Source organism: Stenotrophomonas thermophila (assembly GCF_001499715.1).
Taxonomy (GTDB): Bacteria; Pseudomonadota; Gammaproteobacteria; order Xanthomonadales; family Xanthomonadaceae; genus Stenotrophomonas; species Stenotrophomonas hibiscicola.
In genome coordinates this window covers 54618-109078 of sequence record NZ_CVIW01000002.1, presented here as the reverse complement: position 1 = coordinate 109078, position 54461 = coordinate 54618, and the positions used below count along the sequence as shown (strand labels likewise).

Sequence of the window (54461 nt, the reverse complement as noted above, 5' to 3'; positions counted from 1 at the left end):
TCGTGATCGGCTGGTCATGGCGGCGATGCAGGCCATTGCCGAAGCGCATGCGCGCGGCGCCTATTTCGGCCAGCCGTTGCCGCGCAACCTCACCTGGGATGGCGACAAGGTCGGCTTCATCGACTTCGAGGAAGATCCACTGGAAGTGATGGACCTGTCCGAAGCCCAGGCCCGCGACTGGCTGATGTTCGGCTATGGCGTGGCCAAGTACTACGCCGACCGCCCCGAGCACCTGCAGGCGATGATGGCCGAGGCGATGGGCGGTGCCCAGGCGCCGGTGCGCGAGCACGTGCATGCGGTCAGTGGCCGCCTGCGCAGCCTGGCCCGGGTCTGCATGAAGCTGGGCCGTTCAGCGCGCGCGCTGGCCCATTCGATCTTCATCACCCATGGCGCCAGTACCGCGGGTGTGCTGATGCTGGTGGGGCTGTGCGTGGATTTCCTCGCCGACGGCGATCTGGACGTCCTGCAGCTGTTCTGCTGATCGTCGGCCGGGGTCAGATCCCATTTCCGGTGGAAAAGGGATCTGACCCTGTCATTGCTCCATACGCCTGCATACGCGCACGTACAGACGACACAGCGGATTCCCCCTTATCATGGCCCGCTTCGATTGCAACAAGCGGATGACCGCGTGACCGTATCCACCCTCGCTTTTGTCTTCCCCGGCCAGGGCTCGCAGTCTGTGGGCATGGTGGCCGAGCTGGCCGAACTGCACCCGCAGGTGCGTGAAGCCTTCACCGAGGCATCCGATGGTGCCGGTGTCGACCTGTGGGCGTTGTCCCAAGGTGGCCCGGAGGAAATGCTCAACCGTACCGAATACACCCAGCCGGCCCTGCTGGCCGCCAGCATCGGCGTGTGGCGCGCCTGGAACGCCGTGGGCGGTCCGCGCCCGTCGGTGCTGTCCGGCCACAGCCTGGGCGAGTACACCGCCCTGGTCGCCGCCGGCGCGCTGAGCCTGCATGACGGTGCGCACCTGGTGCGCCTGCGTGGCCAGCTGATGCAGGAAGCGGCACCGGCCGGTGTCGGTGCCATGGCCGCCGTGCTCGGTGCCGAAGACCAGCTGGTGCTGGACGTCTGCGCCGAAGCCGCAGGCAGCCAGGTGGTGGTGCCGGCCAACTTCAATTCGCCGGGCCAGATCGTGATCGGTGGCGACGCCGATGCGGTCGACCGTGCACTGGCGCTGCTGGCCGAGAAGGGCGTGCGCAAGGCGGTCAAGCTGGCCGTCAGCGTGCCCTCGCACACCCCGTTGATGCGCGAAGCCGCCAACCGCCTGGCCGAAGTGATGGCCGGCCTGTCCTGGCAGGCGCCGCAGCTGCCGGTGGTGCAGAACGTCGATGCCCAGGTGCACGACGGCGTGGACGCCATCCGCACCGCGCTGGTCCAGCAGCTGTACCAGCCGGTGCAGTGGACCGGTTGCGTGCAGGCGCTGGCCGCCCGCGGCATCACCCAGGTTGCCGAGTGCGGCCCAGGCAAGGTGCTGACCGGCCTGGTCAAGCGCATCGACAAGGCCATCGATGGCCGTCCGCTGGCCACGCCGGGCGACTTCGAAGCCGCCCGCGAGGCATGGTCGGCCTGACCTGCCCTGTTCCTGCCGGCCGTACCGGTGGCCGCTGCAAGCGGCACGGTGCGGCGGCCGCTCCCGTCTGAGGAAAACATCATGAGCAAGCCCCTGCAGGGTGAAATCGCACTGGTCACCGGTGCCAGCCGTGGCATTGGCGCCGCCATCGCCGATCTGCTGGCCGCCCAGGGCGCCACCGTCATCGGCACCGCCACCACCGAATCCGGCGCTGCCGCGATCGGCGAACGCCTGGCTGCCCACGGCGGTCACGGCCGCGCGCTGAACGTCACCGATGCCGCCGCGCTGGACAGCGTGCTCGATGGCATCGCCAAGGAATTCGGCCCGATCTCGATCCTGGTCAACAATGCCGGCATCACCCGCGACAACCTGCTGATGCGCATGAAGGACGAGGACTGGGCGTCGATCATCGACACCAACCTGACCAGCGTGTTCCGCACCAGCAAGGCGGTGATGCGCGGCATGATGAAGGCACGCAAGGGCCGCATCATCAACATCGCATCGGTGGTGGGCGTGACCGGCAACGCCGGCCAGGCCAACTACGCCGCGGCCAAGGCCGGCATCATCGGCTTCAGCAAGTCGCTGGCCAAGGAAATCGGTTCGCGCGGCGTCACCGTCAATGTTGTCGCACCTGGCTTCATCGACACCGACATGACCAAGGCGTTGCCGGAAGAAGCGCGCACCGCGCTGATCAACGACATCGCCCTCGAACGCCTGGGATCGCCGGAAGACATCGCCCATGCGGTGGCCTTCCTGGCCAGCCCGGCTGCCGGTTACATCACCGGCGAAACCCTCCATGTGAACGGCGGCATGTACATGCCGTAAGCAAGGGGCGCAGGGATTGCGCCGCAAGTGGTTGATCTGCGGGGGTTTTTGCTGCAATGCAAGGCCGCGCCGGTTTCCACTACACTATCCCACGGCCATCGCCCTTGATGGCGACCACTTTTGAACCACAACTCCATCTGGAGCGAGATCCCATGAGCACCATCGAAGAACGCGTCAAGAAAATCGTCGTCGAACAGCTTGGCGTCAAGGAAGAAGAAGTCACCAACAGCGCATCGTTCGTCGATGACCTGGGCGCTGACTCGCTGGACACCGTCGAGCTGGTGATGGCCCTGGAAGAAGAATTCGAGTGCGAGATCCCGGACGAAGAAGCCGAGAAGATCAGCACCGTGCAGGCCGCCATCGACTACATCAAGGCCCACGTCAAGGCCTGATGTCAGACGGCAGTGCGCGCGCGGGCTCACGCTCGCCGCGCACCGCACCCCATGGGGCCGCAGTTGCGGCCCCGTGTGTTTGGGCATCACACCGAAGCAAACCGTGTTACCCGATTGAACCTTCGGGTCAGGAGAATCAGCAATGAAGCGTCGCGTCGTCGTAACCGGCCTGGGTATCGTCTCGCCGTTGGGCAATGATCTGGCCAGCAGCTGGGAAGGCATCACCCACGGTCGTTCGGGCATCGGTCCGCTGACCAACATTTCTGATGCCTACCTGGATCGGTTCACCACCAAGATTGCAGGTGAGGTCAAGGGCTTTGACATCACCGCCGACAACGAACTGTTCGGCAAATTCCGGGTCAGCGGCAAGGATGCCAAGAAGATGGACCCGTTCATCCATTACGGCCTCGGTGCCTCGTTCATGGCCCTGCACGACTCGGGCCTGGAGATCACCGACGCCAATGCCGAGCGCATCGGCGCCATCGTCGGCGCCGGCATCGGCGGCCTGCTCGGCATCGAAGAGCAGACCATCGAGTTTCACGAGGGCAAGAAGATCTCGCCCTTCTACGTGCCCAAGACCATCATCAACATGCTGCCGGGCCAGCTGAGCATCATCACCGGCCTGAAGGGCCCGTCGTTCTCGGCGGTGTCGGCGTGCGCGACCTCGAACCATTCGATCGGTACCGCGATGCGCATGATCCAGTACGGCGACGCCGACGTGATGGTGGTCGGCGGTGCCGAACGTGGCTCCTCGCCGACCGCACTGGGTGGCTTCTGCGCGATGAAGGCCATGAGCACCCGCAATGACGCCCCGGAACAGGCTTCGCGCCCGTGGGACAAGGACCGTGACGGCTTCGTGCTGGGCGACGGCGCCGGCATCCTGATCCTGGAAGAGTACGAGCACGCCAAGGCGCGTGGCGCAAAGATCTACTGTGAACTGGCCGGCTTCGGCGCCAGCTCCGACGCGTACCACATGACCGCACCGAGCGAGAACGGCGAAGGCGCCGCGCGCTGCATGGTCATGGCCATGAAGGACGCGGGCGTGACCCCGGAACAGGTGGGTTACCTCAACGCGCACGGCACCTCCACGCCGCTGGGCGACCTGGGCGAGACCATGGCCATGAAGACCGCCTTCGGCGACCACGCCTACAAGATGATGGTCAGCTCCACCAAGTCGATGACCGGCCACCTGCTGGGCGCTGCTGGCGGCGTGGAAGCGATCTTCTCGGTGATGGCGCTGCAGGACAACGTCATTCCGCCGACCATCAACCTGCAGCAGCCGGGCGAAGGCTGCGACCTGGACTACGTGCCCAACGAAGCACGCCAGGCCAAGGTCGACGTGGTGATGTCCAATGGCTTCGGCTTCGGCGGCACCAACGGCACGCTGGTCTTCAAGCGCGTCTGACCGGTGTTGCGACGTCGCGCCACGCTCGACGTCGCATTGGTAGAGTCGACTGTCAGTCGACTGCCTTTCGATCCGCCGCGGTGATCGTTGATGGGAAAGCAGTCGACTGACAGTCGACTCTACCCATCGGCAATCCGACAAACGGATCAACGCCGTGCACCACGGAGCCGCCGCAAGGCGGCTTCCGTGCATCTGAACCCCCGACCTGGCCGCCATGACCCACGCACCGCTGATCCACCCGCTGCCGCACCCGATCGATCTGCTGGCCCTGCAGCAGCATGACCCGGCGCGCTTCCCGCTGCTGATGGAATCCACTGCCTCGGGCACCGCCCAGGGCCGCTGGAGCCTGCTGCTGGCCGCGCAGGGCGAGGGCCTGCGTCTGGACGCCGATGGCCAGGTGCGCGACCTGCAGGGTGCCGTGCAGCCCGGCACGTTCCTGCAGGCGCTGGATCGCGCTTGGCAGCACGAACGCCTGCCGCACGACGGCAGCCACAGCCTGCCGTTCCGTGGCGGCTGGGCGCTGATGCTGGACTACGAAGTGGCCAGCCAGATCGAACCGGTGCTGCCGGCGCGCGCGCGCGAGGACGGCCGCCCGACCGCGCTGGCGCTGCGCTGCCCGGCCGCGGTGCTGCACGACCACCAGAACGACGCCAGCTTCGTCATCGCCGAAGCCGGTGAGCAGACCCTGCTGGAGGCGCTGATGACCTTGGCGTCGCAGGCATTGCCGGAGGCCGGGCAGGGCTGGCAGCCGCCGCAGTCGGTCGGCGAGGATGCGCCACAGCGCTTCACCGATGGCGTGCGCCGGGTGATCGACTACCTGCGTGCCGGCGATGTGTTCCAGGTGAACCTGTCGCGGCGCTGGAGCGCGCAGTTCGCCGCGCCGGTCAGCCCGCAGGCGTTGTATGCGCAGCTGCGCCGTGCCAACCCGGCACCGTTCGCCGGGTTGTTCAGCGCGCACGGCCGCCACGTGGTCAGTTCCTCGCCGGAACGGCTGGTGTCGGTGCATGCCGGCCACGCGCAGACGCGTCCTATTGCCGGCACGCGTCCGCGCTTCGAGGGCGACGATGATGCCGCGCGCATCCAGGAGCTGGTCGGCCACCCGAAGGAGCGTGCCGAGCACGTGATGCTGATCGACCTGGAGCGCAACGACCTGGGCCGTATCTGCCTGCCCGGCACCGTGGTGGTCGATGAGCTGATGACCGTGGAGAGCTACGCGCATGTGCACCACATCGTCAGCAACGTCAGCGGCCACCTGCGCCCGGAGGTCACGCCCGGCGAGGTGATCGCCGCCACGTTCCCGGGCGGCACCATCACCGGCTGCCCCAAGGTGCGCTGCATGCAGATCATCAGCGAGCTGGAGCAGGTGCCGCGCGGTGCCTACACCGGCGCGTTCGGCTGGCTGAACCGCGATGGCGACCTGGACCTGAACATCCTGATCCGTACCGCCGAAGTGGATGGCCACGAGGTGAGCTTCCGCACCGGCGCCGGCATCGTGGTTGATTCGGACCCGGACAAGGAACTGGACGAGACCCGCGCCAAGGCCCGCGGCCTGCTGCGCGCGCTGGGCCAGCAGGGGTAGGCGTGTTCCGGTAGTGCCGGCCGCTGGCCGGCAACCTCATGCACCCACGATCCGCGCGCTTGCCGGCCAGCGGCCGGCACTACCGTACCGGTGGGTGCCAGTGTTCGGGTGGGTGCCGACCGTTGGTCGGCACGGGCGTGTGGCCCGGTCATGACCCCAATCCACCGGCACGGTATCCTGCACGACGGAATCGAGTTCAGAGGTAGTCCATGGCGGGAGCCAAGCGCGGGTGTCTTTTCGTGGTAACGCTGGTGGTGGTGCTGGGCGCCGTCGTGGCCGGCGCCGGCGCGTGGTTCTTCCACCAGCAGACCCGGTTCGCCGATGCCCCGATCACCCCGACCGCCGAGAGCGTGGTCATCGCCAGCGGCGATGGCATGAACAGCGTGCTGCGCAAGCTGCGCGAGGCCGGCGTGGACGAGGGCCAGGACACCCAGTGGCAGCTGCTGGCGCGCCAGCTCGATGCGGCCGGCAAGCTGAAGGTGGGCGAGTACGCGCTCAGTGGCGAGCTGACCCCGCGCGAACTGCTGCTGCGCATGCGCGCCGGCAAGGTGCTGCAGCACCGCGTCACCATCGTGGAGGGTTGGAACATCCGCCAGCTGCGTGCCGCACTCAAGCGTGCCGAGCCGCTGCTGCACACCACCGACACTCTTGATGACGCCGCGCTGATGCAGCGCCTGGGCTTCGGTGGCCAGCATCCGGAAGGCCGCTTCCTGCCGGAGACCTACGTCTACCAGCGCGGCGACAGTGATCTGGACGTGCTCAAGCGTGCCCACGCCGCAATGGAAAAGGCGCTGGACGAAGCCTGGGAAAGCCGCGCGCCGGACCTGCCGATCAACACGCCCTACGAACTGCTGACGCTGGCCTCGATCATCGAAAAGGAAACCGCGCTGGCCAGCGAGCGCCCGCAGATTGCCGGGGTGTTCATGCGCCGCCTGAAGATCGGCATGCGCCTGCAGACCGACCCGACCGTGATCTACGGCCTCGGTGCTGCGTATGACGGCAACATCCGCCGTCGCGACCTGACTACCGATACGCCGTACAACACCTATACCCGCGCTGGCCTGACCCCGACCCCGATCGCCATGCCCAGCCGCGACGCGCTGATGGCCGCCGCGCAGCCGGCCGCCGGTGATGCGCTGTACTTCGTCGCCGTGGGCGATGGCAGTGGCGCGCACGTGTTCTCGCCCAGCCTGGACCAGCACAACGCCGCCGTAGCCCGCTACCTGCAGCAGCTGCGCCAGCAACGTACCCAGGAGACCCCGGCGCAATGAGTCCCGCGCTGCTTCGCCACCCGCGTTTCGTCAGCCTGGAAGGCGGCGAGGGCGCGGGCAAGACCACCGCCATCAATGCCATCCGTGACTGCCTGCGCAGCCACGGCCACGAGGTGGTGCTGACCCGCGAGCCGGGCGGTACGCCACTGGCCGAGCGCATCCGCGGCCTGGTGCTGAAGCCTGATGCCGAGATCGCTGCCGAGCCGCTCAGCGCCGAAGCCGAACTGCTGCTGGTGTTCGCCGCGCGCGCGCAGCATGTGCGTCAGGTGATCCAGCCGGCATTACAGCGCGGTGCCTATGTGTTGAGTGATCGCTTCACCGATTCCAGCTACGCCTACCAGGGCGGCGGCCGTGGCCTCGATCCGCAGTGGATTGCCGACCTGGAGCGCCGCGCGGTCGGCCTGTTGCCGGGGCTGACCCTGTTGCTGGATGTGGACGTGGCCGTCGGCCGCGCGCGCGCCAACGGTCGCGACCTGTGGCCGGACCGCATCGAGAGCGAGCAGGACGATTTCTTCCAGCGCGTGCGCGAAGTGTTCCGCAGCCGCGCACAGCAGGACCCGCAGCGCTTTGCGTTGATCGACGCCGGCCAGGTGCAGGAACGCGTGGCCGCCGACGTGGTTGCGCGTGTCGAGCGCTGGCTGCAGGACGGGGAGGGCGCATGAATACCTTTTCACCGTGGCAGCAGCGCGCGTTCGACCAGACCGTGGCCGCGCTCGACGCCGGTCGCCTCGGTCATGGCCTGCTGATCTGCGGCCCGGCCGGGCTGGGCAAGCATGAGGTGGCGCTGGCGCTGGCCGACCACGTGCTGGCGCAGGGCGATGCAACGCACGCCACGCGCACGCGCCAGTTGATCGCCGCCGGCACCCATCCGGACCTGCAGCTGGTCAGCTTCATTCCGAACAAGAGCGGCGACAAGCTGCGTACCGAGATCGTCATCGAGCAGGTGCGCGAGATCACCGACAAGCTGGCGCTGACCCCGCAGTACGGCGTGGCGCAGGTCGTGATCGTCGATCCGGCCGATGCGATCAACCGTTCGGCCGCCAACGCGCTGCTGAAGACGCTGGAGGAGCCGCAGCCCGGCCGCTACCTGTGGCTGATCAGCAGCGATCCGGCACGCCTGCCGCAGACCATCCGCAGCCGTTGCCAGCGCCTGGAGTTCAAGCTGCCGCCGCAGCACGAAGCACTGGCCTGGCTGCAGCAGCGGGGCCATAGCGAGGCGTTGGCGCGCGAAGCGCTGGACGCCGCGCGCGGCCATCCCGGCCAGGCCGACAACTGGCTGCGCGAAGACGGCCTGAGCCTGCGCCGCGAAGTCGGTCGAGATCTGGAACAGCTGGCCGCCGGCAAGACCGGCGCGGTGGAGCTGGCGCAGAAGTGGTGCGGTGACGACAACGCGGCGCTGCGCCTGCGCTTTGCCGCCGACCTGGCGCTGGCCCAGGCCAGCACCGATGCCTTGACCACGCCGGAGCGATTGCACAAGCTTGCAGCCTGGTTCGATGCGGCCAACCGCACCCGCGACCTGCTGCGCACCACGGTGCGTGCAGACCTTGCGGTGGTCGAGTTGCTGCTGGCCTGGAACAAGGTGAACGAGCGGCCTGCCGCAAGGGGAAATCGATGAGTGCCAGCAACGCCCGCCAGGGCATCCTGTCCCTGGCCGTGAAGGACAAAGCCGCGCTGTACAGCGCGTACATGCCGTTCGTGAAGAATGGCGGCATCTTCGTGCCCACGCCCAAGCGCTACTTCCTGGGCGACGAGGTGTTCCTGCTGCTGACCCTGCCCGATTCCAGCGAGCGCCTGCCGGTGGCGGGCAAGGTGATCTGGGTGACCCCGGCCGGCGCGCAGGGCAACCGCACCGCCGGCATCGGCGTGCAGCTGGCCGACGGTGCCGAAGGCGAGGGCGTGCGCCACAAGATCGAGACCCTGCTGGCCGGTCTGACCGGTTCGGACAAGCCGACGCATACGATGTGAGTCCGGTAGCGCCGGGCTGGGCTCGGCTGCATGCCCCGAAACGCCTGTGAACCCGCTGTTCTGTAGAGCCGAGCCATGCTCGGCTGCGCACCCCGAAAACACCCGTGAACACGAATGTGAAAAAGTGTTGACGGCCTCTGAAAAGCCCCTATAATGAGCGGCTCAGCAACACACCGGGCGGTTAGCTCAGCGGTAGAGCATTGCCTTCACACGGCAAGGGTCACAGGTTCGATCCCTGTACCGCCCACCATGTTGCAGAACGAAAGAAGCCTCCAGAAATGGGGGCTTTTTTGTTACCAGCGATCCAGCAGGATCAGCCGAATGCGCGCTCCGTCTCAGCCGTGTTCTTCCAGCGGCGCGCTTGATCTTCGCCGTGCGTCAATCAGGCCGTGCCCGCATCAACGTGCCTTCAGTCACCCGACGCATCGGGCCGATCAACGACGGGGCCGACGAAGTCAATGATTTCTTCGATCTCAATGCCTCGTTGATTAGGTTCATCGTCAGGCCCCAAGCCGCTCTCTGACAGTTCTTCCAGCAACGCATCAATCAGCGACTCGCGATCACGCTCAACGAGGTATCTGACGCCATTCTCGGGTAGGAGCAAATTGTGCTTCGCTGCGATTTCAACCAACAGCGAGCGCAGGCTGGGTGAGATATCCTTCTTCATCTTTACTTTACCTTCGGGTCTCTCAGTCCTTCGCTATTCTTCGGGAAGGCCGTTATGACCTTCCCTTCGCCGTTCAAAACTACTTTCGCATCCTTCCCTGTGTACGCCGTCTTGCCGCCGGCCTGCTCGGCAACCTTCGCGGGTTCTTTCACTGCCGATAGTATGGCCTTTGCAGAGACCCCCCTGCCTCCATCGAGGGAGATTGCCTGATTCAAGCCGTGCTTAGTGTAGCCGGTGATCTTTCCCGCTACTGCGCCAGAAGTGCCCGTGACACCGGCGGCTCCTGCGCCAATCTCTGCCGCAGTGGCTACCGCTCCTGGATTTGCCATTGCGGCCAGACCACCCTCTGCGAGTACTGGAGCCGCCAGAATTGCGGTTAACGCGACACCAATTGCCGGTCCGAGGCTATCGCTTGGATTTCTCGGCGGAGGAGCAATCGGTTGCCCATTCGTGGCGTCGTTGACTACCTTGAAGGCTGCACCACTCTCCCGCCCATCAGGATCCGTGAACTTGTAAGGGTTTCCGTTGGCATATCGATACCGGTTGAACTGTTCAACTGGCTTCTGATAGGCCGTTACCGGGGCCACCGATAGGAAAATCCCCAACTGTGGATCCATGTACCGCTGCTGCATGTAGCTCAGCCCGGTGACCGAGTCGCTCACATGTCCCGTGTATCCCGGTCCGTCTGTGGCCTGGCCACCTACCAAGGCCCCATAGGGCTCATAGTCGTAGCGCTTGATCACTTTCCCATTGGCATCTGTTTCGGCGACGACGGAGCCAAGGGCGTCAGTGTGGATCTAAGTGACTGTTTCCTGGCCTGCGGCGATGGCAGATGGTAATAGGCCAAGGCCGAATGGCAGCGCAAAGCACAACCAGGTGCCTATGGCAGCCAACTGGCGGAATTGAGATTCAAATCTCCTGAAGCGCGAAATTGCACCACCTGCAGCATCCCTGCACCTACGCATTCTTCGCATCCCCGGAAACGCCTTCGAGTAAGGCTTGACCGGATATTACGATCATGAAGCTTGTTGGTCGATGCGGGCCACGCAGGGGAGGGGGCGGAAAGTCCTGCTCTACAGCGGTCCCAGCCATTCTCTGAGCTCACTGCTGGCCTTCATTTACTCAGGGGTTTTCTTCTGTGAATGGGAACAGGCCTTGTCTCAGCCGTGTTCGTCCAATAGCTCGCGCGCGATCATCGCCGTGGCATCCAGCAGGTCATGGCCGCTACCCGCCTGCACCACCACTGCAAGCAGACCACGGCCCACCTCGGCATTGCCGCTGGTCAGCTCCATCTCGCCTTCAAAGCACAGATCGGCCAACCATTCATGAGCCTGTTGCAGCCCGCGCTTGCGGACGCGGCGGAACTCCGCGAGCAGCTTCGCCTGGCCGGCCTTCTGCTCACCGTCGGCCAGCAGGCCGATGGCACCGCCGTGCACCGCGCGCCAGAGGGCCGGCAGTGGGCGACCGTTCGCGTCCACCACGTCCGGCGAGAACTGCGCGCACTACATTTCGTAGCGCTTGCCCGCTGTGCTGCGGGGCACGATGCCGGCTTCGGCGAGCAGACGTTCGGCTTCATCCAGTGTGCTGAATTTCAAGCGCAACAGTGCAGGGCGGCTCAGCTGTTGTGCCAGCGCCTGCTGGTTGGCGGCGAACCAGACGTTCCAGCCCACGCTTGCGCGGCCTTCCAGTGCGGCCTTGAAGTACTCCAGGTGTTCGGCGTCCATTGCGGTCTCCTGCGCTCCCTGCGCGATTGTAGCGGGAGCACGTCCGGGCCGGTCAGGCGTCGCCGCCGGAGAGGCAATGATGTGCTTCGCGCACCAGTTGTCGTGCGGCCACGATCAGTCCGTCGATATGGAAGGCGCCCAACTGTTCGTCCGGGCCGCCTTCGTTGCGCGCATGGTCGGCGGCCTGCAGCAGATCGAGTACTGCGCTGAGCCCAGACATCGAGCGGCGCAGGGAGGCGTGGTTGCTGGCACCGAGAGTGAGGCTGTTGCACGGCTGTCCGTCATCACCGTCGGCATGGTTGATCGCATTGAGACGGGCGAAGAACGTGGCCGACTGCGCCGGAAGGTTCTGTTCGTTCAGGGCGCACTCGATCTCGCGTGCGAGGTCCCCGGGCACGTCGGCTGCGACGTCGCCGATAAGCGCGCGCAGGCGGGGATGGATGGCCGTGCGGTTGGTCATGGCGAAACCCTCATTGGCGTAGGGCCACCTTCCGGAGTGAAGGTGGCGGACGGTGCGGGTTGGCGTACCAAGGCAAACAAGCTTCAAGGGAGAAGAACGCCTGGCGGATCTTGTGATCCCCACGCACCGGCCGCCATGGAGGGCAGTCGATGCATTCTCTCAGCTGCGATTTCTTTCGCAGCCCTTGAAGCCTGTTCGTTTATTCGAGACGCCAATCCCGGCCAAGGTGTCTTGCCCCGGCGCGGCGATCTTCAAGCCGGGCAATCACATCGGTCTGTAAGGAAAATTCTCAACTGTCCCTAGGCAGGCCAGACGTTTCCCGATGTGTGCCGTCCAGCACCCGCGAGTAGTGCGGCCCATCACTGATGGCGCACATCGCCGCCCCTGCCGACCGTGCACATGACGACTCCGGAGGGATGCCGCCATGGCAATCGCGTCACCCCGCGCGCCGGAGGCGGGGACCATGCCACGCATGGAGCCAGAGGGTTCCATCCCTGTGCTGTCCCACCGCCCCGGGCAGGCGTAGTCTCAGCCTGTCGTCGTACCCATCCAGTCTGGAGTGCCACCATGCCGCTCGCCCGCATCGATCTTCGCAAAGGTAAATCCGCCGACTACCTGCAACGGGTCGGTGAAACCATCTACCAGGCCCTGCGCGCAGTGGGCGTGCCGGAGAACGACCGCTTCCAGATCTTCCAGGAACACGCGCCCGGCACGCTGATCTACGATCCCGGCTACCTGGGCGTGGATCGCACCGACGACTTCATCTGCATCCAGATCACCTGGAACGAAGGGCGCACGCTCGAGCAGAAAAACGCGTTGTACCTGGGCATTGCCGAGGGCCTGCATGCGGCGGTGGGCATCCGCCGCGAGGATGTGTTCATCAATCTGGTGGAAGTGAAGCGGGAAAATTGGTCGTTTGGTAATGGTGTGGCCCAGTACGTGAGTTGATGGGCAAAAAGCATCCACGCATGGCGTGGATCTACTGAATGGAGGGCGTGCGCGGGGGAGGACAGTCCTGCGTCACCGTGTCGCAGGGGGGAAACCCTGAACGGGGGCCAAGGTTGGCCATGGCCCCCGTAGAATGGCGGCGTGCGCCGTTCTGCTCTCCACCGCCGGTTCCAGGCCCTGGCATGGCTTGCCATGCTGCTGGTGCTGCTCGCCCCGCTGGTGAGCCGCTGGCTGGCGCACGGTCACGTGACTGCCGCTGCGCCGGTGGCGGCCATGGACCACGCGATGCACGCAGAGCATGCGCAGCACGCGATGGAAGGGCACCAAGACCATCACGCGATGGCGATGCCGCACGGCGAGGCCGCAAAGAATCCGCCCGCCGATCCACATGCCGATCATGAGATGGGCGTGGACTGCGATTACTGCCTGATCGCTGCACGGCTGATCACCCTGCTGGTGGCGGCAGTCCTGCTGTTGGCGCCGATGGCGCCAGTGTGCCGCGCACTGCGCGGTGCGGTGCAGGCGTTGCCGCAACGGATCAGCGGCACGTTGGGAGCGCGTGGGCCACCGGCCTTGATGGCCGTCTGAGCCGCACGCGCGTTGCATTGAACGTTCTTCCATGAGGTTGCCGGCCACGGCCGGTGCCCGCACGCGCGTGTCTGTCCCTTTCTGATTGCTGCCCTGCCATTGCGGGGTGGCCTTGCATGCCGTGAAAAAATGAAAACGAACCCCAACTCCGCGCGCCTGCGCCGGGCGACGCTGCCTGTCCTGTGCGCGTTGCTCCTGCATTCCGCGCCCCTGCTGGCCGCCGACGCGGCACCCCCGACCACGCTGGATACCGTGCGGGTGGTCGATACCCGCAGCGGTGAACTGTCCTCCACCGCCAGCGCCGGCTCTGCGTTGGGCCTGAGCGTGCTGCAGACACCGGCCAGCCTGACGGTGATTTCGCGCGAGCAGCTGGAGCAGCGCGGCGACAGCAACCTCAACGATGCGATCAGCCGGGCGGGTGCGATCAGTGCGATGCCGCACCCGGGGCAATGGCCTGAGCGCGCTCTCCAGCCGCGGCTTCACCGACGGTGCCTCGGTGATGCGGCTTTACGACGGGCTGCGCCAGTACGGCGGCGTGGGCATCACCTTCCCGTTCGATACCTGGTCGATCGAGCGCATCGAAGTGCTGCGCGGCCCGGCGTCGGTCATCCATGGCGACGGTGCAATCGGCGGCGTGATCAACATCGTGCCGAAGAAGCCCTCGCGCGGGGCCATCGAGAACGAGATCAGCGTGACCGTGGGCAGCGAGGACACCGCGCGGCTGGGCTTCGGCAGTGGTGGCGCGCTGACCCCCGAGCTGGCCTACCGGCTGGATGTGAGTGGCAACTACAGCGGTGGCTGGGTCGACCGTGGACGCAACAGCGACGCGACATTCTCCGGTGCGTTGCTGTGGCAGCCACGTGCGGACCTGCAGCTGACGCTCACCCACGCGCAGGGCTACCAGAAACCCATGCGCTACTTCGGCACGCCGCTGGTCGAGGGCCGCCAGCTGGAGGCGCTGCGCCACCGCAACTACAACGTGGACGACAGCGAGATCCGCTTCCGCGACCGCTGGACCCAGCTCGACGCGCTGTGGACACCGAACGCGAACGTGGAATGGCGAACCCGCGTCTACCAGATCGACAGCCAGCGCGATTGGCGCAATGCCGAAGCCTATGTCTACAACCGCGCTACCGGGCTGATTGATCGCTCGGGCAATACCGAGATCACCCACAACCAGGTCCAGACCGGACTGACCTCGACGCTGCGCGTGCAGGGAACGGCGGGTGGCCTGCAGAACAACTTCGCGGTGGGCCTGGACGCGAACCGCGCGCACTTCAAGCACACCAACAACACCTATGCCGGCAGCTCGGGCCCGGTCGATCCGTTCGATCCGGTGCCGGGCCAGTTCGCCAGCGATGCGCCGAACCTGCCGCGCTACCGCAACCGTGCCGAGCAGTACGCGCTGTTCGTGGAAGACCGGCTGGCGCTGAGCGAGCGCTGGTCGGTGCTGGGTGGGCTGCGCCACGACCGCGCGCGTATTGATCGCACCGATCTGATCAGTGGCCAGAACGCGTTCTCGAAAACCTACAGCAGCACCGGCTGGCGTGCGGGTACGGTATTCGCGCTGCAGCCGACGCTGAGCCTCTATGCGCAGTACTCGCAGGCGGCGGACCCGGTCAGTGGCCTGCTGATGATCAGCCCGGCCAACGGTGCGTTCGATCTGGCCAAGGGCCGGCAGATCGAGGTGGGCCTGAAGCAGGCCTTCGACGGTGGCGAGTGGACGCTGGCGGCGTACCGCATCCGCAAGACCGGGCTGCTCAGCCGCGATCCGCGGGTGCCGGATCGCCGCGTGCAGGTGGGTGCGCAGACCTCGCGCGGTATTGAAGCGTCGTTGACCTGGAACGTCGCGCCGCTCTGGACGCTTGATGCCAACGCGACGGTGCTGAAGGCCGAATTCGAGGACTTCCTGGAAACCACGGGATCGCCGGCGGTGCTGGTGTCGCGCGACGGCAACGTGCCGCCGAACGTGGCCGAGCGCCTGGCCAGTATGTGGCTGAGCTGGCAGTTCGCACCGGATTGGAGTGCGGCGGGGGGCGTGCGTTATGTCGGCAAGCGCTACGCCGACAACGCCAATACGCTGGAACTGCCCGGCTACAGCACCACCGACCTGGCACTGACCTGGCAGGCGGCACCGCGCACGCGGCTGTCCGCGCGGTTGTTCAACGTGTTCGACAAGGCGTACTACGCCACCGCGTACTACACCAGCACGCAGTGGTTGCTGGGTGCGGACCGGCGCGTCGAATTCACCGTCGACCATCGCTTCTGAGGGCGCTGGCGATGACGTTGCGTTCCACCGCCAAGCGCTGGACCTACCTGGTGCATCGCTGGCTGGGCATCGGCGGATGCCTGCTGATGCTGCTGTGGTTCGTCAGCGGCATGGTGATGCTGTTCATTGGTTACCCGAAGCTGACGCCTGGCGAGCGGCTGGCGGCGTTGCCGGTGCTGGGTGAGGCCCGCGACCTGCAGGGGCTGTCTGTACTGCCTGCCGCCGTGCAGGCCGAGCCGGAGGCTGTGGCATTGACCACGCTGCGTGGCGAGCCGGCGTATGTGGTGCGAAGTGGCAGCAACGTGGGCGCCTGGTCTGCCGTGACCGGCCAAGCGCTGCTGCCGGTGTCGGCACAGCGCGCCGAAGCATCCGCTGCGCAGTTCGCGGTCGGCCAGGCCTTCGTGGGTGCGATGCGCGTGGAGGAGGACCGCTGGACGCATTCGCGCGCATTGGATGTGCATCGACCGCTGTATCGCGTCGAGGTGGGCGGCGCGCAGCCGGGCGACCTGTACGTGTCCTCGCGTACCGGTGAAGTGGTGCTGGACGCCCCGCATGTGCAGCAGCGCTGGAACTATGTGGGCGCCTGGCTGCACTGGCTGTACTTCCTGCGCATGCAGTCGGTGGACCCTGTGTGGACGTGGGTGGTGATCGTGCTGTCCGCACTGTGCACGGTGGCGGCGATCAGCGGCATCGTGGTGGGTGTGTGGCGCTGGCGTTTCCGTGGGCACTATCGTTCCGGTGCGAAGACGCCGTACGTCGAGTCGTGGATGCGCTGGCACCACCTGCTTGGCCTGATGGCGTGCGCCTTCGTGTTCACCTGGATCTTCAGCGGGCTGATGTCGATGAATCCACTGGGTGTCTTCAGCAGTACGCGTGAAGCGATCGATGTTGAGCACTATCGTGGCGGTACGGTGGCGGTGGACGGTGCGCTGGGTGATCCTGCGAAGCTTCTGGCGGTGGCCGAAGCTGGGCGCTTCCGGCCGGTGGAGATCCAGTGGCGACGGATCAGTGGTGAACTGTTCGCGGTGCTGCTGGACGGGCAGAGCGAGACCCGCATCGTGTCCGGCGGCAATGGGCATCTGCAGGTTGCGCGGCTGCTGCCGGCGGCGTGGCTGCAGCAGAAGGTGCGGGCGCTGTCCGACGCGCCGATGCAGGGCTTCGTGGTGCGGCAGGCAGCGGATGCCTACTTCTATCCGCGTGCGCCAGAGGCCATGAATGGTGCAGCGGTACGCCGCTTTCCGGTGGCAGTGGTCGACTTTGGCGACGCGGAGGCGACGCGCGTCTATCTCGATCTGGCGACCGGCGATCCGCTGCTGACGATGGGGCATCGCGAGCGGGTGGGGCGCTGGTTGTTCTCCTTCCTGCACAGCTGGGATCTGCCGGCGATGCTGCGCCAGGAAGGTGTCCGGTTGGCGGTGTTGCTGCTGCTGAGTGCTGCCGGCACCGCGCTGTGTGCCACGGCGACGGTGATCGGCTATCGGCGATTGCGGATGAAGCTGCGGCGCGGGCGGCGTTGATGCCTTGGGCTACACCCGCAGCCACCGCGTGGACATCGCCACCAGCAACAAGGCCGTGGCAACGCCGATGAATGCAGCGATCAGGCCGAAGTGGTTGGCAGCAAAACCGATCAGCGCCGGCCCGGCAAGGATGCCGGCAAAGCCGAGCGTGGAAACGGCGGTGATCGCCAGGGCGCCGGGCATGCGGGTCTGGTGGCCGGCCAGCGAGAACAGCGCGGGTGCGATGTTGGCACAGCCGAGGCCGACCAGCACATAGCCGAGCAGTGATGCCTGCCACGGCGTGACCAGGGTCAGCACCAGCACGCCCGCAGCGGCTAGCAGGGCCCCGAACACGATCGCGCGTTGGCGGCCCACGCGCGCCACCAGTGCATCGCCGAACAGGCGCGCGACGGTCATGGTCAGGGTGAAGGTCACGTAGCCGACGCCGGCGAGGCTGGCATCGACGCGGCGCACATCGCTGAGAAGCACTGCGCTCCAGTCGAGCATCGCACCTTCGCCGAGGAAGGCGACGAACGCCAGCACGCCGATGAACAGCACGATGCCGTGCGGCAGGGCCAGCATCGGTGTGTCATGCGGCATGCGTTCGCTGTGCCAGTACGACGCCGACAACAGCATCGCCAGCAGCATTGCGCCAACGCCGATCAGCACGGATGCCAAGGGCGGCAGCTGTGCGGACAGCAGCACGGTCATGGTGGCCGCGCCGAGGAAGCCGCCGATGCTGAAGAAGGCATGGAAGCCGGACATCATCACGCGCCGTGCTTCGCGCTCGACGATCACTGCCTGTACGTTCATCGTGCAGTCCATCGCACCCACGGCAGCACCGAACACGAACAGGACCAGCCCGAGTGTCCAGGCCGAACCGGCCAGCGCCAGGCCGGGCACGGTCAGGCAGATCAGCAGGCTGCTGGCCACCATCACCCGGCGGCAACCGAGGCGCGCGGCCAGCACGCCGGACAACGGCATTGCCAGCAGCGAACCGGCACCGAGGCAGAGCAGCACCAGCCCCAGCGTGGCGTCATTGATCCCGGTGCGCGCTTTGGCGAACGGCACCAGGGTGGCCCACAGCGCGGTGGCGAAGCCGGGAATGAAGAACGCAGCGCGGGTCGCGTGCTGTTCGGCACGCGCGCGGTTGGCAACGGACATGAGCGGTACGGTCAGGGGGGAGTGGGGTGTACCGCGATGCCGGCGACGTGGAAGCGCGCGGCCAGCGCCGGCGGAGCCGAGGTGGTCAGGACCAGATCGTCGATTTCATCGAGGCTGGCGATCTGCCAGTTGCCGCGGGCACCGAGCTTTTCAGTGGTGGCGGCGACGATGACACGGCTGCTGCAGGCCACCATCGCGCGCTTCAGCGTGGCTTCTTCCGCATCCATTGCCCACACGCCGGTGTCGCCGTCCACCGCGCAGGGGCCGGGCAGGTACACGTCGGCACGCAGGCGCTGCACCTGGGCCAGCGCCTCGGCACCGACCGCACCGCCACCGCTGGTCAGGCGCCCGCCGATCAGCTGCACCGAAGTGCCTTCGAGCATGCTGGCGGCGGTGGCGATCTGCGGGGCATTGGTGATCACTGTCACGCAGAGAGCGGCCGGCAGCTGCTGGGCGATCGCCAGGTTGGTCGAACCGGCATCGAGCAGTACCACCTGGCCGGGTTGCAGCAGCGCGCAGACGCGGGCGGCCAGCTCGGCCTTGTCGCCGCGGTCGCGGGTCAGGCGCTCGCGCAGCGGCCGTTCCTTGGGCGGCGGCAGCACGGCGCCGCCGTAGACGCGCTGGCAAAGGCCCTGTGCGGCCAGTTCGCGCAGGTCGCGGCGGATCGAATCTTCGGAGACGGCATAACGGCGCGCCAGCTCGGCGGCGACCACGCGGCCCTGCTGGCGCAGCTCCTCGAGGATCTGCCGGGTGCGCTGGGCGGGTAGGGGGCTGGGGTCGGCGCTCATGCCGCAAGTCTGCACGTTCGTGCATAATCGTGCAACAACGTGCGTTGGTCGGGAGGGCACAGGGCGGCTGGACTGCCGGTGAACCCGCCCGCCCCGGGGTCTATGGATCGGCCTCGCCGCCCGGCATCATGGCGGGCACTCGGCATGGAATCCCCGATGTCTCCCACCGTTCACCGCAAGCTGCGCATCGGCGCGGACCAGTACACCGGCCAGAAAGTGGTCGACCAGCAGTTCCACGAGTGCGATTTCTCCGGTGCGGACCTGACCGGCACCGAGTTCATCAACTGCAGTTTCTACGATGCCGACAGCCGCGCCGGCTGCCGCTTCAATGGCGCTACGCTGAAAGAAGCCAGTTTCCGCAGCTGCGACATCAGCATGTGCCACTTCAACTTCATCAAGGCGCTGGGCCTGGAGATCAGCGAGTGCCGTGCGCAGGGCGCGGACTTCAGCAACGCCAGCTTCATGAACCAGATCACCACGCGCAGCTGGTTCTGCAGTGCCTTCATCAAGAAGTCGAACCTGCGCTACGCGAACTTCTCGCGGGTCACGCTGGAGAAGTGCGAGCTGTGGGAGAACCGCTGGGATGGCGCGAATGTAAGCGGCGCCAGTTTCGCGGGCTCGGATCTGTCCGGCGGCCAGTTCGAGGGCATCGACTGGAACAGCGCCAACTTCACCGACTGCGACCTGACCAACTCGGAGCTGGGTGAGCTGGACCTGCGCAGCACCAACCTGCGTGGTGCCACGCTGGACGTGCAGCAGGTGGCGCTGTTGATGCAGCGCATCGGCATCACCGTGGTGCCGTAGGCATCACCCGGCGTACGCCACCCAGCCCTTGAAGCTGAAGCCTGCGTAGAACAGCTCCACGCCATCGAAGCCGGCCTCCTGCAGCAGCGCCACTTCCTGTTCGGGGGCCAGCAGCGGCAGCCGCTCGGCAATGGCCTCGATCGCGCGCTGTGCATCGGCGTGGGCAACGCCCGAGGCTTCGGCGAACGCTGCGTAGCGCTGCAACCAGCGCAGCTTGCCGGCCGGTTCCTGCGGCACGCTGTGGTGGGCCACAACCAGCGGCGCGCCGGTCTGCAGGCGCCGGTGCAGCTCGCGCAACGTGTGCAGGCGCTGCCCTGCATCGAGGAAGTGCAGGGTCAGCAGGCAGCTGGCACCATGGAAGCGCAGATCGGGCGCATCGTCGATGTAGCCTTCCAGCAGCTGCACACGCGGCATCAGCGGACCCAGTGTCTGCTCGGCCAGGGCCAGCATCGGTGCGGCCGGGTCCACGCCCAGCAGCTGCCAGCCCGGTTGCGCCTCGGCAAAGGCCTTCAGCTCCAGCCCACCCCCGGCACCGAGTACCAGCACGCGGCCCTGTGCGGGAACGCGTTCGGCCAGCAGCAGGCGGCTCATCTGCTGCAGCGCGAGGAAGCCCGGCACCTGGCGCAGCGGGCCCTCGGTATAGCGGGCCACCGCCTGCGGATCGGAGAACGTGGACATGCGCGGATTCCTGCGGCGGGGGACATGCCACTGTAGCGCGGCGCGCAAGAGGCATTGCGCGCCGCTGCCGCATCGTCGCGGCCAGTTGCGGGGCGTACGCATGGTGGTGGATGCGCTGGTCGCGCATTACCAGCTCAACGCAGCGCGCGTGCCAGCACCTGCCAGATCCTCGGGTCCTGGCACTGCGAGACGTTGAAGCGCAGATAGTCGGCCGCGCGCTGCGACTGGCTGAACGCGTTGCCCGGCGCCAGCACGATGCCCTCGCGCAGGCAGTGCCGCGCCAGTGCGGCGGCGTCGCGGCCATCGGGCAGCTGGCACCACAGGAACAGGCCGGCTTCCGGCTGCAGCCACGGCGTGATGCCCAGCGCCTGCAGTTTCCGCAGTGTGTGCCGGCGTGCATCGGCCAGGCGCGAACGTATCGACTGCATGTGGCGGCGGTAACCGCTATCGGTCAGCGCGATGTGCATCAACTGCGCGGCCAGATGGCCGCCGCCAAAGCTGGTCGCCAGCTTCAGGTCGGTCAGTGCTTCTATCCAGTCGTGGCGCGCAGCGATGTAGCCGCAGCGCGACGCTGCCGACAGCGTCTTGGAGAAACTGCCGACGTGGATCACCCGTGACAGTCCATCGAGCGCGGCCAGCCGCGGTGCCGGCTGCAGTTCGAAGTCGGCGAAGATGTCGTCCTCGACGATGATCAGCTCGCTGCGTTCGGCCAGGTCCAGCAGGCGGTGCGCGGTGTTGGCTGAAAGCACCGCGCCGGTCGGGTTGTGCAGTCCGGAATTGGTGATGTACAGCCGCGGCGAATGCGCCTGCAGGGCTTGCGCGAACGCCTCCAGGTCCGGGCCGCTGTGCGTGTACGGCACGCCGATGGCCTGCACCTGGTGCGCCTTGAGCAGTGCGTGGTAATTGAAGTAGCTCGGGTCATCGACCAGTACGCAGTCACCGGGCTTGAGCAGGAAACGGCAGAGCAGATCGACCGCGTGCGTACCGGATTCGGTCAGCAGGATCTGCTCCATCGGTGCATCGATGCCAAGCGAGGCGCTGCGCCTTTGCAGCAGCTGGCGCAACGCGGGCAGCCCGAGCGGGCCGGCGTAGTCCACCAGTTGCATGGCATCGGCACGCGCCAGCCCGCGCAGGCCGCGGCGCACGCCATCGTGATACAGCCAGTCACTGGGCATCCAGCCGCACCCTGGCTTGAGATCGCCCGCGGGCGTTTCCAGCGATTGTCGTGATACCCACAGCGGATCCACCGCGCGATCCAGCCGCGGCTCCATTTCGGCCAGCGCCAGCGGTGCGGCCGGGCCACTGACGTAGAAGCCCGAGCCTGCGCGCGCACTGATCAGCCCTTCGGCCGCCAGGCGCTCGTAGGCCTCGACCACGGTGGAGACTGAAACTCCCATGGTCGCTGCCTGCGCACGTACCGAAGGCAGGCGGGAGCCGGGGCCATCCACCCGTGCACTGATGCGGGTGCGGACGGTCTGGATGACCGATTCGATGCGGGTGAGCGGGCGCGGCATGGTGGAACCGTAGTGGAAGTGTGGGCAGTACAGTTACTTGCGGCTGTACTGGATTGTAGCTGGGGTCGTTCCGCGCTGGATGCTTCCATACAGGTGCAGCCGGGCATCGTCCGGCACCTTCAGGAGTACAGGCGTGGAACGGTCGGCGAGTGGTTGGATCAATGGCTTCATCGGTGTGGTGATCTTCGCCGGCTCATTGCCGGCCACCCGGCTGGCGGTGCTGCAGCTGGATGCCGGGTTCGTTACCGCCGCACGCGCCACCATCGCCGCGGTGCTCGGTCTGGGGCTGCTGCTTCTGCTGCGCCAGCCATGGCCGCGGCGCGGCGACCTGCCAGGGCTGGTGGTGGTCAGCCTCGGCGTTGTGGTCGGCTTCCCGCTGCTGACCGCGCTCGCGCTGCGTCACGCGTCGTCGGCGCACACCATCGTGTTCCTCGGCCTGCTGCCGTTGAGTACAGCGGTGTTCGGCGTGCTGCGCGGTGGCGATCGGCCGCGCCCGGCGTTCTGGCTGTTCTCGTTGCTGGGCAGTGCCTGCGTGGTCGGCTATGCCGCGCGCAACGGAATCGAGGCCTCGTTGCAGGCCGACCTGCTGATGCTGGCGGCGATCGTGGTGTGCGGGCTGGGCTATGCCGAAGGCGGCCGGCTCGCCCGTCATCTGGGTGGCTGGCAGGTGATCAGCTGGGCATTGCTGCTGGCGTTGCCGGTGATGCTGCCGATGACGGTGCTGATGCGCCCGGCCTCGCTCTCGGCGGTCGGTGCCTCGGCGTGGTGGGCACTGGGCTACGTGGCAGTGTTCAGCATGCTGATCGGCTTCCTGTTCTGGTACCGCGGGCTGGCCCAGGGCGGCATCGCCGCTGTCGGCCAGCTGCAGCTGCTGCAGCCGTTCTTCGGCCTGGCCCTGGCCGCGCTGCTGCTGCACGAATCGGTCAGCCTCAGCATGGTGCTGGTGACTCTGGTCGCGGTGATCTGCGTCGCCGGCGCGCGCCGCTTCAGCCGCTAGGAAAAAGGGGACGGAGGGGATTAAGTCGTTTCAGGCACAGCAGGACCAATTACGACTTAATCCCCTCCGTCCCCTTTTCCGGGGTGCTGCGGAAAAGGTGCGCAACGGCGTAGTCGATGAACACCCGCAGGCGTGCACTGGGATGGCGCCCACCGGGCCACAGCAGCGAGAACTGCCCCTGGTGCGTGGGCAGTGTGGGCAGCACCTGTTGCAGGCGGCCATCGGCCAGCGCGTCGGCTGCGAGGAAGTCAGGCATCCAGGCCAGGCCCATGCATCCGATCGCAGCGGCCAGCACGGCTTCCATGTTGTTGCAGGTCATCGCCGTGGGAAGGCGCGCCCCGGCGTCGCCTTCGATGCCCGGCAGCTGCCACGGATGCAGCTTTCCGGTGGTGGGGTAACGGAAGCGCAGCGCGGTATGCATGCGCAGGTCGCCCACATCGCCGGGCGTTCCATGCATCTGCAGATAGCCCGGCGCCGCACAGAGGATGAAACGAAAACCACCCAGCCGCCGTGCGGTCAGGCTGGAATCGGCCAGTTCGCCACTGCGTATCACTGCATCCAGGCCTTCGCTGACCACATCGACGATGCGGTCGTTGAAGTCCAGTTCCAGCTGCACCTGCGGATAGCGTTGCTGGAAGCCGGGCAGCACCGGCAGCAGGAAGCGGTAGCCGATGGTGGGCAGGCCGATGCGCAGCAGTCCGCTGGGGGCGTGCTGTCGCTGCGCCAGGTCCGCCTGCGCTTCGGAAAGCTCATCCAGCGCACGCCGGCAGCGTTGCAGCAGCAGTTCGCCTTCGTCGGTGAGATGCACGCGGCGGGTGGTGCGCTGGAACAGGCGCGTGCCGAGTTCCTGTTCAAGCCGGGCGATGCGCTTGCCGACGGCCGAGGCTGACAGGCCGAGTACGCGGGCGGCACCGACAATGCTGCCTGCCTCCGCGGTGCGGACGAAGGCGAGCAGGGCGGAGATGGAGTCCATGCTTGGATGATTGCGGAACATCTGGCCGCAATCAACGTCCACCGAGCCTGTTTTTCTGGAATAGCGGCCTGTCCATCATCAATGCCCCTGATGGATGGAGGCCCGCATGGCCCCGGATTCGATGCTCCCTGTACCTGTCCGCGCGCAGCAGCGCTGGGCGCTGCTTGCGGTCTGCCTGGCCGCGCTGGCGTTGCCGTTGTCCTTCTCTGCCGGTGCAGTCGCGGTGCCGGCGCTGGCCCGTTCCGCGGCGGCATCGCCCACCGCGCTGGCCTGGGTGACCAACGCCTTCATGCTCACCTTCGGCAGTCTGTTGCTCGCTGCGGGCGGCTCGGCCGATCGATATGGCCGTCGGCGGCTGTTCCTGCTGGGCACGGCGGGCTTCACCACCGCCACCGCCGCCGTCTGCCTTGCTCGCACGCTGCTATGGCTGGATCTGGCGCGCGGGTTGCAGGGCGTTGCCGCGGCGGCGGCGCTGGCATCCGGCACGGCGCTGCTGGCACAGGCCTGGCAGGGGCCGGCGCGTGCCCGTGTCTTCGCCCTGCTGGGCACCACGTTCGGCATGGGGCTGGCGTTGGGGCCCCTGCTCGCGGGCCTGCTGCTGCAGACATTGGGATGGCGCAGCGTGTTCGCCGCGGGCGGTGTGCTCACGTTGGTGGCCTTCGGCCTGGGGGCACGCGCGTTGCCTGAAAGTCATGGCGAGCGCCGACCACTGGATATCGGCGGCATGCTGAGTTTCAGCCTGACGCTGGCGGCGTTGACCCTGGCGCTGCTGTGGTCGGGCGAGTTCGGCCTGCATGCCGCGCGCGTGCAGCTGGCGCTGCTGGCGACGCTGCTGTTGGGCGGGGTGTTCGTCTTCATCGAACGGCGGCACCCCTCACCGTTGCTGGACCTCTCACTGTTCTCGCAACCGGCGTTCCTCGGTGTCCAGCTGCTGCCGGTGGCGACCTGCTTCGGCTACGTGGTGCTGCTGGTCGTGTTACCTCTGCAACTGCTGGGCGTGCATGGCCAGAGCGCGACGCTGGTGGGACTGCAGATGTTGGCGCTGTCCGCGCCGATGCTGGTGCTGCCGATGCTGGCTGCGCGCTGGGCGGAGCGCGTGGGAAGTGCGCGGCTGTGCACGCTGGGTCTGCTGGTATGTGCCGCCGGCCTGTACCTGTTGTCGCGGCAGGCGTCGCACCCGTCGCCCTCGCAGTGGGTGCCGCTGCTGATGCTGGTCGGCGCAGGCACGGCTTTGCCGTGGGGGCTGATGGATGGACTGTCGGTGAGCGTGGTACCGGTGCAGCGTGCCGGCATGGCCGCAGGCATATTCGGAACCGTGCGGGTGGCCGGCGAAGGCATCGCGTTGGCCGCAGTCACTGCCTTGCTTGCGCTGCTGATCGGCCATCAGCTGCAGGGCGCGTCGCCGGCATCGCTGGTGCGTGCCGGTGCCTATCTGGCCACGGGGGCGCGGGAACAGGCGCAGGCACTGCTACCGACGATAAGCGGCATGCAGCTGCAGCACGCCAGTAGTGAGGCGCTGGCGACACTGCTGCGTGTACTGGCGCTGCTGACCGCCGCCTGTGCCGCCGTGTTGCGCCTGTTGTTGCGGAAAAGGACAGGTGCCTTGGTCGGGAACATGGTGTAGCAGGCTCATCGCCGCCTCCGCCGTCATCCCGTCGTCGTGTCCCGCTCACGTCGCCTATGCCTACCCGGGCCTAGTCTTGATCGTCCCCGTCCCCCCACGGAGACCTGCCATGTGGCTGCTCGACCATCTCTGGCCCGGCCGTCGACCCCTTCCTCCCCCGGTCGAGGACGCGCCACAGGCACCGTCACGCCGGCCCTGGCTGAAACGCCCGGCGCGGGCGGGGCGCAGCGGCATGGCGCCCTGGCAGAAGATCGCCACGCCGCCGCGGCGCACGCGCCACTAGCCGGTGCGGTCTGACGGGTGGTTGACCCCGTCGCTGACCGGAATAACCCCCAGCGCGAACGGATCAATGCCCTCCAGGCAGGCCACGTTGTAGCCGTACTGGTCGGGGTTGGAGCGGCGCCGGTGATGGGTGTAGATGCCGCACACCCCGCAGAAGTAGTGCTCGGCCACATGGGTATTGAACTGGTATTTCTGCAGGTGGTTCTGCCCGCGGAGCACCTGCAGGCCCTGACGGGGGACGCTGGCGGCGATGGCGCCACGGCGGCGGCACATCGAGCAGTCGCAGCGGCGGGGATCGACGATCCCGTCCGGCAGGTCCAGCAGCAGCTCGACCGTGCCGCAGTGGCAGGTCGCGCGGTGCCGGGGTTGGACCGGAACGCCGGCCACGGAAGTGATGCCCATCGTTGCTCCTGTGTGATCCATCTGGCCGTCGGGCCGCAGCAGACGGTGCGCCGGGGTGCCTGAACGGACCGTAGATGCCACGGTGAACCTGCTTGTGGCTAACTATGCGGCTTCGGAACCGCGACAGGATGCCAGTGAAAGCCGCAGGACGTTGGATGACAGGAAGTGCCATGGCGCTGGCAGCGTTGTGGGTGACCGGGCTGCTGGCTTACCAGATGCCTGGGCCGGGCTGGCTGTCCACCGGTGCCGCTGCGCTGTGGCTGCTGGTTGCGCTGTGGGCGTCGTGGCGCGTCGCGCGGGGCCATGCTTCGCGCCGCCTGGGCCTGGCGTTCGGGGCATCGCTGGCACTGGCCGGCCTGTGGTGGCTGCTGCTGACCCCGCGCCAGGACCGCGTCTGGGCCGATGACGTGGCCCAGCGCCTGCATGTGGTCTCCTTCGATGGCCGCCACGTGGTGCTCGACAACGTGCGTGACTTCAGATGGCGGACCGAAACCGACTACGACGCCCGTTGGGTGCGCCGCGCGTACGACCTGGACCAGCTGCGTTCGGCCGACCTGGTGCTGTCGTACTGGATGGGCCCGGCCATCGCCCACACCCTGATCTCGTTCGGTTTCGACGATGGGCGCCACGTGGTGTTCTCGCTGGAGATCCGCAAGGAACGCGGCGAATCGTTCTCGGCGCTGGGCGGCTTCTTCCGCAAATTCGAGATGACCCTGGTGGCCGCGGAGGAGACCGACATCATCCGCACCCGCACCAATGCGCGTGGCGAGGATGTCTACCTGTACCGCCTGCACGGCATGGACCGTGCGCAGCTGAAGGAGCTGTTCGCCGCGTACATCGCGCAGGCGCGCGAACTGGATGCGAAGCCGGGCTTCTACAACACACTCACCAGCAACTGCACCACGATCGTCTTCGATCTGGCCCGCCAGATCGCGCCGCGCCTGCCGCTGGACTACCGCCTGTTGCTGTCCGGCTACCTGGCCGAGTACGCACAGGAGGTCGGTGCACTGACCCCGGGTGTGCCGTACGCCGAGCTGCACGACAAGGGCCGCATCACCCAGCGTGCGTTGGACCTGGGCAGCGGCGAACACTTCTCCACCGTGATCCGCCAGGGCGTACCTGGCACCGAGCAGGACCCGCAGTAATGACTCGACTCCTCCTGATCCGCTGGCAGCGTGCGCTGCCGGTGTTGTTCGTCGCCTTCCTGCTGCTGGTCAGCAGCGGTTGCGCGATGGTCACCGTCAAGCAGGTCAAGTCCAGCGATTCGCTGGTCAACAAGCGTGCCGACGTGCTCAATACCGGCAAGCTCAGCCCCGCCGCGCGAGAGACGCTCAGCGCGGCAGGCCTGGACGAATCGCAGTGCGAGAAGGACTTCCTGGTCTGCCGCAGCACGCTGCTGATGACCGACGATCTCAATGTCGAGCAGCGGCTGTCGGCGCTGTCCGAACTGTGGGTGAAGGCCGCGCTGGCGCTGACGCCGAAGAAGACCGCAGCCGGTGATCCGCCGATGAGCGACGCAGCGCTGGACGCCTGGCTGGAAGCCGCGCGCTACGCCTATGCCTACCTGTTCTACAGCGGCCGCTCACCATCGGATCGCGCCTTCGAAGACCGGCAGACACAGGTGCGTGACTACTACAACTACGCGGCCGAGAAGGCGGCGGTGGTGCTGTTCGTCCGCGCGCGCGCCGCTGCGTTGGCGGGCGAGGACTACACGAAGCCGATCTCGGTCGGCAGCTGGTCGCTGGCTTCCAACTACCAGCAGCTGAACCTGAAGAGCATTCCCGCGCAGCTGGTGCCAGCCGGCACGGTCAGCTTCGTCGGGCTGCGCAGTACTTATCGCCGTGATGGCTTCGGTGCCGAACTGGTGATGGTGATGGACCCGCCGAAGCTGGTCGCACCGGTGATCGCACCCGAGGGCGCCAAGGCTGAGGCGCCGCAGGAGGATGAGGACGACGCACGCCGTGGCCGCCGTCATCGCCACGACGATTCGGTGCCCGAGTTCAGTGAGATGTCCTCGATCAACGTCACCGCACTGCTGCGCTTCGAAGGCAGCAACCTGGACGATGTGATGCGCACGCGCCGGGTCGAGCTGGACGCTTATTCGCCCGAAGCGACCGAGCGCATCACCCTGCATGGCGAGCAGGTGCCGCTGGCCGGCAGCTTCACCGCCGCCTATGGCCTGTGGTTGGCGCAGAGCGGTTTCGCCCGGCAATCACTGCGCACCCTGTTCGGCATGAGCGAGAGCATCGGCGAACCGCACATCTACCTGATGCAGCCGTGGGACCCGAACCGCCGCATCATCTTCATGCTGCACGGCCTGGCCAGCAGCCCGGAAGCCTGGGTGAACCTGGCCAACGAGATCATGGGCGACCCCGAGCTGCGCCAGCAGTTCCAGGTGTGGCAGGTCTACTACCCGACCAACGCGCCGATCGCGCTGAACCGCTACGAGATCGCCAACGCGTTCAATGACACCCTCAAGCACTTCGACCCCAACGGCAGCACGCGCGCATCGAAGGACATGGTCTATATCGGCCACAGCATGGGCGGCGTGCTGGCGCGGCTGCTGGTGAGCGACTCGGGTGATGTGCTGTGGGATGACCTGCTGGCCAACTATGACCTGAAGGGCGAGCGGCTGAAGCGGGTGCAGGCCAAGCTGGGGCCACTGCTGCATTTCAAGGCGCAGCCGAACGTGGAACGCGCGATCTTCATCGCCGCGCCGCACCAGGGCACGGATATCGCCGGCAACAGGGTCGGGCGGCTGATCGGTCGCCTGGTACGCCTGCCGCTGACCATTCTCGGCAAATTCGAGGACGTGTTCATGGCGCTGGCACAGGCCGAGCAGCAGGTCGACGGCACCGCCAAGCCGAAGATCCCCAACAGCATCGACAACCTCAAGGCCAGCGATCCATTCGTAAAGGCCGCAGCGCAGCTGCCGATCGAAGCGGGACTGAAGTACCACTCGATCATCGCCCAGCGCAAGCCGGAGCTGCCGGTGGAAAAGTCCGATGACGGACTGGTGCCGTACTGGAGTGCGCACCTGCCGGGTGCACAGTCGGAGAAGGTCATCATTTCCGGCCACAGCGTGCAGGAGACCCCGCAGGCAGTGCTGGAAGTGCGGCGCATCCTGCACCGGGACATCGATGACGTAGGCACGGGGACCCGGTAGTGCCGGCCGCTGGCCGGCACCATCATGGGATTCCCGCGTGCGCGGAGGTTGCCGGCCAGCGGACGGCACTACCGAAACCCGACGGCGCTACACCCGCCGCGCGATCACCACGGCCAGCACCGCCAGGCCGAAGGTGATCGCCAGGCACAGCAGGTAGCCGGTGTGCGGCGCGCTTTCCACGAACAGCGCGAACAACGCACCGGAGACCGCCAGCGCGGTGGTCACCGACAGGGCCTCGCTCAGCTGCAGGGCCGACGTGTTGGCACCCTGCTCATGCGCTGCTGACAGCGAAAGCGTGAGTACCGAGAGGCTGGCGTAGATCATGCCCATGCCGAAACCGGTGACCGTCCAGCCCACCAGGGCCACCGGCAATGGCACTGCATTGAACAACACCGCAAGCGTTGCGGCGATGCCGAGCGTCATCATCGCCGTGCCGACGCGCAGCAGCTGCTGGCGTGACCAGCCGCGCTGCTGGTGACCCTGCAGCCAGGAGCCGGCGAACCAACCGAGTGCGCCGAGGCTGAGCACCGCGCCGGCCCAGCTGGGCGGGAGTCCGCGTTCGCGCTGCAGCAGCAGCGGCAGGTAGGCTTCGCAGGCGAAGAATGCGGCAGCGGCGATGCCGCGCAGTGCGATCACGCTGGGCAGGCCCCTGCGCAGGATCAGCGTTCCGGCCGGCAGCAGGCGATGCACGCATAGCAGCAGCGCCAGCATCGCCACGCCGATGCAGAGCAGGGCGGTCGGACCGTGCTGCTGGCCGCCGAAGTACAGCAGCAGCGCCGCCAGCGATGCACCACTGGCCCAACGTACGACGTTGCCGCGCCCCTCGTCGTCGTTGCTGTCGGCGGAGGGCTGCATGCGCGCCAGCGCAGGCCGCAGCAACAGGGCAGCAGGGACTGCCAGCAGCGGCACCGCCAGGAACACCCAGCGCCAGCCGAGATGCTGCACGATCAGGCCGCTCAGCGCCGGGCCGACCATCGAGGGCACCACCCAGCCCGCCGAGAATGCCGCGAACACCTTCGGCCGCAGGTGCTCCGGGTAGCTGCGGCCGACCATCACGTACAGCGAGACCGAAATCGCGCCCGCACCCAGGCCCTGCAGCAGCCGCCCGGCCACCAGCATGCCCATGCGCACGGCGAAGCCGGCCAGCAGCAGGCCCAGCACGAAGCAGGCCAGGCCGTACCACAGCGGCCGTGCCGGGCCCTGGCGGTCGGCCCAGCGTCCGGCCAGGGTCATGCCGATCACGCTGGTGGCCAGTGTGCCACCGAAGGCCAGCGCATACAGGCGCAGGCCGCTGAGTGCTTCGGCCACCGTGGGCATCGCGGCCGCGACGGCCAATGCTTCGAAGGCGTGCAGCGCGACCAGCGCGACCATGCCGAGGGTGGTGGCGCGGTAGCGCGCGGACAGGATCGATGTGTCAGCCGGCAGGCGGGTGTCGGCGGGAGAGAGGGTCGGGGTCATACCGGTCAGGGGCGGGCCGCGCTTGTCAACGGGCGGCGAAGATAGCAGCATGCCACCTCAACTATAGTTGAGGTCAAGCAATGGCATCCCAGGAACTCAGCGTTGGCGAGGTCTCCCAGCGCAGTGGCGTGGCCGTTTCCGCACTGCATTTCTACGAGCGCAAGGGGTTGATCAGCAGCCTGCGCACCTCGGGCAACCAACGCCGTTACAGCCGCGACGTGCTGCGCCGGCTGGCGGTGATCCGCGTTGCGCAGCGGGTGGGCATGCCACTGGAAGCGGTCGGCCGCGCCTTCGAGAGCCTGCCTGAAGGCCGTGCACCGACCAAGGCTGACTGGGCCAAGCTGTCCGCGCGCTGGCGCACCGAGCTGGAAGTGCGCATCCACATGCTGCAGCTGCTGCGCGATGAACTGACCGGCTGCATCGGCTGTGGCTGCCTGTCACTGCAGCATTGCCGCCTGGCCAACCCCGGCGACGTCCTCGGCGAACGCGGCGACGGCCCGATGCGCTGGGAGTGAGCGACAAAAAGGGAACGCGCTCCCGGTAGCGCCGGGCCATGCCCGGCGGACGAAAACGACTTAATCCCCTCCGCCCCATTTTCTTACCAGACCGTGATGGTTTCGCCGCTCTGGATGCCTTCCACCGCGCGCTGGAAGGCCAGTGCCGCGCGCTGTGCGCTTACCGCCTCGAAGCCTGGGAAGTAGGGGCCGTAGGCGGCCATCGATTCGATCAGTACGTTCGGGCTGACCACGTTGATGCGCAGGCCGCGCGGCAGCAGCTCCAGTGCGGCTGCGCGCACGAAGCCTTCCAGTGCGGCATTCACTGCGGTGGCGTTGACGCCGTCGCGGATCGGCTGCGCGCTGATGATGCCGCTGGTCAGGGTGATCGAGCCACCGGCATTGAGGTGGTGCTGCGCGGCCAGTGCCAGCCGCACCTGTCCCAGCAGCTTGTCCTGCAGGCCGATAGTGAACTGCTCGGGCGTCATCTCCTGCAGCGGTCCGAAATGCACCGAGCCGGCGGTGGAGATCACCGCATCGACTGCGCCGGTACGCGAGAACAGTTCGGCGACGCTGGCGTCGTCGGTCAGGTCCACGCGCAGTTCGCCGCTGCTGCGGCCGGCGGCGAGAATCTGATGCTGTTGGCCGAGCTGACGGGCGACTGCCTGGCCGAGGGTGCCGCTGGCACCGACGAGGAGGATCTTCATGGCGGTTCCTTGCGTGAGGGTGTGAGCGCAGTCTGCGCCGTCACATTGGGGTTAGGTAAGCGGCGTATGATTCGCAGATTCCTAACTCTGGATTAGCAATGGATACCCTTCGCTGCATGCAGGCCTTCGTCGCCGTGGCCGAGCGCGGGAGCTTCGCAGGGGCTGCCGAACAGCTGCAGGTCTCGGCAGTGATGGTCGGCAAGTACATCCAGCAGCTGGAGACGCATCTGGGCACCGCGTTGCTGCAACGGAACACCCGCCGCCAGCGGCTGACCGAAGCCGGCAGCGCCTATCTGGCCGGATGCCGGCAGGTGCTGGAGCAGGTGCAGCAGGCCGAGGCCGATGTGGCCGGTCTGCAGGTACAGCCACGTGGCCTGCTGCGGGTCAGTGCGCCGACCACCTGGGGCAGCTGCGTGCTGGCGCCGCAGCTGGCCGGCCTGCTGCGCGCACAGCCGCAGTTGAATATCGAGCTGGACCTGAGCAACCGCCGCGTGGATCTGATCGAGGATGGTTTCGATGTGGCGATCCGGGTCGGGCCGCTGCCATCGCAGGAACTGGTGGCGCGGCCGCTGCCGCCGTATGCGATGAGCCTGTGTGCGTCACCGTCGTACCTGCGCCGGCGCGGCACGCCGCGTACGCCCGCCGATCTGGCAGGGCATGACTGCCTGAGCCATCTGGCCTGGCGCGGTGGCCACGGCTGGCAGCTGGCCAACGGTGAACAGGTGGACTGGGAAGCGCGCCTGACCTGCAACGATGGTTTCGCGTTGCGCGAAGCTGCCGTTGCAGGAGCGGGTCTGGTGCTGCAACCGACGGCGCTGCTGGCTGGCGAAATTGCTGCCGGGCGGTTGAAGCCGCTGCTGCGCGACTATCTGCCTGAACCACGGCCGATGCACCTGATCTACCTGCCCGACCGCAGGCCGCGCCCGCGGTTGCAGTGCTTCGTCGATTTCGTCATGACGACATTGGGGCAATGAGCATCCACGCCAGACGTGGATGACGGTGGGTGCCGACCGTTGGTCGGCACGCATCGGGATCAATCATTCGCCGCAGACAGTTCCTGCCCACGCACCTGCGCGGCGCGCAGTGCGGTGTCCACCAGCGCCTCGAAGCCACCGGCCTGGAAGCTCTCGATCGCGGCCTGGGTGGTTCCGTTCGGCGAGGTCACGCGGCGGCGAAGCTCGGCCGGGCTCTCACCGGCTTCATCAAGCATGCGCGAGGCACCCAGCAGGGTCTGCACCACCAGCGTGCGCGCGGCGTCGGCTGGCAGGCCCTGGGCAATACCCGCCGCTTCCATCGCTTCGGCCAGCAGGAACACATAGGCCGGGCCACTGCCGGATACGGCAGTCACTGAATCCATCAGCGCCTCGCTGTCGATCCACACGGTGCGGCCTGCGCTGGCCAGCACCTTCTCGGCCTGTGCGTGCTGCTGCGTGTCCACCGACGGTGTGGCGAACAGGCCGGTCACACCTGCGCCGAGCAGGGCAGGGGTGTTCGGCATCGCGCGCACCACTGCCTGGTCGCCTCCCAGCCAGCGCTGCAGCTGCGCACTGGTGATGCCGGCGGCAATCGACACCACCAACGGCTGGTTTGCCTGGGCCAGCGCCTGCAGCGACTGGCAGACCTCACGCAGCACCTGCGGCTTCACCGCCAGCAGCCAGGTGCTGCCCTGCGCAGCGGCATCAATCGCGTTGTCATGCACCTGCACACCGAAGTCGGCGGCCAGCGCCTGGCGCAGTGCGGCCACCGGTTCGGCGACGTGGATGTGCGCGGCGGGTGTGCCCTGACGGATCAGGCCGGCGATCAGGCTGCGCGCCATGTTGCCGCCGCCGATGAAAGTGATGGAATCAGCTGCCATGGAAAGCTCCTTGGAAAGTCAGGCTGGGCGCGGGCGCGCGCCGAACAGTGCGGTACCGATGCGAACCAGGGTGGCGCCCTCGGCGATGGCTTCGGCGTAGTCGCTGCTCATGCCCATCGACAGCGTGTCGATCTGCACGTGCTGGGCAGCCAGCGACTGGAAAAGTGTGCGCATGCGCACGAATGCATCCCGACGACGCTCGGCTTCGGGCCATGGCGCGGGAATCGCCATCAGCCCGCGCAGGCGCAGGGCAGGCTCGGCGGCAATTGCCGCAGCCAATGCATCCACGTCTTCCGGTGCACAGCCGTGCTTGCTGGATTCATCGTCGATGTTGACCTGGATCAGCACATTCAGCGGGCCGCGTGCGGCCGGGCGATGGCGCGCCAGCGCCGTTACCAGCTTGGGCCGGTCCACGCTCTGCACCCAGTCGAAGTGGGTGGCCACGGCATCGGCCTTGTTCGACTGCAGGTGGCCGATCAGGTGCCACTCCAGCGCCAGGTGCTGCAGCGCCTGCATCTTTGCCAGCGCTTCCTGCACATAGTTTTCGCCGAAGGCCTGCTGGCCCTGTGCGGCCAGCGCAGCCACGGCCTCGGCCGGTTGGGTCTTGGACACGGCCAGCAGGCGCGGATCGGGCCGGCCGGCCGCCTCGGCGGCGGCATGCAGGTTGCTCAGGATCTGGGGCAGGGGAGTGGCCACGTAACGCGTTCCATTGAATCAGGAGGCTATACTGCCGCCCGGGGAAAGATCCTTCCAGTCGAAGCCGTTATTGGGGAGTAGCCGCTCATGGATATCGCCGAACTGCTGGCGTTTTCCGTAAAGAACAAAGCGTCCGACCTGCACCTGTCTGCAGGCCTGCCGCCGATGATCCGCGTGGACGGCGATGTTCGCCGGATCAACATCCCGGCCCTGGACCACAAGCAGGTCCACGCGCTGGTGTACGACATCATGTCCGACAAGCAGCGCCGCGATTATGAGGAATTCCTCGAAGTGGACTTCTCCTTCGAGATCCCGTCGCTGGCGCGTTTCCGTGTGAACGCGTTCAACCAGAACCGCGGCGCCGGTGCGGTGTTCCGTACCATTCCGTCCGAGGTGCTCACCCTCGAGGACCTGGCCTGCCCGCCGCTGTTCCGTGAAGTGATCCAGCAGCCGCAGGGCCTGATCCTTGTGACCGGTCCGACCGGCTCGGGCAAGTCGACCACGCTGGCGGCGATGATCGACTACATCAACAAGAACGAATACGGCCACATCCTCACCGTCGAGGATCCGATCGAATTCGTGCATACCTCGCAGAAGTGCCTGATCAACCAGCGCGAAGTGCACCGCGACACGCATGGCTTCAATGAAGCGTTGCGCTCGGCACTGCGTGAGGACCCGGACATCATCCTGGTCGGCGAACTTCGTGACCTGGAAACCATCCGCCTGGCACTGACCGCCGCGGAAACCGGCCACCTGGTGTTCGGCACCCTGCATACCAGCTCGGCGGCCAAGACCATCGATCGCATCATCGACGTGTTCCCGGCCGGCGAAAAGCCGATGGTGCGCTCGATGCTGTCCGAATCGCTGCGTGCGGTGATCTCGCAGGCGCTGCTGAAGAAGGTTGGTGGCGGTCGTACCGCTGCGTGGGAAATCATGGTCGGCACCCCGGCCATCCGCAACCTGATCCGTGAGGACAAGGTGGCGCAGATGTACTCGGCCATCCAGACCGGCCAGCAGTACGGCATGATGACCCTGGACCAGCACCTGCAGGACCTGGTCAAGCGCAGCCTGATCACCCGCAACCAGGCCCGCGACTACGCCAAGGACAAGCGCCTGTTCGAGTAAGGCAGGGCAGCCACGGGCGGCGCGTGCAATGGCGCGGCCGCTCCGTGTTGTTTCCTCCACCGACCGTTACCTGGTAAACCGCTTTTCCGGGAGCCTGCCGTGAACACCACCGCGACCACCATCGATTTCACTTCGTTCCTCAAGCTGATGGCGCACCAGCGCGCCTCGGACCTGTTCATCACTGCGGGCATGCCGCCGGCGATGAAGGTCAACGGCAAGATCTCGCCGATCACGCAGACCCCGCTCACGCCGCAGCAGAGCCGCGACCTGGTGCTCAACGTGATGACCCCGGCGCAGCGCGAGGAATTCGAGAAGACCCACGAATGCAACTTCGCCATCGGCCTGTCCGGTGTCGGCCGCTTCCGTGTCAGCTGCTTCTACCAGCGCAACCAGGTCGGCATGGTGCTGCGTCGCATCGAGACCCGCATTCCGACCGTGGAAGAGCTGAGCCTGCCGCCGATCATCAAGACGCTGGCGATGACCAAGCGCGGCATCATCCTGTTCGTCGGCGCCACCGGTACGGGTAAATCGACCTCGCTGGCGGCGATGATCGGCTACCGCAACCAGAACTCGACCGGCCACATCATCACCATCGAGGACCCGATCGAGTTCGTGCACAAGCACGAGGGCTGCATCATCACCCAGCGCGAAGTCGGCATCGATACCGACAGCTGGGAAGCCGCGCTGAAGAACACCCTGCGCCAGGCGCCGGACGTGATCATGATCGGCGAGGTGCGTACCCGCGAAGGCATGGATCACGCCATCGCGTTCGCCGAAACCGGCCACCTGGTGCTGGCCACGCTGCATGCCAACAATGCCAACCAGGCGATGGACCGCATCATCAACTTCTTCCCGGAAGACCGCCGCAACCAGCTGCTGATGGACCTGTCGCTGAACCTCAAGGGCGTGGTCGCGCAGCAGCTGGTGCCGTCGCCCGACGGCCGCTCGCGCAAGGTGGCGATGGAGATCCTGCTGGGCACGCCGCTGGTGCAGGACTACATCCGCGACGGCGAGATCCACAAGCTGAAGGAAGTGATGAAGGACTCGGTCCAGCTGGGCATGAAGACCTTCGACCAGAGCCTGTTCGAGCTGTACCAGGCCGGCGAGATCAGCTACGAGGACGCACTGCGCTACGCCGACTCGCAGAACGAAGTGCGCCTGCGCATCAAGCTCAGCCAGGGCGGCGACGCGCGCACCCTGTCGCAGGGGCTGGATGGGGTGGAGATCTCCGAGATCCGGTGACCTGCGACTCTGTAGAGTCGACTGTTAGTCGACTCTCGCGCGCAGCGCGGGATTTTCCCGGCCGGTGAAAGAGCAGTCGACTAACAGTCGACTCTACCGGGCGCGTAGGCGATTGATGAATTCCAGTCATGACCGACTGTCGTCCAACCGGCTCAATTCATCGCCGCTGCAGGCGTATCGTCAGCACTCCCCCTCTGGAGCACGACGATGCAGACACGTGAACTCGGCCGCAGCGGCCTGAAGGTTTCCGCCCTGGGCCTGGGTTGCATGGGCCTGACCCATGCCTACGGCCAGCCGGTCGAAACGGGCCAGGGCATCGCCCTGCTGCACGCTGCCGTCGAGCGCGGCGTGACCTTCTTCGACACCGCCGAGGTGTACGGCCCGTACACCAACGAAGACCTGCTGGGCCAGGCCTTGGCGCCCTACCGCGACAGGCTGGTGATCGCCACCAAGTTTGGTTTCAAGGACGCGCGCACCGATGCCGGCCTGGACAGCCGCCCGGAGAACATCCGTGCCGTGGCCGAAGCCAGCCTCAAGCGCCTGCGTACCGACCATATCGATCTGTTCTACCAGCACCGCGTCGACCCGAACGTGCCGATCGAGGATGTGGCCGGCACCGTGCGCGACCTGATCGCCGAGGGCAAGGTCGGCCACTTCGGCCTGTCCGAGGCCAGTGCTGCCACCGTGCGTCGCGCGCATGCGGTGCAGCCGGTGGCTGCGGTGCAGAGCGAGTACTCGCTGTGGTGGCGCGAACCGGAGCGTGAACTGCTGCCGACGCTGCAGGAGCTGGGCATCGGCTTCGTGCCGTTCAGCCCGCTGGGCCGCGGCTTCCTGACCGGTGCGATCAACGCCGATACCACCTTCGACGCCAACGATTTCCGCAACAGCGTGCCGCGTTTCGAAGTGGAAGCGCGTCGCGCCAACCAGGCGCTGGTGGATCGCATCAGCACGATTGCGGCAGCGCGCGGTGCGACGCCTGCGCAGGTCGCACTGGCCTGGCTGCTCGCGCAGGCACCGTGGATCGTGCCGATTCCGGGCACCACCAAGGTCCATCGCCTGGAAGAAAACCTGGCCGCGGCCGACCTGCAGCTGGCACCGGAAGAGCTGCAGCGCATCGCGCAGGCGCTGGATGAAGTATCGATTGTTGGTGAGCGCTACAACGCCCAGCGTGCGGCGCAAGCCAAGGGCTGATCACCAGGTGGGTGTGGACCGTTGGTGGTGGGTGCGGACCGTTGGTCCGCACTCCTCAACCCTCACCCCTTCATCGGCCCGCGCAGCGCATCAAGCACCGTGCGCATCGCCACGGTGACGTGGCGGCGCGACGGGTAGTACGCGTAGTAGCCATCGAAGTGGGGGCACCAGTCGTCCAGCACCGAAAGCAGGCGACCATCGTCCAGCATCGGCTGTACCTGGTCCTCCGGCAGCCAGGCCAACCCGCTGCCTGCCAGCGCGGCGGCGCGGGTCATGCCCATGCTGTTGAAGATCCACTGGCCGCTCACACGCACGCTCAGTTCATTGCCGTCCTGGCCGAAATCCCACGGCATCAGCCCGCCATGCGTGGGCAGGCGCAGGGTGACGCAGTTGTGCCCGGCCAGGTCGTCCGGGTGCCGCGGCACCAGGTGCTGGCGGAAGTAGCTGGGCGCCCCGACCACGCGCATGCGCAGCGGCGGGCTGATCGGTACGGCGATCATGTCGCGCGCCAGCCGCTCGCCCAGGCGGATGCCGATGTCGTAGCGCTCGGCCACGATGTCGGCCAACCCGTAGTCGGCCGCCAGTTCCACCTTCAAATCCGGATACTGCTGCAGCAGCGGCGCCAGCCTGGGCCAGGCGATGTACTCGGCGGCGTGGCCGGTGGCATTGATGCGGATGGTGCCGGCCGGGCGTTCACGGTACTCGGCCAGCGCGGCCAGCCCATCCTCGATCTCGGCCAGGCGCGGGGCCAGCGTTTCCAGCAGGCGGGCGCCGGCTTCGGTGGTGGACACGCTGCGGGTGGTGCGGGTCAGCAGGCGCACGCCCAGGCGCTGCTCCAGTCCGCGCATGGCATGGCTGAGCGCGGACTGGGACACGCCCAGCTGGGCGGCGGCCTTGGTGAAGCTGCCCTCGCGGGCAACGTGGACGAAGGCCTGCAGGTCGTTGAGGTTTTCGCGGGGCATGCAGGGATGATACGGCTCCCGGATTGAACGGATCTGTCGATTTCCGGCTCCCCGGCTCGTCGTAACGGTACATCCAACGCGAGGAGCTTCCGCATGAGCACTGACACCAAACCCCAGGGCCCGGCCTCGTACTTCCCTTCCATCGAGAAGACCTATGGGCAGCCGGTCGCCCACTGGCTCGGGCTGCTGGCAGGGAAGAAGGGCCTGAAACACATGGAACTGGTCAGCTTCCTGAAAAGTGAGCATGGGCTGGGCCATGGCCATGCCAACGCGCTGGTGGCGCACCATCTGGGCGGCAAGGGCTGAGCAGCGGCGGGCAGGGGCATGGGGCGGGCGTATTCAGCTGAACGATTTCATCTGCAACTGTCATGCAGATCGTGTCTAATACCGCTCCCCACCTGCTGTTCCCCACCCGCATGTCCCTTCCTTCCCATGGCCCCGCGCCGTGCGACGACGCTGACGGCCACCTGGTCACCGCCGGTCCGCTGACCCCGCCGCCCGACAGCGCCGGCACCACCGCCGACGACAAAGCGCTGCGTCATTCGATCGCCGAGGACGTGCAGGGCATGGTGCTGGCCACGATGGTGGCATCGCTGGGCCTGGCCATCTTCGCCAAGGGCGGGCTGATGATCGGCGGCATGGCCGGCATGGCCTTCCTGCTGCACTACGCGATGGGCTGGAACTTCGGCCTGGTGTTCGTGCTGGTCAACCTGCCGTTCTACTGGGTGGCGCTGCGGCGCATGGGCTGGGAATTCACCCTGAAGACCTTCGCCGCAGTGACCGCCTGTGGCGTGCTGACCGACCTGCTGCCGCGCTGGATCGACTTCTCGCACATCAACCCGCTGTATTCGGCGATCGTCGGTGGCGCGTTGTCTGGCCTGGGCATCCTGTTCTTCATCCGCCATCGTGCCAGCCTCGGCGGCATCGGCATCCTGGCGGTGTACCTGCAGCGCACCCGTGGCTGGAGCGCGGGCAAGGTGCAGATGTCCTACGACGCCTGCCTGATGGTGGCCGCGTTCTTCGTGCTGTCGCCATCGAAGGTGCTGTACTCGGCCATTGGCGCGGTGGTGCTCAGCTTGGTGCTGATGTTCAACCACCGCCCTGGCCGCTACATGGGCGTGTGACGATTCGTCGGTAGTGCCGGCCGCTGGCCGGCAGCACCTGCGGCATTCCGAGGCTGCCGGCCAGCGGCCGGCACTACCTGGTGGCCTGCAGCCACGGCGGTGACAGCATCAGCAGCCGCGCATGCACCGGGCAATCCTCGGCGTGCGCACCGGGCAGATAGCCCAGGCTCATCAGGAATTCGCCGGTGATCTCGCCTCCGGTGAAGCGGAACGTCTTCTTGAACAGCTTCACCCAGTCGGCCTTGTTGCGTGGGTGGTGCGCATCCAGCCACGCCGCGAAGCTGCCATGGCTGGCCCGCAGCTGCTGGATCACCTGCGCGTTGTGGATCGCCGCCAGCACCTTCAGGCGGTTGCGGATGATGCCCGGGTCCGACAGCAGGCGCGCGATGTCCTGCTCGGCGTAGGCCGCCACGCGGTCCACATCGAAGCCGTCATAGGCTGCGCGGAAGCCCTCGCGCTTCTTCAGTATCGTTTCCCAGCTCAGGCCGGCCTGGTTGATTTCCAGCACCAGCCGCTCGAACAGCTCGCGCTCCTCACGCTGCGGAAAGCCGTACTCGTTGGCGTGGTAGTAGTCGTGCACCGGATGGCCCGGGGCGATGAGGCAGTAGCCGCTCATGGGGAAGGCTCGTTGGATTCAGATTCGGATTCGGGATCGATGGCCACCGCAGGGTGCCCGCCGATGGACAGCATCGGCCAGCGCGCTGGCACGAGAGTGAGTTTGCCGTCACGCAGGGCGTGGTTGATCGTCTCGGCCTGGCCGCTGACGGTGCCGAACAGCGCACCGGCCCGGCGCCACTGGGAATCCTTGCCACGTGCGTACAGCACGCAGTCCGGTCCACGGTGGGTGTTCAGCTCGCACAGCAGCACCTCGCTGGTACCATCGCCGTCCAGGTCGCGATGCACGATCAGGCAGTCGCGCTCGCTCTGGGCGCAGGATTCGCCATCGATCGCGCGCGTGGCAAGTGCCTGCCACCAGTCGTCCGGTGGCGAACTGGATCCCTTGGCCAGCTTCAGCGCGCGCTGCAGGGCGGCGACGTCCTGCGGCCCCTTGTCGAGGCGGTGGCCGTCGTCCCAGCGTGAGGTGCGTGCCAGGGCTGCAGCGATCACCTGTGGCGCGTTGGCATCGGCGGTGATGGCCGGATCGCGCTGCAGTTCGCGCAGCGCCTGCACGCCGCGGTGGCCCAGATCGAAGCGCAGCACGTTGACGTCGTTGCTGGTGATCGCGGGCGGGTCCGCGCGCAGGCGCTCCAGCTGGCTGGACAGGGTCAGCCGCACCGGGTCCAGCAGGGGCGAGTTGCCCAGCAGGGCCAGTGCGAGCACCACCCAGCACATCCAGCGGTTGACCGGTTCCAGCGCCTGCAGCCAGCGGCCCTGGCGACGCAGTACCGCCAGCGCATAGCCCAGGGCATAGCCGGCCACGGCCAGCGCGATCAGCAGTGCCCAGAACCGGTCCACTGTCCACCCGTACTGCACCACGCGCAGGCCCAGCGCATACAGCGCCAGCGCGGCGTAGACCGGCAGCGCCAGCAGGCTGGCCTCGACCAGACGGCGCAGCACGAGAGGGTACGGCGGGGAGTCTTCCCCCTGCTGGTAGACCGCATTGGTGAACGTCACCAGCAGCAGTGACACCACCACCAGCAGGCTGGCGGCCGAACGGGTCTTCCACAGTGGTTCCAGCCCGGCAAGCGGCAGGCTCAGCACGAACAACACGGCGATGAACGAGAGCAGTGGCAGCAGCCCGCGGCAGATCGCGAACAGCACCTGGCGGGTGATCTGGATCGCCCGATGCTGGGTGCGCCCGATCAGCACGCCAAACCCGGCCAGGCTGCCGGTGGCCAGTGCGATGAAAGCATCCTGGCGGAACAGATCGCGGAAGAAGGTGACCTCCAGCAGCTGGAACAGCGCCGCCCACAGCCACAGCAGCAGCCAGGTCAGCCCGGTGAACAGCGCCGCCAGGGCCAGGGTCAAGCCGTTCTGCCAAGCGCGCTCGAACAGCTCGGGGTAGCTGGCGCGCCACTGACCGTGCTGCAGCTGGAACTGCCACCAGGGCAGGGCCACGAACACCGCCACGCCCATGCCCAGGGTCAACGGAAACTGCAGCGCGCCCGATTCCAGTGCGGCCTCGCCATTGAGGTTCCAGCCGATCCAGGCGGCCAGTGCCAGCACCACCACCGAGCCGAGCGCCGCCTGCAGCCACAGGCGGCGTTGGCCCAGCTCGACCAGGCTCAGCGCCACCGCGCTGGGAATGGCCAGCACCCAGGCGTACCAGCAGTAGCGCCAGCCGATATCGCGGAACGGCCACGCATCGGACAATTCCTGCGCGGCATACAGCATCAGACCCTGCAGCAGGGCGATCAGGACGATGGCGCTGCGTGCCGGCAGGGTCAGGGGCGATGAAGACTGCATCGATGACCTTCCATGGCAAAGCACCATCCTAGCCCATCGCGGTTCGGCGCCATCGCGCGACCATCCCGCCCCCAGCAGGTAGAATGGGCCCATGCCTGTAATGCCGACCTCCCTTGCCGATCACCTGCTCGTCGCGCTGCCGTCGCTGCTCGACGCGACCTTTGCCCGCAGCGTCGCGCTGATCTGCCAGCACGACGAGAACGGGGCGATGGGCGTACTGGTCAACCAGCCTTCCGAATACACCCTGGGCGAAGTGCTCGCGCAGATGGACATCACCACCGGTGATGGCGAGCTGCAGGCGCGCATGGTGCTCAATGGCGGTCCGGTGCATCCCGAACGCGGCTTCGTCATCCACGACGACGCGCGCGCGTGGGATTCCAGCCTGACCGTGGGCGACGGCCTGTACCTGACCACCTCGCGCGACATCCTCGAAGCGATGGCGCGTGGCGAAGGCCCGGCCAATGCGGTGGTCACCCTCGGCTGTGCCGGTTGGGGCGCAGGGCAGCTGGAAAGCGAGCTGTCCGAGAACAGCTGGCTGACCGTGCCGGCCGATGCCGAGCTGGTGTTCCAGCTGCCGCTGGAGCAGCGCTGGCAGGGGGCGGCTTCGCGCATCGGCGTGGACCTGTTCCGGCTGACCGACTACAGCGGCCATGTCTGAGCCGGCCGCGCCCGCACCGGTTCCTGCTGCCCCGGCGATCCGCCGTGACGGCACCGTTCTGGGTTTCGATGTTGGCTCGCGACGCATCGGCGTGGCCATCGGCAGTGCTTTCGCCGCCCATGCGCGCGCGGTGGCCGTGGTCGATGTGCACGGCAACGGCCCGGACTGGACCGCGATCGAGCGCCTGCTCAAGGAATGGAAGCCCGACGGCCTGGTGGTCGGCGATCCGCTTACGCTGGACGGCCAGGACCAGCCCAACCGCAAGCGCGCGCAGGGCTTCGCCCGCCAGCTTCGGGAACGTTTCAAGCTGCCCGTGGTGATGATCGACGAGCGTTCCAGCTCGGTCGAGGCCGCACGCCGCTTCGCCGTCGAGCGCGCCGAAGGACGCAAGCGCCGCCGCGATGCGGCCGCCCTCGATGCTGTGGCCGCGGCGGTGATCATCGACCGCTGGCTGTCGTCCCCCGACGACGCCACCCCCATTCCCTGACTGCACGACTCCCGCCATGACTGCCCAGCAAATCGATGCCTCCGGACGCCTGCGCCACCTGCTGACCCTGGAGGGCCTGCCGCGCGAAACACTGCTGCAGTTGCTGGACCGGGCAGGGCAGATCCGTGACGCCGCGGTCGGCCGTGTCGGCAACAAGCGCCACGTGCTGGCCGGTTCTGCGGTATGCACGCTGTTCTTCGAACCGTCCACGCGCACCCGCAGCTCGTTCCAGCTGGCCGCGCAGCGCCTGGGCGCCGATGTGCTGAACTTCGACGCGTCGACCTCGTCCACGCGCAAGGGCGAAACGGCCTGCGACACGTTGCGCAACCTGGAAGCAATGGGCGTGCGCGGCTTCGTGGTGCGTCACCCCGATGACGGCGCCGTGGCCGCGCTGGCCGAGGCGGCGGGCGAGGGCACCGCACTGATCAACGCCGGCGACGGCCGCAGCGCGCACCCGACCCAGGGCCTGCTGGACATGCTGACCCTGCGCCAGGCCAAGGGCCCGGATTTCTCGAAGCTGAAGGTGGTGATCGTCGGCGACGTGAAGCACTCGCGCGTGGCGCGCACCGACCTGCATGCGCTGCGCACGCTGGGGGTGGGCGAGATCCGCGTGTGCGGCCCGCAGTCACTGCTGCCGGACGACGAGACCCTGAAGGGCTGCGTGGTCGGCGATGATTTCGATGCGATGCTGGAAGGCGCCGACGCGCTGATGATGCTGCGCCTGCAGCGCGAGCGCATGGAAGAAGGCCTGGTGCCGTCGCTGGAGCAGTACCACGCGCAGTACGGCCTGACCCGCGAGCGCCTGGCCCGTGCCGGCAAGGACGCTGTGGTACTGCACCCGGGCCCGATCAACCGCGGCGTGGAAGTGACCGACGACGTGGCCGATGGCCCGCAATCGTGGGTGCTGCGCCAGGTCGCCAACGGCGTCGCCGTGCGCATGGCCGTGCTGGAAACCCTGCTGGGCTGACCACTTTGGTGGGTGCCGACCGTTGGTCGGCGCGGTTGATCTGTCCTCATCCGACCCGGTGGGTGCCGACCGTTGGTCGGCATCGAACCATCAGTGCGGTGAAGTGCGGGCCTGGCCATTGAATGGTTCCGGGCCTACCTGTACTGACGTGGTTGCCCGATAGAAGAGGGATACCGGCAGGCGCACGCTTGGGCCCATGAACCGCGCACGCCTACGCCTTGGCCGTCATTCCCGGATCGGGCAATCCTACATCCTGACCACCGTCACCCAGGAACGTCGACGCTACTTCGATGATGCCACTGCGGCACAGGAGGTGATGGATGTGTTCCGTCGCATTGATGATGATGGCCTGACGCACTCACTTGCCTATGTGGTCATGCCGGACCACATCCATTGGCTTGTTGAGATCCGTGCGTTCTCGCTGGACTACATCATGCAACGCTTCAAATCGAGCAGTGCATTGCGGATCAACCGCATGCTGGGTAAGACAGGACCATTTTGGCAATCGAGCTATCACGATCACGCCATGCGTTCTGAAGAATCACTGTTTCGCCATGCGATGTACATCGTCGCCAACCCGGTCAGGGCGAACTTGGCGAGCTGCGTGGGAGAGTATCCGTATGCCTGGTGCCGATGGGAGATCGATGGGAGGTACCAAGCAATGGATTACCCCGAAGCGGAGAGATAGTGCCGACCAACGGTCGGCACCCACCAATACCCGAGCCGACCAACGGTCGGCACCCACCAATACCCAAGCCGACCAACGGTCGGCACCCACCAATACCCAAGCCGACCAACGGTTGGCATCCACCAATACCCAAGCCGACCAACGGTTGGCATCCACCCACAGATGTTTCCCAGCAGAAGCTATGGCTCAGCGCTTCTGCGCGAACATCCATTCCCACATCGCCGGGTCGGCGTAGGTGGCGTCCCAGGCATTGTGGTTGCCTTCCGGGTATTCGGTGTAGCGCACGTCACGCGCGTTGGCGTTCTGGAATGCGGCGTGCAGCCGGCGGTCGTCATCCGGCGGCACCACGTCATCCAGCGCGCCATGGAAGATCCAGATCGGCGTCTGCCGCAGGCGCTGGGCAATGGCCGCATACGGGTCGGTTTCACCGGCCACCTGTTCGACGAACAGGGTCGGACGTACCGCGCGCGGGGCCAGCACTGCGCCGCATACCGGCACGATCGCGGCGAAGCGCCCGGGTTGATCCAGCGCGATGTTCCAGCTGCCATAACCGCCCATCGACATGCCGGTCAGATATTGCCGCGCCGGATCGGCACCGAACTCGGCGATCGCTGCATCCAGCGCGGCCAGGGCCACACGGTTGTTGCGCCCGCTCCATTCCCCGCGTCCCGGCGCCTGCGGAAATACGGCCAACGCAGGGAAATCGGCGGCCTGCTCGCGCAGGTACGGTCCCAGCCCCGCGTGGGTCTGCTTCACGCCATCGGCGCCGCGCTCGCCCGAACCGTGCAGGAACAGCACGACCGGCAGTGAGCCCGGTGTACGCGCCGATGCGGCCGGAATGAATACCTGGTAGTAGGCCGTCTCGCCATCCACCTTCACGGCGCGGGCTTCGAAGCGACCCCGCGCGCCATCCGGCAGCGACGTGCAGCCGCTCATCAACAGAAGGGCCAGCAGTGGCAGCCAGCGCGACAGCAAACGGACCATGGGGTTTCCCGAAGTGGCGAGATCGCCTGCATCGTAGTCCGCTGTCGCCAGCGCGGCATCGTGCGCCGCGTCACTGCGGGCGCGGGAAGCTGGCAATGATGTCCAGTTGTTCCTGCGCTTCGGCATTGCCTGCCGCCGCCGCAGCCTGCACCTGCGCCATATCCGGGTGCAGGACCACCAGCAGCGGGTTCTCGCAGACCGGGCAGTCATACTCGGTGGCGTCCTCGTCCAGTTCCATCTCCATGGCGCGCGAGCTGCCCTTCCACTCGCAGGCCGGGCAGGTGTGCTGCTGGTCGCGCCAGCCGGGCTGGAAATAGTTTTCGATCGTTGTTGCCATGGGTGTTCCGGTTGGGTGGAGTCAACGACCCGCGTGGCGGGGGCCGATCCTCGATGCGGTCAGTGCAGCAGCACCAGCGTGGCCAGGCCGAGGAAAGTGAAGAAGCCCATCGAGTCGGTCACTGCGGTCAGGAAGATACCGCTGGCCAGCGCTGGATCGAAGCCGAAGCGTTTCAGTGTGAGCGGCACCAGCACGCCGGCCAGCGCTGCGAACAGCAGGTTGCAGGTCAGTGCGATGGCGATCACCGCAGACAGCCCGGGTGAATGGAACCAGGCCAATACGATCAGGCCCAGCACCGAGCCGAGCATCACGCCGTTCAGCAGCGCAACACGCACTTCCTTCCACAGCAGGGTGCGCGCGTTGGAGGCGCCCACCTGGCCCAGCGCCAGGCCGCGCACCATCAGCGCCAGCACCTGGGTGCCGGCGTTGCCACCGAGGCCGGCCACGATCGGCATCAGCACCGCCAGCGCCACCAGCTTGTCGATGGTGCCCTCGAAGTGACCGACCACGCTGGAGGCCAGGAAGGCCGTGCACAGGTTGATCGACAGCCACATCAGGCGGCGGCGCATGGCGCGCCAGACCGGGCTGAACAGGTCCTCGTCCTCGTCCAGGCCGGCGGCGCCCAGCGCCTGGTGCTCGGCCTGGCCACGGATGATGTCGACCACGTCATCGATGGTGATGCGACCAACGAGGATGTTGTTCTCGTCCACCACCGGTGCGGAGATCCAGTCATGGTCGGAGAACTGCCGCGCGACTTCCTGGTCGCTCTCGCCGACGTCGATGGCCGGCTGCTCGTCGTCGATCAGGCGGTTGATCGGGGTGGTGTCCTCGTGGGTCACCAGTGCCGCCAGCGACACCCGGCCAAGGTACTGATGGCGCCGGCTGACCACGAACAGGTGGTCGGTGTGGTCCGGCAGTTCGCCGCGCAGGCGCAGGTAGCGCAGCACCACGTCCACGTTGACGTCGGCGCGCACGGTCACCACGTCCGGGTTCATCAGGCGGCCGGCACTGTCCTCGGGATAGGACAGCACCTGTTCCAGGCGCTCGCGGTTCTCGCGGTCCATCGACTTGAGGACTTCGTCGATGACCGTATCGGGCAGGTCTTCGACCAGGTCGGCCAGGTCGTCGATGTCCAGGTCTTCGACCGCGGCGATGATTTCGTCCGGGTCCATGTCCGCGAGCAGGCTCTCGCGCACGTCGTCGCCGACGTGGACCAGCACCTCGCCGTCATCTTCCGGATCGACCAGGCCCCACACCACCTCGCGCTTGCCCGGCGGCAGCGATTCAAGCAGGTTGCCGATCTCGGCCGGGGCCAGGGTGTTGACCAGGCGACGCACCGGGCCCAGCCGACCGCTGTCCAGTGCGTCGGACAGCATCCGCAGTTGGCGCGCAGTCTTGTCGTGGCGTACGGCTTCAGCCATCGCAGCTCCCGCGGGATAAGAAAAGCCGCGATCCCGGCAAGGATGCGGCAACAGGGGTGTTCAGCGCGTCATTATCGCAAGGGGATGTTTCAACGCATAGCCGAGGGGCGGTGGTTGCGCCGGCCGCTGGCCCGCAATCGTCCCCATCGAAGTCCACGAGATTGCCGGCCAGCGACCAGCACTACCCTCGGCAGTCAGGCCGTTTCGGCCACCAGCGCCAGCCAGCGCTCGATCGCGCGGCGGTCGCGTGCGGCCAGCAGCTTCGGCGCGCGCGCGCGCAATGCGGCCAGATCGGCATCGCGGATCGCACGGCGCACTTCCAGCAGCGTGCCGGGGTGCAGGCTGAACTCGGTCAGGCCCAGCGCCAGCAGCAGCGGGGTCATCCGTGCGTCGCCGGCCATCTCGCCGCAGACCGCCACCGGGATGCGGTGACGCGCGCCGGTCTCGATCACCATCTGCAGCAGTCGCAGCACGGCCGGATGCAGTGGCGAATACAGTTCGCCCAGTGCCTCGTTGTTGCGGTCGGCGGCCAGCAGGTACTGCACCAGGTCATTGGTGCCGATCGACAGGAAATCGACCAGGTCGATGAAGCTCTCCAGCGCCAGTGCTGCCGCAGGAACTTCGATCATCGCGCCCAGCGGCACGTGGTCGGACACCATGTGGCCCTCGCCGCGCAGCTGTTCGGTCAGCTTGAGCATGCGCCGGCGCACCGCCAGCAGTTCCTCGCGGGTGCTGACCATCGGCACCAGCACGCGCAGCTTGCCGTAGGCGGAGGCGCGCAGGATCGCGCGCAGCTGGGTATCGGCCACCTTCGGCCGTGCCAGCGACAGGCGTACGCCGCGCAGACCCAGGGCGGGGTTCTCTTCATTGCTGAGGGTCAGGCCGGTGCGGTCGGCCTTGTCCGCGCCCAGATCGAGCGTGCGGATGGTGACCGGTCGCCCGCTCATGCCCAACGCGGCATCCCGGTAGGTCTGGAACTGTTCTTCTTCATCCGGCAGCTCGTTGCGCTGCAGGAACAGGAACTCGGTGCGGTACAGGCCCAGTCCCTGCGCGCCCAGCGCGTGCGCCTGGGTGACGTCTTCCAGCGATTCGGCATTGGCCAGCAGGGCGATGTCGACCTGGTCGCGGGTGCGGCTGGGCTTGCTGCGCAGGCGGCCGAGCTCGCGCTGCTCGCGCGCATGCTCCTTCAGGCGCGCGCGATAGTCGCGCAGGTTGTCGGCCTGCGGGTTGGCGGTGATGCTGCCGTCGGCGCCATCGATGATCAGCACGTCGCCATCGGCGATGCGGCTGAGCAGCTGCGGAACGTTCACGATCAACGGCAGATGCAGGCTGCGCGCCAGGATCGCGCTGTGCGACAGCGCGCTGCCGGCGGCGGTGACGATGCCAACCACGCCCTGGGCCTGCAGCTGGGCCAGTTCGGACGGGGCGATGTTGTCGCAGACCAGGATCTCGCCGGCCAGGCCCTTCATCACCGGCGCGCGTTCAGGCTGCAGGAACGCGTGGATGCGGCCGATGACATGGTCCAGGTCGTCCATGCGGCTCTTCAGGTAGGCATCGTCCATGCCATCGAAGACCTTGGCCAGGCGGTCACGCTGCAGGCGCAATGCGTAGCCGGCACTGTAGGGACCGCTGCGGATCAGCTCGTCCAGCCCGAACAACAGCTCGGGATCGTCCAGCAGCAGCGCGTGCAGGTCCAGGAACTCGCCCACTTCCTGGTTCAATGCGCCATGCAGGCGCTGGCGCAGTTCGTGCATTTCCGTGCGCGCGGCATCCACCGCACGATGCAGGCGGGCCAGCTCGGCCTCGACCTGGTGGGCGCCGATGCGTTGCTCGGCCACCTCCAGCGCATGCGGCAGGCGTACCCGTGCGCGGCCCATCGCCGCGCCACGGGCAGCACCGTGCCCAGCCAGCAGCTGGACCGGCCGCTGGCCGGAAGGAACCTGGCCGGCGCGCGCGCGCGGCACGCTCAGCTGTCCTCGTCGAAGCGGCGCTCGAACAGACCGACCACCGCTTCCATCGCGGCGGCTTCGTCCTCGCCGTTGATGCGCACCGTGACCGGAGTGCCCTGGCCGGCGGCCAGCAGCATCACGCCCATGATGCTCTTGGCGTTGATCTCACGGCCCTTGGCGGCCATGGTCACGTTGCAGCGGAACGGCGCCAGGGTCTGCACCAGCTTGGCGGTGGCCCGGGCGTGCAGGCCCAGGCGGTTGCTCACGGTGAGTTCTCGTTCAAGCATCGTCGACTATCGCTCCATTACGGGTGCCCGCCGCGGCTGTGGCGGGCAGTTGATCCAGTCCCTGTTCCGGATAATTCATCACCCGCAGCAACATCGGCAGGCTCAGCGCCGATACCCGGCGAACCGGGGTCCCCAACCGGGCCAGCTGCCCGGCTAGGTTGGCGGGGCTGGCGCCGTACAGGTCGGTCAGGATCAGCACGCCATCCCCTGCATCGACCCGCCGCAGGGCGGCCGAGGCGAGCGGGAGCAGGGCGTCCAGGTCTGCGTCGAACGGTACTTCGAAAGCTTCGGTTTTCAGCGGCAATTGCCGCAGGAGCCGGGTCGCCACCTCAAGCAGGGCGGGCCCGACCCCCGGATGTGTTACGAGGAGAATGCCACAGGTCATTACTGCACGTTAACAGGTCAAGGTGAATTGGCGATAGCAGCAGATGAGGGGCACTGTGTCCCGTATTCAGCGTTGCTCGCAAGGGGAGCCTTTCCGTTGAGAAAGAGATCCGACCCCATCCGTTTTTCGATGCCTGACAGCGATTCATCCACGCACGCGTGGATCCATCGTGTCGACCAGGGTCGACACCCACCAGCAGCAGAAATCTGTCAGAGGTGGGGCGGTGTGGGTCTGCAGGACCGTTGGCGCCATGGATGGCGCCATCGAGCCCCCAGGGGTGAGGGCGCTTTGCTTGCGAAGCACTGCTTCGCAAGCGCCCGAACGCCCAGCCGCCAGCGGCTGGGCCGGACCGCGGAGCGGGGTCTACGGCGTGTCCTGCAGATCCACACCGCCCCGCCATCCCACGGAATGCCGCTTCTGCTGTTGCTGTTGCTGTTGCCGGCCAGCGGCCGGCACTACCGGCGGGTGCTGGGCGCAGCCCGGCCGACCACCCTCAATCCTGTTCGCGGTGATACGTGGCCACATCTTCCCAGCCCATCTCGCGGGCATGCCGGGCCAGGCGCTCGGCCAGGAACACCGAGCGGTGCTTGCCGCCGGTGCAGCCGAACGCCACCGTCACGTAGCTGCGGGTGCCATCCCCCAGTTTCGGCAGCCACGTATCGAGGAAATCCATCAGCTGGGCCAGGTAACGCTGCACGTCCGGCTGTGCTTCCAGATAGTCGCGCACGCCCGGTTCGCGGCCGCTCAGCGCACGCAGATCGGGGTCCCAGTGTGGATTGGGCAGCACCCGCGCATCGAATACGAAGTCCGCCTCGGCCGGCACGCCGCGCTTGTACGCGAACGATTCGAACAGCAGGGACAGTCCGGTGGCATGGTCCAGCGTGAACTCGGTGATGATCCGCCGCCGCAGCTGATGCACGTTGAGGTTGCTGGTATCGATCACCGCATCGGCCTCGCGCCGCAGCGGTGCCGTCAATTCACGTTCGCGTGCGATCGCTTCGGGCAGCGACAGGCCCAGCTGGCTCAGCGGATGACGGCGCCGGGTGTCGGCGTAGCGCTTGAGCACAGCCTCATCGCTGGCCTCGAAGAACAGTACCTTCACTTCCACGCCGGCGTCAGTGGCCAGCTGCCGCCAGTTGCCCAGCTGGCTCAGATCGGCCTGTCCGCGAACGTCGATGCCCACGGCCAGGCGGCGCGGCGCGCTGCCGTCATGGTTGGCCAGCAGGCTGCGCACGAAGTCGGGCAGCAGATTGATCGGCAGGTTGTCCGAGCAGTAGTAGTCCTGGTCCTCGAAGGTCTTCAGGGCGACGGATTTACCCGAGCCGGACAGGCCGCTGACGATGATCAGGGTCGGGGCGGAGGGGGTGACGGTGCTCATGGACAGGCTCTTCGAGGGGCAGGGAAATCAGGGTGTTCGCCGTTCCAGCAGGTTGCTGTGGCGGGCGATGAACATTGCCGCCGGGTCGATGCCCTTGGTGCGCAGGATGTGCAGGCGGGTCGCGGCTTCGGTCAGTACGGCCAGGTTGCGGCCGGGCATCACCGGCAGGGTGATCAGCGGAACGTCCAGGTCCAGCACATGGCGGGTGCCCGAATCGCCGGTCAGGCGTTCGTAGCCATGTGGGGTGGGTTCGGTCATCGGCTTGGTCAGGTGGACGATCAGCCGAAGGTACTTGTTCTTCTTTACAGCCGTGTCGCCGAACATCTCGCGCACGTTGAGCACGCCCAGGCCGCGCACTTCCAGCAGGTCCTGCAGCAGTTCGGGGCAGGTGCCGTCGAGTACGTCCGGGGCGATCTGGGTGAACTCGGGGGCATCGTCGGCGACCAGGCGATGGCCGCGGGTGAGCAGCTCCAGCGCCAGCTCGCTCTTGCCCGATCCGGCCTCGCCGGTGATCAGCACGCCGATGGAATAGATCTCCATGAACACGCCGTGCAGGATCACCCGCGGCGCCAGCGTACGCGCCAGATGGTAGGACAGGTGGTTGAGCAGTTCGTGGCCGCGCTTGGGCGAGAGCCACAGCGGCGTGCCGGATTCGTCAGCAGCGGCGCGGAGGTCTTCCGGGCAGGGTTGGTTGCGGGTCAGCACCAGCGCGAGCGGGTGCGACTGCATGATCTTTTCGATGGTCTCCCAGCGCTGGCGTGGTTCCAGTGCATCCAGCCAGGACAGTTCCTCGGTGCCCAGGATCTGCACCTTGTTGGGATAGATCGCGTTGAGGTAGCCGGCCAGCGAGGGACGCCGCGAGACGGTATTGCCGGCCTCCAGCTCGCGCTTCTCACCGGACTTGCCGGCGGCCCAGCGCAACCCCAGCCGCTCGCGCTGCTGTTCGAACAGTTCACGGGCGGTGATGCTGGTATTCATGCGGCACTCGCAGGAGGGGTCATGTCCAGCGCCTCGCGCAGCGCCCGGGCATCGCCCGCTTCGCGCAGGGCCTGGCGGATGTCCGGCGCGGAAAACAGTTCGGCCAGCTCGGACAACAGCATCAGGTGCTGGTGGGTGTAGTGGGCGGGGACGGCCATGGCGAACACCAGGTCCACCGGTTCGTCGCCGCCGAAATCGACCGGGGCGGCCAATCGCAGCAGGGCGCCACGGGGGCGATCAAGGGTAGGCGCGCGGCCGTGGGGGATGGCGATGCCGTGGCCGATCGCGGTGCTGCCCAGGGCTTCGCGCTGGCACAGGTTCAGATAGATCTGTTCGGCATTGGCCTGGCGGCAGGCCAGCAACCCGGCGGCGGCCTGCAGGACGCTGTCACGGTCGGTGGCCGTGCAGAGCTGGGTCTGCACGGCCGCCAGGAGGTCAGTCAGGGGCATGTCTGCGGGGAACGGTGGCGATCAGCCACCATTGTCGCCCACCGGCAGCGGCGCGTGCTGCTGTTTTTTCTCCTTGTGCTTGATCACCAGGCGGTCAAGCTTGTCCGCAAGCAGGTCGATCGCGGCATACATGGTCTGGGCATTGGCCTCCGCGTGCAGGGTCTGGCCCGGGATGTTGAGGCTGGCGTCGACATGGTGTTCGGTCTTCTGCAGCTTGAGGGTCACCCGCGCTTCGCAGTGCTGGTCGAAGTGCTTTCCGATCCGGGCCAGCTTTTCCTCCACATAGGACTGCAGGGCCGGGGTGACTTCGACATCTTTGCCAAACGTTTCGATGCGCATCGGGTTTCTCCTGTGTTCGGATGTGCCAATGAACCTCTCCGCCGGGCGCGGCGGCGCGTCAAGCGATTCTGACCCTTTCGTGCGAGGCGGAAATGTTCATGGCTTCACGATACTTCGCCACGGTGCGCCGCGCTACTGGGATTCCCGACGATTTGAGCAGGTCAGCCAGCTTGGCGTCAGAAAGCGGCTTGCGCGGATTCTCATCGTCGATCAGGCGCCGGATCATCGCCTGGATGGCGGTGCTGGACGCCTCGCCGCCGCCTTCGGTATCGATGCCGGAGGCGAAGAAGGCCCGCAGTGGCAGGGTGCCGCGCGGGGTGCGCACGTGCTTGCGGGCGAT

At 67.0% G+C, this 54461-nt stretch carries 57 protein-coding genes, 1 tRNA gene and 2 pseudogenes (2 of these 60 cut by a window edge); 31 read left to right on the top strand and 29 right to left on the bottom strand.

Annotated elements, in window-relative coordinates:
• The 11 genes from BN1263_RS02795 to BN1263_RS02745 all read left to right on the top strand — a co-directional run.
• On the top strand, window positions 1-481 hold the 3' portion of the coding sequence (locus tag BN1263_RS02795) for a BUD32 family EKC/KEOPS complex subunit (protein ID WP_019659499.1). It extends 302 nt beyond the left edge of the window; only the last 481 of its 783 coding nucleotides appear in the window; its start codon lies beyond the left edge, outside the window; it ends in the stop codon at window positions 479-481.
• 147 nt (window positions 482-628) lie between these two features.
• A complete protein-coding gene (gene fabD / locus BN1263_RS02790) occupies window positions 629-1573 on the top strand; it encodes an ACP S-malonyltransferase (RefSeq protein ID WP_058979440.1) in 945 nt (314 codons plus the stop codon).
• Between the two features lie 81 nt (window positions 1574-1654).
• Window positions 1655-2398: a 3-oxoacyl-ACP reductase FabG gene (gene fabG / locus BN1263_RS02785; protein ID WP_005408312.1), complete on the top strand. Its 744-nt coding sequence runs from the start codon at window positions 1655-1657 to the stop codon at window positions 2396-2398.
• A gap of 152 nt (window positions 2399-2550) precedes the next feature.
• Complete coding sequence (gene acpP / locus BN1263_RS02780; protein WP_005415509.1) at window positions 2551-2790, top strand: acyl carrier protein; 240 nt, start codon at window positions 2551-2553, stop codon at window positions 2788-2790.
• 142 nt (window positions 2791-2932) lie between these two features.
• Entirely contained in the window at window positions 2933-4195 is a 1263-nt protein-coding gene (gene fabF, locus BN1263_RS02775) for a beta-ketoacyl-ACP synthase II (protein WP_058979438.1), read from the top strand.
• A 214-nt stretch (window positions 4196-4409) separates the two neighbouring features.
• The gene (locus BN1263_RS02770; protein ID WP_058979436.1) at window positions 4410-5774 is read left to right on the top strand and encodes an aminodeoxychorismate synthase component I; all 1365 of its coding nucleotides are present in this window, start codon (window positions 4410-4412) and stop codon (window positions 5772-5774) included.
• 209 nt (window positions 5775-5983) lie between these two features.
• Window positions 5984-7045, top strand: coding sequence for an endolytic transglycosylase MltG (gene mltG / locus BN1263_RS02765; protein ID WP_058979434.1), 1062 nt, complete (start codon window positions 5984-5986; stop codon window positions 7043-7045).
• Entirely contained in the window at window positions 7042-7707 is a 666-nt protein-coding gene (gene tmk, locus BN1263_RS02760; protein WP_058979432.1) for a dTMP kinase, read from the top strand. Before mltG ends, tmk begins: the two co-directional genes overlap by 4 nt.
• Window positions 7704-8660 (top strand): DNA polymerase III subunit delta', encoded by a 957-nt coding sequence (locus BN1263_RS02755; protein WP_058979430.1) that lies wholly within the window; start codon window positions 7704-7706, stop codon window positions 8658-8660. The genes tmk and BN1263_RS02755 overlap by 4 nt, the downstream gene beginning before the upstream one ends.
• On the top strand, window positions 8657-9010 hold the full coding sequence (locus tag BN1263_RS02750; RefSeq protein WP_005412452.1) for a PilZ domain-containing protein: 354 nt from the start codon (window positions 8657-8659) through the stop codon (window positions 9008-9010). The genes BN1263_RS02755 and BN1263_RS02750 overlap by 4 nt, the downstream gene beginning before the upstream one ends.
• 175 nt (window positions 9011-9185) lie before the next feature.
• Window positions 9186-9260, top strand: a tRNA-Val gene (locus tag BN1263_RS02745).
• Between the two features lie 159 nt (window positions 9261-9419).
• Here the strand turns inward: BN1263_RS02745 and BN1263_RS02740 are convergent.
• The 5 genes from BN1263_RS02740 to BN1263_RS02730 form a co-directional block, all read right to left on the bottom strand.
• Window positions 9420-9677 carry a hypothetical protein gene (locus tag BN1263_RS02740; RefSeq protein WP_021202623.1) on the bottom strand — a complete coding sequence of 86 codons (258 nt, stop codon included), beginning with the start codon at window positions 9675-9677 and terminating at the stop codon, window positions 9420-9422.
• A 2-nt stretch (window positions 9678-9679) separates the two neighbouring features.
• Entirely contained in the window at window positions 9680-10474 is a 795-nt protein-coding gene (locus BN1263_RS20780; RefSeq protein WP_527059170.1) for an RHS repeat domain-containing protein, read from the bottom strand.
• Window positions 10475-10837: 363 nt separating this feature from the next.
• The gene (locus BN1263_RS20825; protein WP_260832896.1) at window positions 10838-11158 is read right to left on the bottom strand and encodes a hypothetical protein; all 321 of its coding nucleotides are present in this window, start codon (window positions 11156-11158) and stop codon (window positions 10838-10840) included.
• Window positions 11159-11179: 21 nt separating this feature from the next.
• On the bottom strand, window positions 11180-11401 hold the full coding sequence (locus tag BN1263_RS20820) for a hypothetical protein (RefSeq protein WP_260832895.1): 222 nt from the start codon (window positions 11399-11401) through the stop codon (window positions 11180-11182).
• Window positions 11402-11453: 52 nt separating this feature from the next.
• Window positions 11454-11861: a hypothetical protein gene (locus BN1263_RS02730; RefSeq protein ID WP_058979429.1), complete on the bottom strand. Its 408-nt coding sequence runs from the start codon at window positions 11859-11861 to the stop codon at window positions 11454-11456.
• A 567-nt stretch (window positions 11862-12428) separates the two neighbouring features.
• Here BN1263_RS02730 and BN1263_RS02725 point away from each other — a divergent pair.
• The 4 genes and pseudogenes from BN1263_RS02725 to BN1263_RS02710 all read left to right on the top strand — a co-directional run bounded on the left by BN1263_RS02725 (window position 12429) and on the right by BN1263_RS02710 (window position 17183).
• The gene (locus BN1263_RS02725; protein ID WP_058979427.1) at window positions 12429-12809 is read left to right on the top strand and encodes a tautomerase family protein; all 381 of its coding nucleotides are present in this window, start codon (window positions 12429-12431) and stop codon (window positions 12807-12809) included.
• Between the two features lie 192 nt (window positions 12810-13001).
• Entirely contained in the window at window positions 13002-13397 is a 396-nt protein-coding gene (locus BN1263_RS02720; RefSeq protein ID WP_058979426.1) for a DUF2946 family protein, read from the top strand.
• Between the two features lie 129 nt (window positions 13398-13526).
• Window positions 13527-15666: pseudogene (locus tag BN1263_RS02715) on the top strand (TonB-dependent receptor).
• A gap of 11 nt (window positions 15667-15677) precedes the next feature.
• Complete coding sequence (locus BN1263_RS02710; RefSeq protein WP_058979424.1) at window positions 15678-17183, top strand: PepSY domain-containing protein; 1506 nt, start codon at window positions 15678-15680, stop codon at window positions 17181-17183.
• A gap of 9 nt (window positions 17184-17192) precedes the next feature.
• Here the strand turns inward: BN1263_RS02710 and BN1263_RS02705 are convergent, their stop codons facing one another.
• Together BN1263_RS02705 and BN1263_RS02700 are read right to left on the bottom strand one after the other, a co-directional pair.
• Complete coding sequence (locus tag BN1263_RS02705; protein ID WP_058979422.1) at window positions 17193-18326, bottom strand: MFS transporter; 1134 nt, start codon at window positions 18324-18326, stop codon at window positions 17193-17195.
• A gap of 11 nt (window positions 18327-18337) precedes the next feature.
• Window positions 18338-19114, bottom strand: coding sequence for a DeoR/GlpR family DNA-binding transcription regulator (locus tag BN1263_RS02700; RefSeq protein ID WP_058979420.1), 777 nt, complete (start codon window positions 19112-19114; stop codon window positions 18338-18340).
• A 156-nt stretch (window positions 19115-19270) separates the two neighbouring features.
• Between BN1263_RS02700 and smqnr the strand changes: the two genes are divergently transcribed.
• Window positions 19271-19918 carry a SmQnr family pentapeptide repeat protein gene (smqnr, locus tag BN1263_RS02695; protein ID WP_044569588.1) on the top strand — a complete coding sequence of 216 codons (648 nt, stop codon included), beginning with the start codon at window positions 19271-19273 and terminating at the stop codon, window positions 19916-19918.
• A 3-nt stretch (window positions 19919-19921) separates the two neighbouring features.
• On the opposite strand, the gene BN1263_RS02690 is transcribed toward smqnr, so the two are convergent.
• Both BN1263_RS02690 and BN1263_RS02685 read right to left on the bottom strand, forming a co-directional pair.
• Window positions 19922-20596, bottom strand: coding sequence for a class I SAM-dependent methyltransferase (locus BN1263_RS02690; protein WP_058979418.1), 675 nt, complete (start codon window positions 20594-20596; stop codon window positions 19922-19924).
• A 134-nt stretch (window positions 20597-20730) separates the two neighbouring features.
• Entirely contained in the window at window positions 20731-22110 is a 1380-nt protein-coding gene (locus BN1263_RS02685; RefSeq protein ID WP_058979416.1) for an aminotransferase-like domain-containing protein, read from the bottom strand.
• Window positions 22111-22243: 133 nt separating this feature from the next.
• Between BN1263_RS02685 and BN1263_RS02680 the strand changes: the two genes are divergently transcribed.
• On the top strand, window positions 22244-23107 hold the full coding sequence (locus tag BN1263_RS02680) for a DMT family transporter (RefSeq protein ID WP_058979414.1): 864 nt from the start codon (window positions 22244-22246) through the stop codon (window positions 23105-23107).
• A gap of 49 nt (window positions 23108-23156) precedes the next feature.
• Here the strand turns inward: BN1263_RS02680 and BN1263_RS02675 are convergent, their stop codons facing one another.
• Entirely contained in the window at window positions 23157-24080 is a 924-nt protein-coding gene (locus tag BN1263_RS02675; RefSeq protein WP_058979452.1) for a LysR family transcriptional regulator, read from the bottom strand.
• Between the two features lie 106 nt (window positions 24081-24186).
• On the opposite strand from BN1263_RS02675, the gene BN1263_RS02670 reads away from it, so the two are divergent.
• On the top strand, window positions 24187-25704 hold the full coding sequence (locus BN1263_RS02670; RefSeq protein ID WP_058979451.1) for an MFS transporter: 1518 nt from the start codon (window positions 24187-24189) through the stop codon (window positions 25702-25704).
• A 279-nt stretch (window positions 25705-25983) separates the two neighbouring features.
• On the opposite strand, the gene BN1263_RS02665 is transcribed toward BN1263_RS02670, so the two are convergent.
• Window positions 25984-26388, bottom strand: a complete 405-nt coding sequence (locus BN1263_RS02665; protein WP_058979411.1) for a GFA family protein — start codon at window positions 26386-26388, stop codon at window positions 25984-25986.
• 170 nt (window positions 26389-26558) lie between these two features.
• On the opposite strand from BN1263_RS02665, the gene BN1263_RS02660 reads away from it, so the two are divergent.
• Window positions 26559-27533, top strand: coding sequence for an Lnb N-terminal periplasmic domain-containing protein (locus BN1263_RS02660; RefSeq protein ID WP_058979410.1), 975 nt, complete (start codon window positions 26559-26561; stop codon window positions 27531-27533).
• Entirely contained in the window at window positions 27533-29554 is a 2022-nt protein-coding gene (locus BN1263_RS02655) for an esterase/lipase family protein (RefSeq protein ID WP_058979408.1), read from the top strand. The genes BN1263_RS02660 and BN1263_RS02655 overlap by 1 nt, the downstream gene beginning before the upstream one ends.
• A gap of 87 nt (window positions 29555-29641) precedes the next feature.
• Here the strand turns inward: BN1263_RS02655 and BN1263_RS02650 are convergent, their stop codons facing one another.
• Window positions 29642-31063 carry an MFS transporter gene (locus BN1263_RS02650; protein ID WP_058979407.1) on the bottom strand — a complete coding sequence of 474 codons (1422 nt, stop codon included), beginning with the start codon at window positions 31061-31063 and terminating at the stop codon, window positions 29642-29644.
• A 29-nt stretch (window positions 31064-31092) separates the two neighbouring features.
• Between BN1263_RS02650 and soxR the strand changes: the two genes are divergently transcribed.
• Window positions 31093-31527: a redox-sensitive transcriptional activator SoxR gene (gene soxR, locus BN1263_RS02645; RefSeq protein ID WP_058979405.1), complete on the top strand. Its 435-nt coding sequence runs from the start codon at window positions 31093-31095 to the stop codon at window positions 31525-31527.
• An 83-nt stretch (window positions 31528-31610) separates the two neighbouring features.
• On the opposite strand, the pseudogene BN1263_RS02640 reads toward soxR, so the two are convergent.
• Window positions 31611-32240 (bottom strand): annotated as a pseudogene (locus tag BN1263_RS02640) (short chain dehydrogenase); the annotation flags it as partial.
• A gap of 71 nt (window positions 32241-32311) precedes the next feature.
• Between BN1263_RS02640 and BN1263_RS02635 the strand changes: the two are divergent.
• Complete coding sequence (locus tag BN1263_RS02635) at window positions 32312-33187, top strand: LysR family transcriptional regulator (RefSeq protein ID WP_058979403.1); 876 nt, start codon at window positions 32312-32314, stop codon at window positions 33185-33187.
• 59 nt (window positions 33188-33246) lie between these two features.
• On the opposite strand, the gene proC is transcribed toward BN1263_RS02635, so the two are convergent.
• Entirely contained in the window at window positions 33247-34068 is an 822-nt protein-coding gene (proC, locus tag BN1263_RS02630) for a pyrroline-5-carboxylate reductase (RefSeq protein ID WP_058979401.1), read from the bottom strand.
• A gap of 18 nt (window positions 34069-34086) precedes the next feature.
• Window positions 34087-34764 carry a YggS family pyridoxal phosphate-dependent enzyme gene (locus BN1263_RS02625; RefSeq protein ID WP_058979397.1) on the bottom strand — a complete coding sequence of 226 codons (678 nt, stop codon included), beginning with the start codon at window positions 34762-34764 and terminating at the stop codon, window positions 34087-34089.
• An 87-nt stretch (window positions 34765-34851) separates the two neighbouring features.
• Here BN1263_RS02625 and BN1263_RS02620 point away from each other — a divergent pair, with 87 nt between their 5' ends.
• The 3 genes from BN1263_RS02620 (at window position 34852) to BN1263_RS02610 (ending at window position 38322) form a co-directional block, all read left to right on the top strand.
• On the top strand, window positions 34852-35889 hold the full coding sequence (locus BN1263_RS02620; protein WP_006422551.1) for a type IV pilus twitching motility protein PilT: 1038 nt from the start codon (window positions 34852-34854) through the stop codon (window positions 35887-35889).
• A gap of 99 nt (window positions 35890-35988) precedes the next feature.
• The gene (locus tag BN1263_RS02615; RefSeq protein WP_019659468.1) at window positions 35989-37131 is read left to right on the top strand and encodes a PilT/PilU family type 4a pilus ATPase; all 1143 of its coding nucleotides are present in this window, start codon (window positions 35989-35991) and stop codon (window positions 37129-37131) included.
• Between the two features lie 207 nt (window positions 37132-37338).
• Window positions 37339-38322, top strand: a complete 984-nt coding sequence (locus BN1263_RS02610; protein ID WP_058979395.1) for an aldo/keto reductase — start codon at window positions 37339-37341, stop codon at window positions 38320-38322.
• Window positions 38323-38384: 62 nt separating this feature from the next.
• On the opposite strand, the gene BN1263_RS02605 is transcribed toward BN1263_RS02610, so the two are convergent.
• Window positions 38385-39284 carry a LysR family transcriptional regulator gene (locus BN1263_RS02605; protein ID WP_058979393.1) on the bottom strand — a complete coding sequence of 300 codons (900 nt, stop codon included), beginning with the start codon at window positions 39282-39284 and terminating at the stop codon, window positions 38385-38387.
• 93 nt (window positions 39285-39377) lie between these two features.
• On the opposite strand from BN1263_RS02605, the gene BN1263_RS02600 reads away from it, so the two are divergent.
• The gene (locus BN1263_RS02600; RefSeq protein ID WP_058979391.1) at window positions 39378-39590 is read left to right on the top strand and encodes a DUF4287 domain-containing protein; all 213 of its coding nucleotides are present in this window, start codon (window positions 39378-39380) and stop codon (window positions 39588-39590) included.
• Window positions 39591-39700: 110 nt separating this feature from the next.
• Window positions 39701-40408 (top strand): YitT family protein, encoded by a 708-nt coding sequence (locus BN1263_RS02595; RefSeq protein WP_005415543.1) that lies wholly within the window; start codon window positions 39701-39703, stop codon window positions 40406-40408.
• Between the two features lie 73 nt (window positions 40409-40481).
• Here BN1263_RS02595 and BN1263_RS02590 read toward each other — a convergent pair whose 3' ends face one another.
• Window positions 40482-41024, bottom strand: a complete 543-nt coding sequence (locus tag BN1263_RS02590) for a DNA-3-methyladenine glycosylase I (RefSeq protein WP_058979390.1) — start codon at window positions 41022-41024, stop codon at window positions 40482-40484.
• Complete coding sequence (locus BN1263_RS02585) at window positions 41021-42814, bottom strand: DUF4153 domain-containing protein (protein WP_058979387.1); 1794 nt, start codon at window positions 42812-42814, stop codon at window positions 41021-41023. Before BN1263_RS02585 ends, BN1263_RS02590 begins: the two co-directional genes overlap by 4 nt.
• Before the next feature lie 91 nt (window positions 42815-42905).
• Between BN1263_RS02585 and BN1263_RS02580 the strand changes: the two genes are divergently transcribed.
• From BN1263_RS02580 to BN1263_RS02565, 4 genes are all read left to right on the top strand, one after another.
• Window positions 42906-43472: a YqgE/AlgH family protein gene (locus tag BN1263_RS02580; protein WP_058979385.1), complete on the top strand. Its 567-nt coding sequence runs from the start codon at window positions 42906-42908 to the stop codon at window positions 43470-43472.
• Window positions 43465-43959, top strand: a complete 495-nt coding sequence (gene ruvX, locus BN1263_RS02575; protein WP_005415547.1) for a Holliday junction resolvase RuvX — start codon at window positions 43465-43467, stop codon at window positions 43957-43959. The genes BN1263_RS02580 and ruvX overlap by 8 nt, the downstream gene beginning before the upstream one ends.
• A gap of 16 nt (window positions 43960-43975) precedes the next feature.
• Complete coding sequence (locus tag BN1263_RS02570; protein WP_058979383.1) at window positions 43976-44926, top strand: aspartate carbamoyltransferase catalytic subunit; 951 nt, start codon at window positions 43976-43978, stop codon at window positions 44924-44926.
• A 196-nt stretch (window positions 44927-45122) separates the two neighbouring features.
• Window positions 45123-45614 (top strand): REP-associated tyrosine transposase, encoded by a 492-nt coding sequence (locus BN1263_RS02565; protein WP_019659459.1) that lies wholly within the window; start codon window positions 45123-45125, stop codon window positions 45612-45614.
• Between the two features lie 186 nt (window positions 45615-45800).
• Here BN1263_RS02565 and BN1263_RS02560 read toward each other — a convergent pair whose 3' ends face one another.
• The 11 genes from BN1263_RS02560 to BN1263_RS02510 form a co-directional block, all read right to left on the bottom strand.
• On the bottom strand, window positions 45801-46598 hold the full coding sequence (locus BN1263_RS02560) for a carboxylesterase family protein (RefSeq protein WP_058979381.1): 798 nt from the start codon (window positions 46596-46598) through the stop codon (window positions 45801-45803).
• A gap of 70 nt (window positions 46599-46668) precedes the next feature.
• Window positions 46669-46935, bottom strand: a complete 267-nt coding sequence (locus BN1263_RS02555) for a hypothetical protein (protein WP_019659457.1) — start codon at window positions 46933-46935, stop codon at window positions 46669-46671.
• A 59-nt stretch (window positions 46936-46994) separates the two neighbouring features.
• The gene (gene mgtE, locus BN1263_RS02550) at window positions 46995-48356 is read right to left on the bottom strand and encodes a magnesium transporter (RefSeq protein ID WP_019659456.1); all 1362 of its coding nucleotides are present in this window, start codon (window positions 48354-48356) and stop codon (window positions 46995-46997) included.
• Window positions 48357-48550: 194 nt separating this feature from the next.
• The gene (ptsP, locus tag BN1263_RS02545) at window positions 48551-50320 is read right to left on the bottom strand and encodes a phosphoenolpyruvate--protein phosphotransferase (protein WP_019659455.1); all 1770 of its coding nucleotides are present in this window, start codon (window positions 50318-50320) and stop codon (window positions 48551-48553) included.
• A 2-nt stretch (window positions 50321-50322) separates the two neighbouring features.
• Window positions 50323-50592 (bottom strand): HPr family phosphocarrier protein, encoded by a 270-nt coding sequence (locus BN1263_RS02540; protein WP_005408385.1) that lies wholly within the window; start codon window positions 50590-50592, stop codon window positions 50323-50325.
• Window positions 50585-50977 carry a PTS sugar transporter subunit IIA gene (locus tag BN1263_RS02535; protein ID WP_019659454.1) on the bottom strand — a complete coding sequence of 131 codons (393 nt, stop codon included), beginning with the start codon at window positions 50975-50977 and terminating at the stop codon, window positions 50585-50587. The genes BN1263_RS02540 and BN1263_RS02535 overlap by 8 nt, the downstream gene beginning before the upstream one ends.
• Before the next feature lie 493 nt (window positions 50978-51470).
• Entirely contained in the window at window positions 51471-52355 is an 885-nt protein-coding gene (rapZ, locus tag BN1263_RS02530) for an RNase adapter RapZ (RefSeq protein ID WP_019659453.1), read from the bottom strand.
• A gap of 27 nt (window positions 52356-52382) precedes the next feature.
• Window positions 52383-53333 (bottom strand): HPr(Ser) kinase/phosphatase, encoded by a 951-nt coding sequence (hprK, locus tag BN1263_RS02525; protein WP_019659452.1) that lies wholly within the window; start codon window positions 53331-53333, stop codon window positions 52383-52385.
• The gene (locus BN1263_RS02520; protein WP_019659451.1) at window positions 53330-53782 is read right to left on the bottom strand and encodes a PTS sugar transporter subunit IIA; all 453 of its coding nucleotides are present in this window, start codon (window positions 53780-53782) and stop codon (window positions 53330-53332) included. Before BN1263_RS02520 ends, hprK begins: the two co-directional genes overlap by 4 nt.
• Window positions 53783-53803: 21 nt before the next feature.
• Window positions 53804-54121 (bottom strand): ribosome hibernation-promoting factor, HPF/YfiA family, encoded by a 318-nt coding sequence (gene hpf / locus BN1263_RS02515; RefSeq protein ID WP_004147311.1) that lies wholly within the window; start codon window positions 54119-54121, stop codon window positions 53804-53806.
• A 58-nt stretch (window positions 54122-54179) separates the two neighbouring features.
• A protein-coding gene (locus tag BN1263_RS02510; protein ID WP_058979379.1) for an RNA polymerase factor sigma-54 crosses the window boundary here: on the bottom strand, window positions 54180-54461 show its end. Its footprint extends 1140 nt past the window's final position; only the last 282 of its 1422 coding nucleotides appear in the window; the start codon falls outside the window, past its right edge; it ends in the stop codon at window positions 54180-54182.

Bases quoted from the DNA above. Each gene is read 5' to 3' on its own strand.
- BN1263_RS02560 (WP_058979381.1), bottom strand. From the start codon at position 46,598: ATGGTCCGTTTGCTGTCGCGCTGGCTGCCACTGCTGGCCCTTCTGTTG.
- BN1263_RS02665 (WP_058979411.1), bottom strand. From the start codon at position 26,388: ATGGGCATCACTTCCGTGGCCGGCGTTCCGGTCCAACCCCGGCACCGC.
- BN1263_RS02700 (WP_058979420.1), bottom strand. From the start codon at position 19,114: ATGAGCGCCGACCCCAGCCCCCTACCCGCCCAGCGCACCCGGCAGATC.
- BN1263_RS20820 (WP_260832895.1), bottom strand. From the start codon at position 11,401: ATGGACGCCGAACACCTGGAGTACTTCAAGGCCGCACTGGAAGGCCGC.
- BN1263_RS02710 (WP_058979424.1), top strand. From the start codon at position 15,678: ATGACGTTGCGTTCCACCGCCAAGCGCTGGACCTACCTGGTGCATCGC.
- BN1263_RS02610 (WP_058979395.1), top strand. From the start codon at position 37,339: ATGCAGACACGTGAACTCGGCCGCAGCGGCCTGAAGGTTTCCGCCCTG.
- BN1263_RS02655 (WP_058979408.1), top strand. From the start codon at position 27,533: ATGACTCGACTCCTCCTGATCCGCTGGCAGCGTGCGCTGCCGGTGTTG.
- rapZ (WP_019659453.1), bottom strand. From the start codon at position 52,355: ATGAGCACCGTCACCCCCTCCGCCCCGACCCTGATCATCGTCAGCGGC.
- BN1263_RS02595 (WP_005415543.1), top strand. From the start codon at position 39,701: ATGTCCCTTCCTTCCCATGGCCCCGCGCCGTGCGACGACGCTGACGGC.
- BN1263_RS02605 (WP_058979393.1), bottom strand. From the start codon at position 39,284: ATGCCCCGCGAAAACCTCAACGACCTGCAGGCCTTCGTCCACGTTGCC.
- BN1263_RS02740 (WP_021202623.1), bottom strand. From the start codon at position 9,677: ATGAAGAAGGATATCTCACCCAGCCTGCGCTCGCTGTTGGTTGAAATC.
- BN1263_RS02720 (WP_058979426.1), top strand. From the start codon at position 13,002: ATGCTGCTGGTGCTGCTCGCCCCGCTGGTGAGCCGCTGGCTGGCGCAC.
- BN1263_RS02685 (WP_058979416.1), bottom strand. From the start codon at position 22,110: ATGCCGCGCCCGCTCACCCGCATCGAATCGGTCATCCAGACCGTCCGC.
- hprK (WP_019659452.1), bottom strand. From the start codon at position 53,333: ATGAATACCAGCATCACCGCCCGTGAACTGTTCGAACAGCAGCGCGAG.
- acpP (WP_005415509.1), top strand. From the start codon at position 2,551: ATGAGCACCATCGAAGAACGCGTCAAGAAAATCGTCGTCGAACAGCTT.
- soxR (WP_058979405.1), top strand. From the start codon at position 31,093: ATGGCATCCCAGGAACTCAGCGTTGGCGAGGTCTCCCAGCGCAGTGGC.
- BN1263_RS02650 (WP_058979407.1), bottom strand. From the start codon at position 31,063: ATGCTGCTATCTTCGCCGCCCGTTGACAAGCGCGGCCCGCCCCTGACC.
- BN1263_RS02535 (WP_019659454.1), bottom strand. From the start codon at position 50,977: ATGACCTGTGGCATTCTCCTCGTAACACATCCGGGGGTCGGGCCCGCC.
- BN1263_RS02520 (WP_019659451.1), bottom strand. From the start codon at position 53,782: ATGCCCCTGACTGACCTCCTGGCGGCCGTGCAGACCCAGCTCTGCACG.
- tmk (WP_058979432.1), top strand. From the start codon at position 7,042: ATGAGTCCCGCGCTGCTTCGCCACCCGCGTTTCGTCAGCCTGGAAGGC.
- mgtE (WP_019659456.1), bottom strand. From the start codon at position 48,356: ATGGCTGAAGCCGTACGCCACGACAAGACTGCGCGCCAACTGCGGATG.
- BN1263_RS02580 (WP_058979385.1), top strand. From the start codon at position 42,906: ATGCCTGTAATGCCGACCTCCCTTGCCGATCACCTGCTCGTCGCGCTG.
- BN1263_RS02770 (WP_058979436.1), top strand. From the start codon at position 4,410: ATGACCCACGCACCGCTGATCCACCCGCTGCCGCACCCGATCGATCTG.
- BN1263_RS02690 (WP_058979418.1), bottom strand. From the start codon at position 20,596: ATGTCCACGTTCTCCGATCCGCAGGCGGTGGCCCGCTATACCGAGGGC.
- BN1263_RS02675 (WP_058979452.1), bottom strand. From the start codon at position 24,080: ATGGACTCCATCTCCGCCCTGCTCGCCTTCGTCCGCACCGCGGAGGCA.
- fabG (WP_005408312.1), top strand. From the start codon at position 1,655: ATGAGCAAGCCCCTGCAGGGTGAAATCGCACTGGTCACCGGTGCCAGC.
- BN1263_RS02705 (WP_058979422.1), bottom strand. From the start codon at position 18,326: ATGTCCGTTGCCAACCGCGCGCGTGCCGAACAGCACGCGACCCGCGCT.
- proC (WP_058979401.1), bottom strand. From the start codon at position 34,068: ATGGCAGCTGATTCCATCACTTTCATCGGCGGCGGCAACATGGCGCGC.
- BN1263_RS02725 (WP_058979427.1), top strand. From the start codon at position 12,429: ATGCCGCTCGCCCGCATCGATCTTCGCAAAGGTAAATCCGCCGACTAC.
- fabF (WP_058979438.1), top strand. From the start codon at position 2,933: ATGAAGCGTCGCGTCGTCGTAACCGGCCTGGGTATCGTCTCGCCGTTG.
- BN1263_RS02755 (WP_058979430.1), top strand. From the start codon at position 7,704: ATGAATACCTTTTCACCGTGGCAGCAGCGCGCGTTCGACCAGACCGTG.
- BN1263_RS02620 (WP_006422551.1), top strand. From the start codon at position 34,852: ATGGATATCGCCGAACTGCTGGCGTTTTCCGTAAAGAACAAAGCGTCC.
- BN1263_RS02600 (WP_058979391.1), top strand. From the start codon at position 39,378: ATGAGCACTGACACCAAACCCCAGGGCCCGGCCTCGTACTTCCCTTCC.
- BN1263_RS02540 (WP_005408385.1), bottom strand. From the start codon at position 50,592: ATGCTTGAACGAGAACTCACCGTGAGCAACCGCCTGGGCCTGCACGCC.
- hpf (WP_004147311.1), bottom strand. From the start codon at position 54,121: ATGCGCATCGAAACGTTTGGCAAAGATGTCGAAGTCACCCCGGCCCTG.
- smqnr (WP_044569588.1), top strand. From the start codon at position 19,271: ATGTCTCCCACCGTTCACCGCAAGCTGCGCATCGGCGCGGACCAGTAC.
- mltG (WP_058979434.1), top strand. From the start codon at position 5,984: ATGGCGGGAGCCAAGCGCGGGTGTCTTTTCGTGGTAACGCTGGTGGTG.
- BN1263_RS02635 (WP_058979403.1), top strand. From the start codon at position 32,312: ATGGATACCCTTCGCTGCATGCAGGCCTTCGTCGCCGTGGCCGAGCGC.
- BN1263_RS02565 (WP_019659459.1), top strand. From the start codon at position 45,123: ATGAACCGCGCACGCCTACGCCTTGGCCGTCATTCCCGGATCGGGCAA.
- BN1263_RS02570 (WP_058979383.1), top strand. From the start codon at position 43,976: ATGACTGCCCAGCAAATCGATGCCTCCGGACGCCTGCGCCACCTGCTG.
- BN1263_RS02590 (WP_058979390.1), bottom strand. From the start codon at position 41,024: ATGAGCGGCTACTGCCTCATCGCCCCGGGCCATCCGGTGCACGACTAC.
- BN1263_RS02670 (WP_058979451.1), top strand. From the start codon at position 24,187: ATGGCCCCGGATTCGATGCTCCCTGTACCTGTCCGCGCGCAGCAGCGC.
- BN1263_RS02660 (WP_058979410.1), top strand. From the start codon at position 26,559: ATGGCGCTGGCAGCGTTGTGGGTGACCGGGCTGCTGGCTTACCAGATG.
- ruvX (WP_005415547.1), top strand. From the start codon at position 43,465: ATGTCTGAGCCGGCCGCGCCCGCACCGGTTCCTGCTGCCCCGGCGATC.
- BN1263_RS02555 (WP_019659457.1), bottom strand. From the start codon at position 46,935: ATGGCAACAACGATCGAAAACTATTTCCAGCCCGGCTGGCGCGACCAG.
- BN1263_RS02750 (WP_005412452.1), top strand. From the start codon at position 8,657: ATGAGTGCCAGCAACGCCCGCCAGGGCATCCTGTCCCTGGCCGTGAAG.
- BN1263_RS02585 (WP_058979387.1), bottom strand. From the start codon at position 42,814: ATGCAGTCTTCATCGCCCCTGACCCTGCCGGCACGCAGCGCCATCGTC.
- BN1263_RS02730 (WP_058979429.1), bottom strand. From the start codon at position 11,861: ATGACCAACCGCACGGCCATCCATCCCCGCCTGCGCGCGCTTATCGGC.